44 protein-coding genes and 1 riboswitch (2 of these 45 only partly in view) are annotated in these 57671 nt (G+C 64.5%); of the genes, 20 read left to right on the top strand and 24 right to left on the bottom strand.

Annotated features, from left to right (window positions below; translation table 11 throughout):
• The 4 genes in view from dapF to GR138_RS21160 are tightly spaced (at most 15 nt apart) and all read left to right on the top strand, a layout consistent with a single transcriptional unit that may run on beyond the window.
• A protein-coding gene (dapF, locus tag GR138_RS21145) for a diaminopimelate epimerase (protein WP_160861249.1) crosses the window boundary here: on the top strand, positions 1–846 show its 3' portion. Its footprint begins 54 nt before the window's first position; 846 of the gene's 900 nt are visible here — the last part of the coding sequence; the start codon falls outside the window, past its left edge; it ends in the stop codon at positions 844–846.
• On the top strand, positions 843–2117 hold the full coding sequence (gene mtaB, locus GR138_RS21150; protein ID WP_160861250.1) for a tRNA (N(6)-L-threonylcarbamoyladenosine(37)-C(2))-methylthiotransferase MtaB: 1275 nt from the start codon (positions 843–845) through the stop codon (positions 2115–2117). Before dapF ends, mtaB begins: the two co-directional genes overlap by 4 nt.
• A 15-nt stretch (positions 2118–2132) precedes the next feature.
• On the top strand, positions 2133–3647 hold the full coding sequence (gene ftsY / locus GR138_RS21155) for a signal recognition particle-docking protein FtsY (RefSeq protein ID WP_160861251.1): 1515 nt from the start codon (positions 2133–2135) through the stop codon (positions 3645–3647).
• The gene (locus GR138_RS21160; RefSeq protein ID WP_202402756.1) at positions 3644–4294 is read left to right on the top strand and encodes a septation protein A; all 651 of its coding nucleotides are present in this window, start codon (positions 3644–3646) and stop codon (positions 4292–4294) included. Before ftsY ends, GR138_RS21160 begins: the two co-directional genes overlap by 4 nt.
• Positions 4295–4492: 198 nt before the next feature.
• Here GR138_RS21160 and GR138_RS21165 read toward each other — a convergent pair whose 3' ends face one another.
• From GR138_RS21165 to ccmA, 5 genes are all read right to left on the bottom strand, one after another.
• Positions 4493–5107 carry a DsbE family thiol:disulfide interchange protein gene (locus tag GR138_RS21165; RefSeq protein ID WP_160861252.1) on the bottom strand — a complete coding sequence of 205 codons (615 nt, stop codon included), beginning with the start codon at positions 5105–5107 and terminating at the stop codon, positions 4493–4495.
• On the bottom strand, positions 5104–5268 hold the full coding sequence (gene ccmD, locus GR138_RS21170; RefSeq protein ID WP_160861253.1) for a heme exporter protein CcmD: 165 nt from the start codon (positions 5266–5268) through the stop codon (positions 5104–5106). Before ccmD ends, GR138_RS21165 begins: the two co-directional genes overlap by 4 nt.
• Complete coding sequence (locus GR138_RS21175) at positions 5265–6026, bottom strand: heme ABC transporter permease (RefSeq protein ID WP_160861254.1); 762 nt, start codon at positions 6024–6026, stop codon at positions 5265–5267. Before GR138_RS21175 ends, ccmD begins: the two co-directional genes overlap by 4 nt.
• Positions 6027–6086: 60 nt before the next feature.
• Positions 6087–6746, bottom strand: a complete 660-nt coding sequence (gene ccmB, locus GR138_RS21180; RefSeq protein ID WP_160861255.1) for a heme exporter protein CcmB — start codon at positions 6744–6746, stop codon at positions 6087–6089.
• Positions 6747–6942: 196 nt separating this feature from the next.
• Positions 6943–7584: a heme ABC exporter ATP-binding protein CcmA gene (gene ccmA / locus GR138_RS21185; protein ID WP_160861256.1), complete on the bottom strand. Its 642-nt coding sequence runs from the start codon at positions 7582–7584 to the stop codon at positions 6943–6945.
• 268 nt (positions 7585–7852) lie between these two features.
• Between ccmA and acnA the strand changes: the two genes are divergently transcribed.
• From acnA to GR138_RS21200, 3 genes are all read left to right on the top strand, one after another.
• Positions 7853–10546, top strand: coding sequence for an aconitate hydratase AcnA (acnA, locus tag GR138_RS21190; protein WP_160861257.1), 2694 nt, complete (start codon positions 7853–7855; stop codon positions 10544–10546).
• A 167-nt stretch (positions 10547–10713) separates the two neighbouring features.
• Positions 10714–11481, top strand: a complete 768-nt coding sequence (locus tag GR138_RS21195) for a DUF1223 domain-containing protein (RefSeq protein ID WP_160861258.1) — start codon at positions 10714–10716, stop codon at positions 11479–11481.
• 338 nt (positions 11482–11819) lie between these two features.
• Positions 11820–12194, top strand: a complete 375-nt coding sequence (locus tag GR138_RS21200) for a DUF2794 domain-containing protein (protein WP_160861259.1) — start codon at positions 11820–11822, stop codon at positions 12192–12194.
• Positions 12195–12326: 132 nt separating this feature from the next.
• On the opposite strand, the gene GR138_RS21205 is transcribed toward GR138_RS21200, so the two are convergent.
• From GR138_RS21205 to GR138_RS21215, 3 genes are all read right to left on the bottom strand, one after another.
• Positions 12327–12878 carry a GNAT family N-acetyltransferase gene (locus GR138_RS21205; protein WP_160861260.1) on the bottom strand — a complete coding sequence of 184 codons (552 nt, stop codon included), beginning with the start codon at positions 12876–12878 and terminating at the stop codon, positions 12327–12329.
• Between the two features lie 130 nt (positions 12879–13008).
• Positions 13009–16467: a pyruvate carboxylase gene (gene pyc, locus GR138_RS21210; protein ID WP_160861261.1), complete on the bottom strand. Its 3459-nt coding sequence runs from the start codon at positions 16465–16467 to the stop codon at positions 13009–13011.
• A gap of 116 nt (positions 16468–16583) precedes the next feature.
• Complete coding sequence (locus GR138_RS21215; protein ID WP_160861262.1) at positions 16584–17324, bottom strand: helix-turn-helix transcriptional regulator; 741 nt, start codon at positions 17322–17324, stop codon at positions 16584–16586.
• Between the two features lie 302 nt (positions 17325–17626).
• Between GR138_RS21215 and GR138_RS21220 the strand changes: the two genes are divergently transcribed.
• Positions 17627–19384 carry a glucan ABC transporter ATP-binding protein/ permease gene (locus GR138_RS21220; protein ID WP_160861263.1) on the top strand — a complete coding sequence of 586 codons (1758 nt, stop codon included), beginning with the start codon at positions 17627–17629 and terminating at the stop codon, positions 19382–19384.
• 10 nt (positions 19385–19394) lie between these two features.
• Here GR138_RS21220 and GR138_RS21225 read toward each other — a convergent pair whose 3' ends face one another.
• Complete coding sequence (locus GR138_RS21225) at positions 19395–20567, bottom strand: OpgC family protein (protein WP_160861264.1); 1173 nt, start codon at positions 20565–20567, stop codon at positions 19395–19397.
• A gap of 24 nt (positions 20568–20591) precedes the next feature.
• Positions 20592–29081 (bottom strand): glycoside hydrolase family 94 protein, encoded by an 8490-nt coding sequence (locus GR138_RS21230; protein ID WP_160861265.1) that lies wholly within the window; start codon positions 29079–29081, stop codon positions 20592–20594.
• 407 nt (positions 29082–29488) lie between these two features.
• Positions 29489–29705, top strand: a riboswitch (cobalamin riboswitch).
• Positions 29706–29806: 101 nt separating this feature from the next.
• Here GR138_RS21230 and GR138_RS21235 point away from each other — a divergent pair.
• Positions 29807–30022, top strand: coding sequence for a hypothetical protein (locus GR138_RS21235; protein ID WP_160861266.1), 216 nt, complete (start codon positions 29807–29809; stop codon positions 30020–30022).
• Between the two features lie 87 nt (positions 30023–30109).
• A complete protein-coding gene (metH, locus tag GR138_RS21240) occupies positions 30110–33901 on the top strand; it encodes a methionine synthase (protein WP_160861267.1) in 3792 nt (1263 codons plus the stop codon).
• Positions 33902–33907: 6 nt separating this feature from the next.
• On the opposite strand, the gene GR138_RS21245 is transcribed toward metH, so the two are convergent.
• Positions 33908–34942, bottom strand: coding sequence for a YeiH family protein (locus GR138_RS21245; protein ID WP_160861268.1), 1035 nt, complete (start codon positions 34940–34942; stop codon positions 33908–33910).
• A 78-nt stretch (positions 34943–35020) separates the two neighbouring features.
• Between GR138_RS21245 and GR138_RS21250 the strand changes: the two genes are divergently transcribed.
• The gene (locus tag GR138_RS21250) at positions 35021–35896 is read left to right on the top strand and encodes a LysR substrate-binding domain-containing protein (protein ID WP_160861432.1); all 876 of its coding nucleotides are present in this window, start codon (positions 35021–35023) and stop codon (positions 35894–35896) included.
• Here GR138_RS21250 and cobM read toward each other — a convergent pair.
• Entirely contained in the window at positions 35893–36654 is a 762-nt protein-coding gene (gene cobM, locus GR138_RS21255; RefSeq protein ID WP_160861269.1) for a precorrin-4 C(11)-methyltransferase, read from the bottom strand. The two genes, GR138_RS21250 and cobM, sit on opposite strands and share 4 nt — an antisense overlap.
• 1 nt (position 36655) lies before the next feature.
• Complete coding sequence (gene cbiE, locus GR138_RS21260) at positions 36656–37912, bottom strand: precorrin-6y C5,15-methyltransferase (decarboxylating) subunit CbiE (protein ID WP_420853692.1); 1257 nt, start codon at positions 37910–37912, stop codon at positions 36656–36658.
• On the opposite strand from cbiE, the gene GR138_RS21265 reads away from it, so the two are divergent.
• The gene (locus GR138_RS21265; RefSeq protein WP_160861271.1) at positions 37905–38675 is read left to right on the top strand and encodes a cobalt-precorrin-6A reductase; all 771 of its coding nucleotides are present in this window, start codon (positions 37905–37907) and stop codon (positions 38673–38675) included. The two genes, cbiE and GR138_RS21265, sit on opposite strands and share 8 nt — an antisense overlap.
• On the opposite strand, the gene GR138_RS21270 is transcribed toward GR138_RS21265, so the two are convergent.
• The 6 genes from GR138_RS21270 to GR138_RS21295 form a co-directional block, all read right to left on the bottom strand.
• On the bottom strand, positions 38639–39403 hold the full coding sequence (locus GR138_RS21270; RefSeq protein WP_160861272.1) for a precorrin-3B C(17)-methyltransferase: 765 nt from the start codon (positions 39401–39403) through the stop codon (positions 38639–38641). The genes GR138_RS21265 and GR138_RS21270 overlap by 37 nt on opposite strands.
• Positions 39400–40137 (bottom strand): precorrin-2 C(20)-methyltransferase, encoded by a 738-nt coding sequence (locus GR138_RS21275; protein ID WP_160861273.1) that lies wholly within the window; start codon positions 40135–40137, stop codon positions 39400–39402. The genes GR138_RS21270 and GR138_RS21275 overlap by 4 nt, the downstream gene beginning before the upstream one ends.
• A gap of 2 nt (positions 40138–40139) precedes the next feature.
• Positions 40140–40772 carry a precorrin-8X methylmutase gene (locus GR138_RS21280; RefSeq protein WP_160861274.1) on the bottom strand — a complete coding sequence of 211 codons (633 nt, stop codon included), beginning with the start codon at positions 40770–40772 and terminating at the stop codon, positions 40140–40142.
• Positions 40769–42118, bottom strand: a complete 1350-nt coding sequence (cobG, locus tag GR138_RS21285; protein ID WP_160861275.1) for a precorrin-3B synthase — start codon at positions 42116–42118, stop codon at positions 40769–40771. Before cobG ends, GR138_RS21280 begins: the two co-directional genes overlap by 4 nt.
• Positions 42115–42894 (bottom strand): precorrin-6A synthase (deacetylating), encoded by a 780-nt coding sequence (gene cobF, locus GR138_RS21290; protein ID WP_160861276.1) that lies wholly within the window; start codon positions 42892–42894, stop codon positions 42115–42117. Before cobF ends, cobG begins: the two co-directional genes overlap by 4 nt.
• A gap of 129 nt (positions 42895–43023) precedes the next feature.
• Positions 43024–43845: an AraC family transcriptional regulator gene (locus GR138_RS21295; RefSeq protein ID WP_160861277.1), complete on the bottom strand. Its 822-nt coding sequence runs from the start codon at positions 43843–43845 to the stop codon at positions 43024–43026.
• A 111-nt stretch (positions 43846–43956) separates the two neighbouring features.
• Between GR138_RS21295 and GR138_RS21300 the strand changes: the two genes are divergently transcribed.
• Positions 43957–45156 carry an MFS transporter gene (locus GR138_RS21300; protein ID WP_160861278.1) on the top strand — a complete coding sequence of 400 codons (1200 nt, stop codon included), beginning with the start codon at positions 43957–43959 and terminating at the stop codon, positions 45154–45156.
• Between the two features lie 190 nt (positions 45157–45346).
• Positions 45347–45589, top strand: a complete 243-nt coding sequence (locus tag GR138_RS21305) for a hypothetical protein (RefSeq protein WP_160861279.1) — start codon at positions 45347–45349, stop codon at positions 45587–45589.
• Positions 45590–45603: 14 nt separating this feature from the next.
• On the opposite strand, the gene GR138_RS21310 is transcribed toward GR138_RS21305, so the two are convergent.
• Complete coding sequence (locus GR138_RS21310; RefSeq protein WP_160861280.1) at positions 45604–46887, bottom strand: NAD(P)/FAD-dependent oxidoreductase; 1284 nt, start codon at positions 46885–46887, stop codon at positions 45604–45606.
• 113 nt (positions 46888–47000) lie between these two features.
• Positions 47001–47903, bottom strand: coding sequence for a LysR substrate-binding domain-containing protein (locus GR138_RS21315; RefSeq protein WP_160861281.1), 903 nt, complete (start codon positions 47901–47903; stop codon positions 47001–47003).
• A gap of 117 nt (positions 47904–48020) precedes the next feature.
• On the opposite strand from GR138_RS21315, the gene hglS reads away from it, so the two are divergent.
• Genes hglS through GR138_RS21335 form a run of 4 tightly spaced genes read left to right on the top strand, consistent with a single transcriptional unit; the run spans position 48021 to position 53633 of the window.
• Positions 48021–49418 carry a 2-oxoadipate dioxygenase/decarboxylase HglS gene (gene hglS / locus GR138_RS21320; RefSeq protein ID WP_160861282.1) on the top strand — a complete coding sequence of 466 codons (1398 nt, stop codon included), beginning with the start codon at positions 48021–48023 and terminating at the stop codon, positions 49416–49418.
• Positions 49419–49429: 11 nt separating this feature from the next.
• Positions 49430–50848, top strand: a complete 1419-nt coding sequence (locus GR138_RS21325) for an FAD-binding oxidoreductase (RefSeq protein WP_160861283.1) — start codon at positions 49430–49432, stop codon at positions 50846–50848.
• Between the two features lie 22 nt (positions 50849–50870).
• Positions 50871–52394, top strand: a complete 1524-nt coding sequence (amaB, locus tag GR138_RS21330) for an L-piperidine-6-carboxylate dehydrogenase (protein ID WP_160861284.1) — start codon at positions 50871–50873, stop codon at positions 52392–52394.
• A gap of 6 nt (positions 52395–52400) precedes the next feature.
• The gene (locus GR138_RS21335) at positions 52401–53633 is read left to right on the top strand and encodes a pyridoxal phosphate-dependent aminotransferase (protein WP_160861285.1); all 1233 of its coding nucleotides are present in this window, start codon (positions 52401–52403) and stop codon (positions 53631–53633) included.
• 157 nt (positions 53634–53790) lie between these two features.
• Here the strand turns inward: GR138_RS21335 and GR138_RS21340 are convergent, their stop codons facing one another.
• Entirely contained in the window at positions 53791–54891 is a 1101-nt protein-coding gene (locus GR138_RS21340) for a saccharopine dehydrogenase family protein (RefSeq protein WP_160861286.1), read from the bottom strand.
• Positions 54892–55003: 112 nt separating this feature from the next.
• Between GR138_RS21340 and GR138_RS21345 the strand changes: the two genes are divergently transcribed.
• A complete protein-coding gene (locus GR138_RS21345) occupies positions 55004–55444 on the top strand; it encodes an Lrp/AsnC family transcriptional regulator (protein ID WP_160861287.1) in 441 nt (146 codons plus the stop codon).
• A gap of 81 nt (positions 55445–55525) precedes the next feature.
• On the opposite strand, the gene GR138_RS21350 is transcribed toward GR138_RS21345, so the two are convergent.
• On the bottom strand, positions 55526–56779 hold the full coding sequence (locus GR138_RS21350; protein WP_160861288.1) for an NAD(P)/FAD-dependent oxidoreductase: 1254 nt from the start codon (positions 56777–56779) through the stop codon (positions 55526–55528).
• 165 nt (positions 56780–56944) lie between these two features.
• On the opposite strand from GR138_RS21350, the gene GR138_RS21355 reads away from it, so the two are divergent.
• Positions 56945–57652, top strand: a complete 708-nt coding sequence (locus tag GR138_RS21355; protein WP_160861289.1) for an MOSC domain-containing protein — start codon at positions 56945–56947, stop codon at positions 57650–57652.
• A 2-nt stretch (positions 57653–57654) separates the two neighbouring features.
• Here GR138_RS21355 and GR138_RS21360 read toward each other — a convergent pair whose 3' ends face one another.
• On the bottom strand, positions 57655–57671 hold the final stretch of the coding sequence (locus GR138_RS21360; RefSeq protein ID WP_160861433.1) for a GntR family transcriptional regulator. The gene runs 637 nt beyond the window's last position; the window shows 17 of its 654 coding nt (coding positions 638–654); the start codon falls outside the window, past its right edge; its stop codon occupies positions 57655–57657.

Below are 57671 nucleotides of genomic sequence, written 5' to 3' on the forward strand. Positions count from 1 at the left end.
GTCGTGGACATGCGTGGCCGCAAGGATGTCGTCACACCGGCCGCGGCAATCGCGCTGGCGGCCGATCCCGCCACCCGCTTCGACCAGATCATGGCGGTGCATGACCCCCGGATCGACGGCACCGATGCCTTCATCGACATCCTCAATTGCGATGGCACGAAGGCGCAGGCCTGCGGCAACGGCACGCGCTGCGTCGTGCAGGCGCTCGCCGCCGAGACCGGCCGCAAGGTCTTCACCTTCCAGACCGTCGCCGGCATCCTCAATGCCGTCGAGCATGAGGACGGCACGATTTCCGTCGACATGGGCAAGCCGGTCTTCGCGTGGAATCGCATTCCTCTGGCGGAAGAATTCTACGACACCAGCCGCATCGAATTGCAGATCGGGCCGATCGACGATCCGATCCTGCATTCGCCGGCCGCCATGTCGATGGGCAACCCGCATGCCGTCTTCTGGGTCGATCGCGACCCGATGACGTTCGATCTCGACCGCTTCGGCCCACTGCTCGAAAACCACCCGATGTTCCCGGAAAAGGCCAACATCACGCTGGCGCAGGTCACCTCGCCGACCACGATGACGACCCGCACCTGGGAACGCGGCGCCGGCCTGACGCTCGCCTGCGGTTCCGCCGCCTGCGCTTCGGGCGTTTCCGGCGCGCGCACCGGCCGCACCGGCCGCAAGGTCACGATCACCGTCGCCAGCAGCCCGAACCGTGGCACACTGCAGATCGAATGGCGCGACGATGACCATGTCATCATGACCGGCCCGGCCGAATGGGAGTGGTCGGGCACGCTCGACCCTTCGACCGGCGCCTTCCGCCGCGACGATGCCGAGGCGGCGGCGCTTTGAGCGGCGTCGAGGTCATAACCTTCGGCTGTCGGCTCAACACCTACGAATCGGAAGTGATGCGCGCGGAGGCCGAGAAGGCGGGGCTCAACAATGCCGTGCTGGTGAACACCTGCGCCGTCACCGGCGAGGCCGTGCGCCAGGCCCGTCAGGCGATCCGTCGCGCCCGCCGCACCAATCCGCATGCCCGCATCATCGTCACCGGCTGCGCCGCGCAGACGGAAAGCGCCACCTTTGCCGACATGCCCGAGGTGGACGTCGTGCTCGGCAACGAGGAGAAGCTGAAGAGCGCTTCCTACCGCGCACTGCCGGATTTCGGCGTCTCGGCGGAAGAGAAGCTGCGCGTCAACGACATCATGAGCGTGCGGGAAACCGCGCCGCAGATGGTGAAGCTGATCGACGGCCATGTGCGCGCCTTCGTGCAGGTGCAGAACGGCTGCGACCACCGCTGCACCTTCTGCATCATCCCGTACGGTCGCGGCAATTCCCGCTCCGTGCCGATGGGCGCCGTCGTCGACCAGGCACGCAAGCTCGTCGAGAGCGGCTATTCGGAAATCGTGCTGACCGGCGTCGATGCCACCAGCTACGGCGCCGACCTGCCCGGCAAACCGAGCCTCGGCCAGCTCGCCAGGACGCTTTTGAAGCAGGTGCCGGAAATCCAGCGTCTCCGCCTCTCCTCGATCGACAGCATCGAGGCGGATGATCACCTCTGGGGCCTGATCGCAGACGAACCGCGCTTCATGCCGCACCTGCATCTCTCGCTCCAGCATGGCGACGACATGATCCTGAAGCGCATGAAGCGCCGCCATTCCAGCGCCGACGCCGTCGCCTTCTGCGAGCGGGTGAAAACCTTGCGTCCGGATGCGAGTTTCGGCGCCGACATGATCGCCGGCTTCCCGACGGAAACGGAAGAGATGTTTTCCAATGCCAGGCGGCATGCCGAAGACTGCGGCATTGTCCATCTGCACGTCTTCCCCTACAGCCCGCGCCCGGGCACGCCGGCCGCGCGCATGCCGCAGCTCGACCGTGCGCTGGTCAAGGAGCGCGCCGGCCGATTGCGCGAGACCGGAAACAGATTGCATGCGATGCATCTCGACCGGATGGTCGGCAGTACGCAAAAAATCCTCGTCGAGAATAACGGGCTTGCCCACACGGAAAACTTCACGCTCGTCGATGCCGCGGGCCTCGAACCTCGCGACCTTGTGCCGGTGACGATCACCGGCCACAATGGCAGACACCTGACGATGCGGCCCGAAAACCGCCCTCTCGCATAACCAGCGGATACCCTTATGGCCCTCGGCTTCATCAAGAAGATTTTTACGTTCGGCAAAGACACCGCCCCCGAGCAGAAGCCGGAGGCGGAGGCCGCCATCGTCGCGCCCGAGGTGATTGAAACGGCCCCGGAACCGGCCATCGAGCGTGAGCCGGAGACCGTTGTCGAAGAGCGTGACGCGCTGCTCGACGAGGCGGAAGCCGCCAATCCCGAAGCCGCCAGCCATGTGCCTGCCGAGGCCGAGCCGGATATCTATCCGCTGCCGCATGCCCCGGATCTGCCGGTCGCCGAGGACCCGGTCGCGCCGGCCGAGGTCGAAACCGCAGCCGGGCCGGAGAGCGACGAGGTCGCCTCCGAGGAAGAGGCCATTGAAGCGCCTATCGAAGAAGAGCCGATGGCTCCGGTAGAGGTCTTGGCTGAAGAAGCGCCGGCGGCACCGGCGGAAGAGATTGCCGAGCCGGAACCCGAAAGCCTCCCGGTCGAAGAAGCACCGCCCGCCGGGCCCGAGGATCCTGTTCTCGAAGAAGCGATGCGCACCGAGCCGACAGTGCTGCCGAAGGGCTTTGCGACGGCCGAGCGGGCAGCGGTCGTGGAGACGGTGGCGCAGCCGAAGCGCACCTGGTTTCAGCGTCTGCGCGAGGGTCTTTCGCGCACCTCCTCGCAGCTGACGGGCCAGATCACCAGCCTGTTCACCAAGCGCAAGCTCGACGACGCTACATTGCAGGATCTCGAAGACCTGCTGATCCAGGCCGATCTTGGCGTGGAAACCGCGCTGCGCATCACCGATACGCTCGCCTCCGAGCGCTACGGCAAGGATGTGACGGGCGGCGACGTCTCGCGCATCATGGCGAGCGAGATCACCAAGGTGCTGGCGCCGGTCGCCAGGCCGCTGGAACTCGACCTCAACCACAAGCCGCATGTCATCCTCGTCGTCGGCGTCAACGGCACCGGCAAGACGACGACCATCGGCAAGCTCGCCGCCAAGCTTTCCGGCGCCGGCCTGAAGGTCATGCTCGCCGCGGGCGACACATTCCGCGCCGCGGCCATCGAGCAGCTGAAAATCTGGGCGGAGCGCACCGGCTCCGACATCGTCTCCTCCAAGCTCGGCGCCGATGCGGCGGGGCTGGCCTACGAGGCCTACGAACAGGCGAAGGAAAAGAAGAGCGACGTGCTGATCGTCGATACGGCCGGCCGTCTGCAGAACAAGACGGAACTGATGGCCGAACTGGAAAAGATCGTGCGCGTGCTCGGCAAGCTCGATCCGGACGCGCCGCACACGGTTCTCCAGACGCTCGACGCCACCACCGGGCAGAACGCGATGAACCAGGTCGAGATTTTCCGCAATGTCGCGGGTGTCACGGGCCTGATCATGACAAAATTGGACGGTACGGCCCGCGGCGGCATCCTTGTGGCGATTGCCGCCAAACACAAGCTGCCGGTCTATTTCATCGGTGTCGGGGAAGGGGTCGACGATCTCGAACCCTTCGAGGCCAAGGATTTCGCGCAGGCGATCGCAGGAGTTGGAGAATGAGCAAGGTGACGCTGGAGACCCCGGCCAAGACCGAGGAGAAGGTCGGCCCCCTCCTCAAGATGGTGCTGGAGCTGGGACCACTCGTCGTGTTCTTCTTCGCCAATTCGCGCGGCGAATGGTTGGCGGCGCAATTTCCGGTGCTGGCCGAAATGGGCGGGCCAATCTTCATCGCCACCGGCCTGTTCATGGCCGCCACCGCGCTGGCGCTGATCGTTTCCTGGATCCTGACCCGCACGCTGCCGATGATGCCGTTGATCTCGGGTGTCGTGGTGTTCGTCTTCGGTGCGCTGACGCTGTGGCTGCAGAACGACACCTTCATCAAGATGAAGCCGACCATCGTCAACACGCTGTTCGGCGCCATCCTGCTCGGCGGCTTGCTGTTCGGCAAATCGCTGCTCGGCTACGTGTTCCACGCCGCCTTCAAGCTGACGGACGAGGGCTGGCGCAAGCTGACGCTGCGCTGGGGCCTGTTCTTCATCGTGCTTGCCGTGATGAACGAAGTGGTCTGGCGCAATTTCTCGACGGATTTCTGGGTCGCCTTCAAGGTCTGGGGCACCATGCCCATCACCATCCTCTTCACGCTCTCGCAGATGCCGCTGATCATGCGCCACTCAGCCGAGCCACAGGAAGACGGCAAGGCGCCGTAAGGACGGATCGCGGGTACTGTTTTTCCGTTATCGGATACTGCGTGGATCCTCGGGTCGAGCCCGAGGATAACGAAAGGAAGAGGCGACGGTAGCTCAAGCAACAGTGCCGCATGCCGCACGGTCCAAGGTCCTTGTTGGAGGTCTCTCCTCCCCGCCGTCATCCTCGGGCTCGACCCGAGGATCCACTGGCAACCGCCCTCAGCCCGTTTTAGCCGGCGCGCCCAGCGCCTTCTCGATTGCCGGGAAAAGCCCGTCCTTCAGGCTCTTCTCATCAAAAGGCCCGACCTTCTTGTAGAGGATCGTGCCGTCCGGGCCGACGAGATAGGATTCGGGGATGCCGTAGACACCCCAGTCGATCGCCATTTTCCCGACGGGATCGAGCCCGATGGCGGAGAAAGGGTTGCCGAGTTCGCCGAGGAAGCGCAGCGCGTTCTCGCTGCCGTCCTTATAGTTGACGCCGACGACGGTCAGCCGTGGGTCCTTGGACAGCGACAGGATGACCGGATGCTCCTGCCGGCACGGCACGCACCAGGACGCCCAGAAATTGACCAGCGTCAGCTTGCCCTTGACCGCCTCAGCCGTCAGCGCGGGCACGGCTGCACCATCCTTGGTGGCGCCTGCGAGCGGCTCCAGGTCGCGGAAGGGCGCCTTGGTGCCGATCAGCGCGGAGGGGATTTCGGAGATGTTGCGGCCGGAATTGAGCTGCGTCCAGAAGATCAGGGCGAGGCCGAGGAAAATCGCCAGCGGCAGGGCGGCGAGAATGAGACGCGTGCGCGTGCCCGCACCCGGTGCAGGGCTTTCCGTTTCGCTCATCGGGTTTCCTCGCGGGCGGAGCGGCGGCGCACGCCGGCCGCCTCCAGCCGCTCAAGTTCGCGATGACGGCCGCGATGATCGAGCCAGACCCACAGGACGAGGCCCATCGAGACGGAGAAGGCGGCGATGTAGGACACCGTCACGTAGAAGAGGTGGCTCATGCCGCACCTCCAGCCGACCGGGCCGCATGGCGGCGCAGCACGGCGATGCGCCGGCGCAAGATCTCGTTGCGCATGGCGAGAATGTGCAGCGTGAAGAACAGCAGCGTGAAGGCGACGGCCATCACGAGCAGCGGGCGCAGGAATTCGCCGGAAATCGTCGGCCCATCCATGCGGATGACGCTCGCCGGCTGGTGCAGCGTGTTCCACCACTCGACGGAGAACTTGATGATCGGGATATTGACGAAGCCGACGAGGATCAGCACCGCGCTGACTTTCGCCGCCCGCGTCGGCTCGTCCATCGCACGGTTGAGCGCAATCAGCCCGAGATACATCAGGAACAGCACGAAGACCGAGGTGAGCCGCGCATCCCACACCCACCAGGTGCCCCACATCGGCTTGCCCCAGAGCGAGCCAGTGATAAGGGCGACGAGCGTGAAACAGGCGCCGATGGGTGCTGCGGCCTTCGCCGAGACATCGGCGAGCGGATGGCGCCAGACGAGGGTGCCAAGTGCGGACAGCGCCATGACCGTGTAGCACATCATGGACAGCCAGGCGGCCGGCACATGCACATACATAATGCGCACCGTCTCGCCCTGCTGGTAATCGCCGACCGTCGTGAAGGACAGGTAGAGCCCGACCGCGAACAGACAGAGCGTCAGCCCGGCAAGCCAGGGCCAGACGGTCGCGACCAGCGCCAGGAACCGCGTCGGGTTGGCGAGATCGCTGAATTTACGGATGGCAAGGCTCGGTTCACTCATGATGGTTCTTTAACGCGTCAGGCCCGTCTCTTCAATTGATCTGCCGCAATCACATTCTCGTCAGTCGCTGGAGAGGCGAAGCGCCGCAGCCGCCGCGACCGGCCCGAGCACGGCGAAGAACAGGTTGATCGCGATCAGAATGAGGAAGGGCGGCAGGAAGGGCGCCGGATCCTGGATCGCCGCATAAACAGCGCTCACCCCGAAGATCAGCACGGGAATGGCAAGCGGCAAAACGAGGATCGACACGAGCAGACCGCCACGCGGCAGCGCCACGGCAATCGCGGCACCCGCAGCCCCGATGAAAGTGATCGCCGGCGTGCCCGCCAGCAGCGTCAGCGTCGTCGCCCCGATCGCCACCTCGTCCATGTTCATGAACAGGCCGAGCAAGGGCGAAGCGATGACGAGCGGCAGGCCTGTCGCGACCCAATGGGCGACGCACTTCACGAACACCGTCAGCACCAGCGGTGTTTCCTGCATCAAGAGAAGATCGAGCGAACCGTCCTCCCGCTCGGCCTGGAACAGCCGGTCGAGACCAAGAAGGGACGCGAGCAGGGCACCGATCCAGAGGATCGCCGGGCCGATTCGCGAGAGGAGATTGAGGTCGGGGCCGACACCGAAGGGGATGACGGCGACGACGGTCATGAAGAACAGCACGCCGATCAGAGCGCCACCGCCGGCGCGGACGGAGAGTTTGAGGTCGCGGGCGAGGAGGGCGATCATGTCGAGGCCTCGGGGCGTGGAGCACCCCCCTCTGCCCTGCCGGGCATCTCCCCCACAGGGGGGGAGATCCAATCGTGGAGACGTTTCGCCCATCGCGAACGTTGCAAAAGGGGAAATGCCTTTGCCGCTAGCCAATCTCCCCCTCTGTGGGGGAGATGCCCGGCAGGGCAGAGGGGGGGCGCGAAGCGCAAGACCATCACCACACCGCCTCCCCAACACCTGCAAACCCCGTCATCCGCAACTCCCTCACCCCCTCCAGCCCCAACGGCTGGTGCGTTGCGGCAATGGCGATGCCGCCGCGGGCGAGGTGGGTGGTGACGAGGCCGGCGAACATGGCTTCGGCGCTGGCATCGAGCGCCGCCGTCGGCTCGTCGAGGATCCACACCGGGCGCCAGGCGACCAGCAGTTTCGCCATGGCCATACGGCGCTGCTGGCCGGCGGAGAGATAGCCGAAGGGAAGGTGGACGATGCCGCGGAGGCCGACTGATTCGACCGCCTCATCGACGGAGATGCCGGCACCACCCGAAAAATCGCCGAAGAAGGCTTTCCAGAAGACGAGATTCTCATCGACGGTCAGCTCGCGTTTCATCGCATTGCGGTGGCCGAGATAGTGACAGGCCTCGCCGAGCCGCTCCACCGGTTGCGCCGCAGCAACGAGTTTTGCCGTGCCCGTTTCGGCCGGAAGCAGGCCAGCCAGAACGCGCAGCAAGGTCGACTTGCCGGAGCCGTTCGGTCCCTTGACGACGAGCGCCTCGCCGCGCGGAATTTCAAAGGAAATATCTTGGAAAATCAAGTCCTCGCCGCGCTTGGCGCTCAATCCCTCGGCGACGAGCCGCATAGCGTTTCACTTTCCTTTTACGACATTGGTCGCAATGCAAAAAAATTGTCCCGATTTGCCCTTCGGCGCTCTGGAACCTTGTTTAGAAATTATCTATAACGCCCGCAACACGCCAGCGGTCGGCGTGAATTTCATCCAAGCGCCGAACACGGAATGAATTCCGCGTACGGACAGCGGAAATGACCGTACCCGCATCCCATAACGCGCTTAAACAGCGCAAGGGCGTTCGTACGTCAGCTTTCTGGCGCCAGACGAGACGGGGTATAAAGTGTCCAAATCCCTAGACAGTTTCAATTGTCGTTCGACCCTTACGGTCAACGGCACCGACTATGTGTATTACAGCCTGCCGAAGGCTGAGGCGAACGGCCTCGCGGGCGTCTCGAAGCTGCCTTACTCGATGAAGGTGCTTCTGGAGAACCTGCTGCGCTTCGAGGACGGCCGCTCGGTCACCAAGGAGCAGATCCTGACCGTCGTCGACTGGCTTTCCAACAAAGGCACGGTCGAAAACGAGATCGCCTATCGCCCGGCGCGCGTGCTGATGCAGGACTTCACCGGCGTTCCCGCCGTCGTCGACCTCGCAGCCATGCGTGACGCGATGGTATCGCTCGGCGGCGACCCGGAAAAGATCAACCCGCTCGTTCCCGTCGACCTCGTCATCGACCACTCCGTCATCGTCGACGAATTCGGCACGCCGACCGCCTTTGCCCGCAACGTCGAACTGGAATACCAGCGTAACGGCGAGCGCTACCGCTTCCTCAAGTGGGGCCAGCAGGCGTTCAAGAACTTCCGCGTCGTGCCGCCCGGCACCGGCATCTGTCATCAGGTCAATCTGGAATATCTGGGCCAGACGGTCTGGACCAAGGAAGAAGACGGCGAGATCATCGCCTACCCGGATACCTGTGTCGGCACGGACAGCCACACGACCATGATCAACGGCCTCGGCGTTCTCGGCTGGGGCGTGGGCGGCATCGAAGCCGAAGCGGCCATGCTCGGCCAGCCGGTCTCCATGCTGCTGCCTGAGGTCATCGGCTTCAAGCTGACCGGCAAGCTCAAGGAAGGCGTCACCGCGACCGACCTCGTTTTGATGGTCGTGCAGATGCTGCGCAAGAAGGGCGTGGTCTCGAAGTTCGTCGAATTCTTCGGCCCCGGCCTCGACAACATGACGCTGGCCGACCGCGCGACGATCGGCAATATGGGCCCGGAATACGGCGCGACCTGCGGCTTCTTCCCGGTCGACGGCGAAACCGTCAACTACCTCACCATGTCCGGCCGCGAAGAACAGCGCATCGCGCTGGTCGAAGCCTATTCGAAGGCGCAGGGCATGTGGCGTGACGGCGACGGCTCCGACCTCGTCTTCACCGACACGCTGGAGCTCGACCTCGGCGACGTCGTACCCGCCATGGCAGGTCCCAAGCGTCCGGAAGGCCGCATCCCGCTGGAAAACATCGCATCCGGCTTCGCGACCTCGATGGACGCCGACTACAAGAAGCCCGGCCAGCTTGCCAACCGCTACCCGGTCGAAGGCACCGACTACGATCTCGGCCATGGCGACGTCGCCATTGCCGCCATCACGTCCTGCACCAACACGTCCAACCCGTCGGTGCTCATCGCCGCTGGCCTCCTCGCCCGCAACGCGGTCGCCAAGGGCCTGAAGACGAAGCCGTGGGTCAAGACGTCGCTGGCACCGGGATCGCAGGTCGTCGGCGAATACCTCGCCAAGTCCGGCCTGCAGGAAGATCTCGACAAGCTCGGCTTCAACCTCGTCGGCTTCGGCTGCACGACCTGCATCGGCAATTCCGGCCCGCTGCCGGCGCCGATCTCCAAGACGATCAACGACAAGGGACTGATTGCCGCCGGCGTCCTGTCCGGCAACCGCAACTTCGAAGGCCGCATCTCGCCGGACGTGCAGGCGAACTATCTCGCCTCGCCGCCGCTCGTCGTCGCCTATGCGCTGGCCGGCACGGTGCAGAAGGACCTGACAAAGGAGCCGATCGGCGAGGACCAGGACGGCAAGCCCGTCTACCTCAAGGACATCTGGCCGACCTCGCAGGAAATCCAGGAATTCATCCTGAAATACGTCACCCGCGCGCTCTATGCGGCAAAATATGCCGACGTGTTCAAGGGTGACGAGAACTGGCAGGCCGTGCAGGTGCCCGCCGGCCAGACCTATGCCTGGGACGACCAGTCGACCTATGTGCAGAACCCGCCCTACTTCGTCGGCATGGGCAAGACCGGTTCGGGCCTCAAGAACATCGAGGGTGCCCGCGTGCTGGGCCTGTTCGGCGACAAGATCACCACCGACCACATTTCCCCGGCCGGTTCGATCAAGGCGGCCTCGCCGGCTGGCGCCTACCTCACGGACAACGGTGTTGCCGTTGCCGACTTCAACCAGTACGGCACGCGCCGCGGCAACCATGAAGTGATGATGCGCGGCACCTTCGCCAATATCCGCATCCGCAACCACATGCTCGGCCCGAACGGCAAGGAAGGTGGCTACACGATCCACTATCCGACCAAGGAAGAGATGTCGATTTACGACGCGGCCATGAAGTACAAGGCCGAGGGCGTTCCGCTCGTCATCTTCGCCGGCGTCGAATATGGCAACGGTTCGTCGCGCGACTGGGCGGCCAAGGGCACCAACCTGCTCGGCGTAAAGGCGGTGGTGGCGCAGTCCTTCGAGCGCATCCACCGCTCCAACCTCGTCGGCATGGGCATCGTGCCCTTCGTCTTCGAGGACGGCACGACCTGGGCCTCGCTCGACCTCAAGGGCGACGAAGTCGTCACGATCGAGGGCCTGGAAGGCGACATCAAGCCGCGCGAGAAGAAGATCGCCAAGATCACCTATGCCGACGGCACGGTGAAGGAGGTGCCGCTGCTCTGCCGCATCGATACGCTCGACGAGGTCACCTACATGAACAATGGTGGCATCCTGCAGACCGTTCTGCGCGACCTCGCGGCCTGATCGAATTTGCCGTCATGGATGAGATGCCGGGGCCAAAAGCCCCGGCATTTTTCGTTTTCTGGAGCATTTTTCTCCGCTATGAAGCTCACTCCATCGTGACTTCCTGTTGAACCGGCAAGCGCGTATGACGGCTCAAACGGCTGGCCATTGCCGGCGCTCCATTGGAAATGATCATGCCGAGACCGCACATACTGGAATGTCTGGCGATCCTGCTCGCGCTGGGAGCCGGCACAGAGGCTGCGTACGCGCAGGAAATAACCAAGCCCAAAGGTGTCGTGGAACTGTTCACCAGCCAGGGCTGCTCGTCCTGCCCGCCGGCCGACAAGGCGCTGGAAACGCTCGCCCGTGAAGGCGAGGTGGTGGCGCTCTCCTACCATGTCGACTACTGGAACTATCTCGGCTGGGCGGACACGCTCGCCTCCAAGGACAATACCGACCGGCAATATGCCTATGCCCGCATGTTCGGCCGCAACGGCGTCTACACGCCGCAGGCCGTGCTGAACGGCCGCGAGCACATCAACGGCGCCGATATTTCCGGCATCCGCGCGCGCATCGGTGCCATGCCCGACGAAGGCAAGGGGCTGAACGTGCCGGTCGATGTCGAGGTGAAGAACGACGAGCTGCGCATCCGCGTCGGCCCCGGCGAGGGCAAGGCCAATATCGTCATTGCCTATTTCGAGCGCGAGCGCACGATCAACATCGACAAGGGCGAGAATCTCGGCAAGACGGTCAATTACTGGCACGCCGTGACCGACATGGAAACGATCGGCATGTGGGAAGGCAAGGAGACCAATCTGGTGCTGCCGGCCGACATGCTGAAGAAGAAAAAGAAGGCCGGCGGCTGCGCCGTGCTTATCCAGCGCATGCAGACCGCCGATACGCCGGGCGCCATTCTGGGCGCGACGGTGCTGACGGGCGACAAGGCATCTCGGTGAAGACATCCCCGCAAGGGGAGGTCCGGTCCGGCTTCTTCGAGGGGCTGGGGCTTGAGGGTTCGAAGAAACACGGACCGGACCAAGACGAAGTTACCGGCAACGGAATACAGGGCAACTTCGACAGGCGCTGACCCTACCAAACCGGCTTCCCGCACAAGGCAGCAGGCAGGCATGGGCTGCGACTGGCGAACTCTCGCTTCTAATTTGGGCGTCTGTTTGTCTGAAATGCGGCGAGAAGGATTTTTGCGAAAACGCAAGTCTTGCCCCATCCGCCTTGCATTTCGGCTCCGGTCAGGCACACTGTCACCCAGCCGTCACAGACGAGGTGCGGAGATTCGATGACTGATCAGCCGGATTCGCAGGCTTCCAATGGCGTGATCGACCTCAGGGAATACAGGAGCAGCAAGGATCCGCTGCCCGTAACGTTCCATCGACGGGAGCTCGACGCGATCCTCCGGGTCTACGGCCGCATGGTCGGCGAAGGCGAATGGCGCGACTATGCCATCGACCATATGCGCGACAAGGCGGTCTTCTCCATCTTCAAGCGGTCCGGCGAAATGCCGCTCTACCGCGTCGAGAAAAACCCCAAGCTCGCCGCCCGGCAGGGTGCCTACAGCGTCATCAACCAGCACGGCACCATCCTGAAACGCGGCCACGAGCTGAGCCAGGTTCTCAAGGTGTTCGACAAGGCGCTGCGGCTCATCGAGACGTAAACGGCGTCGCTTTCTCCAGCCATGCCCTTCGCTGTGCGTCATCCGCCGGCTCGACCCGGGGATCCATGCCGCGGATGAGACGTGGATGGTCGGGTCAGGCCCGACCATGACGATAGAGAGAGGGTGTGGCCTCTACGCCATCGTTCCCGGATAATCCGCCGCCGACGGCTCCGTGCCGGCGCCGTCACCGAGTGCGCGCTGCATGAACACCGTATCCAGCCAGCACCCGTGCTTGAAGCCCGTCGCCGTCATGCGGCCGGAATGTTCGAAGCCGGCCGCGCTGTGCACGGCGATGGAGGCGGGGTGCGCGCCGCCGATGACGGCCACCATCTGGCGAAACCCGAGCTCCGTACAGCGGCGAATCAGCTCGGCGAGCAGCGCCTTGCCGACGCCCTTGCCGCGCGCTTCCGGCGCCAGATAGACCGAATCCTCGACGAGCCAGCGATAGGCCGGCCGCGTGCGGAACGCCGAGGCATAGGCATAACCGAGGATCAGGCCGGTCTGCTCGATCGCAACGATATAGGGATACCCCTTGCCGGTGATCGCCTTGAACCGCGTCCCCATCTCGTCAAGCGACGGTGGGTCGAGCTCATAGCTCGCCACCCCGTTCAGCACGGATTCGCGGTAGATTTCGGTGAAGGCAGCGATATCGCCGAGATCGGCGGTGCGGATGACGAAGCTCATAGAAAGCCTGCATTAAAAGCAATTTCGGCGAAGTGTGCAGCGTTTTGCGTCCGAAATTGCGCAAAGACAAGAGGGGATATGGGCGCATCCGCCCCTATCCCCTCCAGGCTTTCCAGCAACGCCCGGCGTATCAGGCGCCGTAGACGATGAGCAGGTCCTTGGCGTCGATCTGGTCACCGGCTTTCACCAGCACTTCCGAGACGGTGCCGTCCTTCTCCGCATGCAGCGCCGTTTCCATCTTCATGGCCTCGATGGACAGCAGCACGTCGCCGGCCTTGACCGACTGGCCGGCCGAGACCGAGACCGTCGAGATGACGCCCGGCATCGGTGCACCGAGATGGGTGGCATTGGCAATGTCCGCCTTGCGTCGGGCCGTCGACGTTGCGGCGCGGTTGCGATCCGGCACCTTGATGAGGCGTGGCTGGCCGTTCAGCTCGAAGAACACCTTCACCATGCCCTGCGTATCCGGCTCGCTCTGCGCCTGGTGCAGGATGACGAGCGACACGCCCTTTTCCAGTTCCGGCGACAGTTCCTCGCCGGGCGAAAGGCCGTAGAAATAGGCCGGCGTCGGCAGGATGCTGACGGGACCGTAGGTATCGGCCGCAAGCGCGTAGTCGGTAAAGACCTTCGGATACATCAGGTAAGAGGCGAACTCGAAGTCATCGACCTTGCGCTCCAGCTTGTCCTCGATGGTTTTCCGCTCCGCATCGAGATCGGCCGGCGGCAACAGCGAGCCCGGCACGGCGGTATAGGCTTCTTCGCCCTTCAGCGCCTTCTTCTGAAGCTTCTCAGGCCAGCCACCCGGGGGCTGGCCAAGATCGCCCTTCAGCATGGAGACAACCGAATCCGGGAAGGAGACGTCCTTCGACGGATTTTCGACGTCGGCGACGGTCAGGTCCTGCGAAACCATCATCAGCGCCATGTCACCCACCACCTTGGAGGATGGCGTCACCTTGACGATATCGCCGAACATCTGGTTGGCGTCGGCATAGGCCTGGGCAACCTTGTGCCACTTGGTCTCAAGCCCGAGCGAGCGGGCCTGTTCCTTGAGGTTGGTGAACTGGCCGCCCGGCATTTCATGCAGGTAGACTTCGGAGGCCGGCCCCTTAAGGTCGCTTTCGAAGGCGGCGTACTGGAAGCGCACGGCCTCCCAATAGAAGGAGATGCGGCGGATCCATTCCGGATCAAGCCCCGGATCACGCTCCGTGCCCTTGAGCGCCTCGACGATCGAGCCGAGGCAGGGCTGCGAGGTGTTGCCGGAGAGCGCATCCATCGCCGCGTCCACCACGTCGACCCCGGCATCCACCGCCGCCAGCACGGTCGCGGCCGCGATGCCGGACGTGTCGTGCGTGTGGAAATGGATCGGCAGGTCGGTCGCTTCGCGCAACGCCTTGAACAGCACGCGCGCCGCGGCCGGCTTCAGGAGGCCCGCCATGTCCTTCAGCGCGATCATGTGGGCGCCGGCCTTTTCCAGGTCGGCGGCGAGTGCCGTATAGTATTTCAGGTCGTATTTCGGGCGGGCCGAATTGAGTAGATCGCCGGTGTAGCAGATCGCCGCCTCGCAGATCCTGTCCTCTTCCGCGATCGCATCCATCGACACACGCATGTTGTCGACCCAGTTCAGGCAGTCGAACACGCGGAAGACGTCGATGCCGCCCTTCGCCGCCTGACGGACGAAATATTTCACGACATTGTCGGGATAGTTCTTGTAGCCAACGCCATTGGCGCCGCGCAGCAGCATCTGCAAGAGCAGGTTCGGCGCGTCCTCGCGGATGCGGGCGAGACGATCCCACGGATCTTCCGTCAGGAAGCGCATGGAGACGTCGAAGGTCGCGCCACCCCAACATTCGAGCGAGAAGAGCTGCGGCAGCGCCCGGGCGTAGGTGCCGGCGACGCGGGCGATGTCATGTGTGCGCATGCGCGTGGCGAGCAGCGACTGGTGGCCGTCGCGCATGGTCGTGTCGGTCAGGAAGACCTGGCTTTCGCCCCGCACCCATTCGGCAAACTTCTTCGGCCCGAGTTCGTCGAGCTTCTGCTTGGTGCCGGCGACGATCTTGCCTTCGATGAAGGGGACGATCGGCTTGGCAACATCCGCCGGCGGCTTGGGGCGACCCTTCGCTTCCGGGTGGCCGTTGACGGTGACATCGGCGAGATAGGTGAGCAGCTTCGTCGCGCGGTCCTGACGCTTCACCTGCTGGAAGAGTTCCGGCGTCGTATCGATGAAGCGGGTCGTGTAGCTGTTGTCGCGGAAGGACTCGTGGCCGATGATCGCTTCGAGGAAGGTGAGGTTGGTGGCGACGCCGCGGATGCGGAATTCGCGCAACGCCCGGTCCATGCGGCTGATCGCCTCGACCGGGTTCGGTGCCCAGGCCGTGACCTTGACGAGCAGCGGATCGTAGAAGCGGGTGATCACCGCGCCGGGGTAGGCCGTGCCGCCGTCGAGACGAATGCCAAAGCCGGAGGCCGAGCGGTAGCCGGTGATGCGGCCATAGTCGGGAATGAAGTTCTGTTCCGGGTCTTCCGTGGTGATGCGGCACTGCAGCGCATGGCCGTTGAGACGGATATCCGCCTGCGCCGGCACACCCGATTCCGCCGTGCCGATCGCCTCGCCGTCGAGGATGTGGATCTGCGCCTTGACGATGTCGATGCCGGTCACGACTTCCGTGACGGTGTGCTCGACCTGGATGCGCGGATTGACCTCGATGAAGTAGAATTTGCCCGAGTCCATATCCATCAGATACTCGACCGTGCCGGCGCCGACATAGTTCGTCGCCTTGGCGATCTTGATGGAGTAGGCAGCCAGCTCCTGGCGCTGCGCCTCGCTCAGATACGGGGCCGGTGCGCGCTCGACAACCTTCTGGTTGCGGCGCTGGACCGAACAATCGCGCTCGAACAGATGCACGACATTGCCATGGGTGTCGCCAAGGATCTGGCTTTCGACGTGGCGCGCGCGCTCGACCAGCTTTTCAAGATAGACCTCGTCCTTGCCGAAGGCCGCCTTGGCCTCGCGCTTGGCTTCAGTCACCTCGCGCAGCAGGTCCTTCGGGTCGCGGATGGCGCGCATGCCGCGGCCACCGCCGCCCCAGGAAGCCTTCAGCATGACCGGATAACCGATCTCTTCCGCCAGGCGATGAATTTCCTTCTCGTCGTCCGGCAGCGGATCGGTGGCGGGCACGACGGGCACGCCGACGGAGATGGCGAGGTTGCGCGCGGCGACCTTGTTGCCGAGCTGACGCATCGTATCCGGCCGCGGGCCGATGAAGATGATGCCGGCGGCATCACATGCATCGACGAATTCCGGGCTCTCGGAGAGAAGGCCGTAGCCGGGATGGATCGCATCGGCGCCGGAGAGTTTTGCGACGCGGATGACTTCATCGATCGAAAGATAGCTCTCGATCGGCCCGAGATCGCGCGCCAGATGCGAGCCGCGGCCGATCTGGTAGCTTTCGTCCGCCTTGAAGCGGTGCAGCGCGAGCTTGTCCTCCTCCGCCCATATCGCAACCGTTTTTATGCCGAGCTCGTTGGCTGCGCGGAACACGCGAATGGCAATTTCGGAACGGTTTGCGACAAGGATCTTGGAAATGGGCAAGTCGGACTCCTCAGTGACTTGAAAACGGGAAATGCTGCACCCGCGAAGAGAATTATTAGCGGGTTATTTTCAAAGTTCAATTTTGGAGTCGCCGTTCGGCAAAAGAATTACGACAATCAGGAGACAAGGCCGAGCCGGAAAGCGATGGCGATGGCGTGGTGCCGGTTGCGCGCGCCGAGCTTTTCCTGGATGCCGTTCATGTACCAGTCGACGGTGTGGCTGGAGATGCCGAGCACGCGACCGATATCGTGCGAGGTCATGCCCTCGGCAAGCAGGCTCAGCGCCTCCATTTCGCGGCGCGTCAATTCCACGTCGACGACCGCGGAAAGGCGTTCGGCCTGCTCCGGGTCCGCCACATGGATGAGTTTCCAGTAGAGCCGGCGGGCAATGCTGTCGAAAAGGCCGATCTCGACGCTTTCCAACTCGACCGGCTTGCCGCCCAGGCTGAGGCTGCCGATGAGGCCGCGCCGGCCGTGCACGGGAAACACATAGCCGTCCTCAAGACCGTTCTGCCGCGCATCGACCATCATGCGCTCCATGCGCTTGCGATGCGGGCTGAGGCGGAAGGCGCCGAGCGTATCACGCCAGCGGAAACCGGCCTGTGCATGGCCGAGATAGCGCAATGTCGGATCAATCTGCATGTAGCGTTTGCGCAGATAGGTTTCCGGCCATCCCTTCGGCCAGCGGCCGGCAAGCAGCAGGCTCGTCGGGCTCTCCACCGGCTTCGGCGTCTGGAGAAGACCATAGTAGTCGAACCCGTAGAGCGTCAGCAGACGCTCGAACTCAGCCGTCGTCTCCTCCTGACCGCGCAACTCGTCGATCAGTGCAAGGTATTGCACCAGTAAGTTGATCTTCATATGCCTTGCGCTCGAAGCGCCCCAATCCAATTCTGAAAAACACAGCCGGTCCTGCATACGAACCAGTCATGTCCCATTCATGTTGCCCCGCATACAATTGGCAGGATCGAAGGCTGAAAATCAATTGGCTAAGGGAAATAGCCCGGCGTAAAACGGAAGATCACGCGAGATTTCATACGAGTCATGAAATTTGCACGCCGGCGAAGAACTTTTGCCCCTTCCGCTGATTAACAGCGCACTGCAAAGAGAACAGGTGCTTTCGCTGCACCGCACAACAGGTATCGCCGGAAAGGCCTTATTTCGTGTCTTTGTTTCAGGTTTATGCAAGAGCCCTCAGCTATCTTGGGGTCAACAAGATTCGCGTCGGCTCGGTGGTTGTCGCCAACATCGTGCTGGCAGTCATCACCATTGCGGAACCGATCCTGTTCGGCCGCATCATCGACGCCATTTCCTCCAAGGGCGACGTCACGCCGATGCTGGCCATGTGGGCGGGTTTCGGCCTGTTCAACACGATCGCCTATGTGCTCGTCGCCCGCGAGGCCGACCGGCTGGCGCATGGCCGCCGCGCGACCCTGCTGACGGAAGCCTTCGGCCGCATCATTTCCATGCCGCTTGCCTGGCATAGCCAGCGCGGCACCTCGAACGCGCTGCACACGCTGCTGCGGGCCTGCGAAACGCTGTTCGGCCTCTGGCTGGAATTCATGCGCACGCACCTGGCGACCGCCGTGGCCCTCGTTCTGCTGATCCCGACTGCGTTCGTCATGGATTACCGCCTGTCGATCGTGCTGGTGGTGCTCGGCGTGCTCTATGTCGTCATTGGCAAGGTCGTGATGAACCGCACCCGCGAAGGCCAGGCGTCGGTGGAAAACCACTACCACACCGTCTTCTCGCATGTGTCGGACTCGATCAGCAACGTGTCGGTCGTGCACAGCTACAATCGCATCGAATCCGAGACGCGCGAGCTGAAGCGTTTTGCCGAACGCCTGATCAACGCGCAGTTTCCGGTACTCGACTGGTGGGCGCTTGCCAGCGCGCTGAACCGTATCGCCTCGACGATCTCGATGATGACAATCCTCGTCATCGGCACGGTGCTCGTGCAGCGTGGCGAAATCCGCGTCGGTGACGTCATCGCCTTTATCGGCTTTGCCGGCCTGCTCATCGGTCGCCTCGACCAGATGAAGGCCTTCGCGACCCAGATCTTTGAAGCGCGCGCCAAGCTTGAGGACTTCTTCACCCTGGAAGATTCCGTCAAGGACCGCGAGGAGCCGGTCAATGCCGGCGATCTCGGCGAGGTCAAGGGCCGTGTCGAGTACCGCAATGTCAACTTCGACTTCGCCAACGCCACGCAGGGCGTCAGCGACGTGTCCTTTACGGTGGAAGCCGGCCAGACCGTTGCCATCGTCGGCCCGACCGGCGCCGGCAAGACGACGCTCGTCAACCTTCTGCAGCGCGTCTACGAGCCGAAGTCCGGCCAGATCCTGATCGACGGCGTCGATATCGCGACGGTGACGCGCAAGTCGCTGCGCCGCTCGATTGCCACCGTGTTCCAGGATGCGGGTCTGCTCAACCGCTCGATCTCCGACAATATCCGCTTGGGCCGCGAGGGCGCGACGGAAGAGGAAATCATGGCGGCGGCCGAAGCGGCGGCAGCGAACGACTTCATCGTCTCGCGCCAGAGCGGCTACGAGACCCATGTGGGCGAGCGCGGCAACCGTCTGTCGGGCGGCGAGCGCCAGCGCATCGCCATTGCCCGCGCCATCCTCAAGAACGCGCCGATCCTCGTGCTCGACGAGGCGACCAGTGCGCTCGACGTGGAGACGGAAGCGCGTGTGAAGGCGGCGATCGACCAGCTGCGTCGCAACCGCACGACCTTCATCATCGCTCACCGCCTGTCCACCGTGCGCGAAGCCGACCTCGTCGTCTTCATGGATCACGGCAAGGTGGCCGAGATGGGCACGTTCAACGATCTCAGCCAGAGCAACGGCCGCTTCGCCGCCCTGCTGCGGGCAAGCGGCATCCTGACGGACGACGACGTGCGCAAGAGCCACACCGCCGCCTGACGGGCATCCATCATCGCTTCGGGCCGTCGCGCCCCTTGACCGGCAGGGCCTGCAAGCCCTGCCGTTTCGCGTTCTGGCTGATGACGGCCGCCTGCCAGTCGAGATAACGGGCATAGGCGATGTGCAGCGCAATGCCGAGGACCGCATAGAGCGTGCCGAGGACCGGGTTCTTGCCGGTCACGAACATCATCACCTGCCCGGCCATCGCAAGGATCGTGCCGAAGATGAACACGGCAAGCGAATGCCGTCCCACGGCCACCAGCGGATGGGAGAGCGGCAAGGCGGCCCAGCTGGAGAGCACCGGAATGGTCGCCACCAGATAGGCGCCCGCCAGCACATGGAGGAGCCGCGGGGTCGAGAGGAATGTCTTGTCGAAGCCGGTCAGCACCGCCGGCAGGCCGTAGGAAAAGTCGATGTTCCACCAGGACAGCACGACCCACAGCATCGAGACGAAGAGATAGGCCGCCGACAGCGCCATCAGCACCGGATTGCGCGGAAAACCGCCCCTGCGCGCCCGCAACACGCCGACAAAGCCGATGACGAAGAGGAATTGCCAGGACAGCGGGTTGAGAAACCAGTAGCCGTCGTCGAGAAAATTCGACGGCGCGATCTGCCAGATGCCGGCGCAGAGCCAGAGCGTGCCGGAGACGGCGATAAGCAGCCAGGCGCTGCGCCGGTAGAGCCAGAGAAAGCCCGGCAGCATCAGGAACAGCCCGGCATACATGGAAAGAATGTTGTTGTAGCCGAACTGGTGGCCGAGCAGCACCATGCTGACCACGCCCTGCTCCGTGCGGTCGACCACGGCGCGCAGGTTGATTTCGGACAGGAGATCCGGCCGGCCGAACCACAGCGCACCGCCGGCAAAGATCGCGAAGGTGATGACGCTCGTCATGATATGCGCGACGTAGAGCGTCAGCGCCCGTCGCAGGATGCGCAACGTCACCGCCAACCGCTCGCCGACCGCAAAACGCGATCCATAGGCAAGCCCGACCGACATGCCCGAAATGAGGACGAAGGCTTCCGCCGAATCGGAAAAGCCGAAGTTCTTATGCGTCAGGTGTTCCAGATATTGACCCGGAACGTGATTGACGAAGATCGTCAGCAGGGCAAGCGCCCGGAAGACGTCGAGGCGTGTGTCGCGTTCGCGCGGCACAGCGCCCACCGGTCCAAGTCTGTCTGTCATAATGCTCTGATCCACATGCGTGGATCAGAGCAAATAACCCTCGCTTGAAGATTTGATGACAGTTCCGTTCACACTTGCTTGCCATCCACCGTCATCGCCGCGCTCGACACGGATCGCGAGTGTGCGACCGTCCAGCTTGAGCGTCGCCTCGAAGCCGTTCCACGCCGCCGGCAGCACCGGATCGACGAACAGGCGACCCGCCTCCCTGCGGATGCCGAGGATGCCCTCGACGGCCGCGCGATAGAGCAGGCCGGCCGAGCCGGTATACCAGGTCCAGCCGCCCTGCCCGGTCCGTTCGCCTTCGCCATAGACATCCGCCGCAACGACATAGGGTTCGACACGGTAAAGTGCCGCTGCCTCCCGCGTCTGCGCATGGTTGATCGGGTTCAGCAGGTTGAAGCAGGCCCAGGCATCGTCACCCCGGCCCTGCCGCGCCAGCGCCAGCACGACCCAGGTCGCGGCATGGGTATACTGGCCGCCGTTTTCGCGCACACCCGGCGGGTAGGCCTTGATGTAGCCGGGATCCTGCGGGGTCTCGACGAGCGGCGGGGTGAACAGGCGGATGATGCCGTGCTCCCGGTCGACGAGATTTTCCATCACCGCATCCATCGCCTGGCGCGACCGTTCGCCGCTGCCCATGCCGGACAGCACGCTCCAGCTCTGCGCGATCGAATCGATCCGGCATTCCGCACTCTCGGAAGATCCGAGCGGCGTGCCGTCATCGAAATAGCCGCGGCGGTAGTAGCTGCCGTCCCAGCCCGCCGTTTCCAGCGCGACCTTGAGACGGCCGAGATGCTCTTCCCAATGGAGGGCGCGGGCCTGGTCGCCCCGTTCGCGCGCAAGCGGGATGAAGCCGCCCAGCGTGCCGGCAAGGAACCAGCCGAGCCAGACGCTCGTGCCCCGGCCGGCTTCGCCGACACGGTTCATGCCGTCGTTCCAGTCACCGCCGAGGATGAGCGGCAGGCCGTTCTCCCCCGTGCGGCGCAGCGCCAGATCGAGCGCGCGAGCGCAATGCTCATAGAGCGGCGCCTCTTCGGACGACCGGTCCGGCGTGAAGAACGCGTCGTGCTGGCCCTCCGTGAGCGGCTGCCCCTCGATGAAGGTCAACGTTTCATCGAGGATCGCCCGGTCGCCGCTGGTGCGGCAATAATATTCGACCGCATGGGCGAGCCAGACGACGTCGTCGGAGATCATGGTGCGCACGCCGGCGCCGTTGTCGGGCAACCACCAATGCTGCACGTCGCCTTCGACGAACTGCCGCGAGGCGGCGTTGAGGATTTGCCCGCGGGCAAGCTCCGGCCGGTGCAGGATGAAGGCCAGCGTATCCTGCAACTGGTCGCGGAAGCCGTAGGCACCGCTTGCCTGGTAGAAGGCCGAGCGGGCCTGGATGCGGCAACCCAGTGCCTGATAGGGCAGCCAGTCGTTGACCATGCGGTCGAGCGCCGCATCGGGCGTCTTGACCTGAAGCGTGCCGGTAAAGTCGCTCCAATAGCCACGCACGGCGGTCATGACCTTGTCGAAATCCGCTGCACGGCTCTTGTCGGCCAGCGCCCGGGCGCTGTCCGCATCGGCCGTGTCGCCGAGCACGAAATGCAGCTCGCGCGTCTCGCCGGGCTTCAGCGTGATATCGACAGCAAGCGCCGCGCAGGGATCGCCGATGCCTTCGGCCGAACCGGACAGCGCTTGCCCCGTAACAACAGCCGCCGGCGACACGATATCGCCGCCGCGGCCGATGAATTCGCGACGCTTGGCGGTGAAGCCTGAAAGCGGCGCGTCGACGGCGAAGAAGCTGGTCCGGCCGGCGAAATCGAAGCTGTACGGGTTCGTGGCAAACAGCGCGCCGCTGTCCTCGTCATGGCTGGTCAGCACGAAGGGCGCGGTCCGGGCAGGGTTGTTGCCCAGCACCCATTCGACATAGCCATAGACCGTCAGGCTGCGCTCGGTTTCGCCGGTGTTCTTCACGACGAGGCGCGAATATTTGACCGGGTCCTCAGGATCGACCGTCTGCACGAGATCGAGCTCGATACCATCCTCCCAGCTGCGGAAGGCGGAGTAGCCGAGGCCGTGCCAGGTCTCGAACTTCACCGTGGGCTTGCGCGACAGCGTGGCGAAGGGCGTCATCACCGTGCCGCGCTCACGGTCTCGCACATAGAAGGCCTCGCCCGGGCGGTTGATGACCGGGTCGTTCGTCCAGTGCGTCAGCTGGAAGTCGCGCGAATTGCGGCTCCAGGTGTAGCCGGCGCCTTCCGCCGAGACGTGGAAGCCGAAATGCTGGTTGGCGATCACGTTGATCCACGGCTGCGGTGTCGCTTCGCCGCCGCGCAGCCGCACGGCATATTCCCGGCGCTCGGCATTGAAGCCTCCGAAGCCGTTCCAGAAGGACAGACCGTCACCGTTTATCTCCACCGGCTCGCCGGCGGGAACCGGCAGCTTGGGTGCCGGCGTCTCGGTCTTCGCCTCCTCCTCGCCGCGTGGCGTGGAGAACAGGGCGACCGTGCGGGCGATCTGGTCGGACAGCGTGCCGTTGCGCGCGTGGAAGACGGCGCGGGCCGTGGCGAGCAGCGCCTGCCAGGTGGTGCCGTCCATCAGGTCGCGACGCACCGTGAAGACATGCTGGCGCGCACCGTCGGACTGGCTGCGGATGCGCAGGTTCTCGCACATGTGGTCAAGCGTGTGCTGCATGTCCTGCGCATAGGAGGCGGCGCGTTCGTTGAGGATCACGAGGTCGGCCGTGACGCCACGGTGGCGCAGGTAATCCTGTGCACGCAGCGCCTGGCGGGCGACCTCGACATCGATCTCGTCGTTGATGCGCAGCACGAAGATCGGGAAGTCGCCGGAAATCGCCAGCGGCCACAGCGCCGACTGGGCGGCGAGCCCGCTCTGGATCGTGCCGGTATCGGCGCGAAGGTGCATGTCCGGATAGGTGAGGTAGCGGCCGAGCATCTGGAAGCTCGCCGCCTCCTGCGAGGTCACGCCGACATGGCGCATATGCACCTGCGAGCGTGTCCAGGCATGGATCATTTCGTGGTTGAACACGTCCGGATGGCGATAGCGGTCGATGGCCGCGTCCACTTCGGCACGGCTGGGGGCGGCAATGGTCCAGAAGATGACCTTGACCTTCTTGCCGGCCGGTACGCGCACCACGCGGCGCAGCGCGATGATCGGATCGAGCGTGAAGCCGTCCGTGCCGGAAAGCTGCGCCCCCGGATCGAAGGCGGCGGCCGTCGTCAGCGAGCGTCCGCGGCCGATGAAGCGGCGACGATCTGTCTCGATCTCGGTGCGGCGCGAGGGGCCGGCATTGTCGACGATCAGGTGGGCGATCGCCATGTCCGGCTCGTTCGGGTTGCGCTTCTGCCGCTCGGCGCGCACGACGTCGCCGCGCTTGCCGATTTCGGTACGGATGAACATCTTGGAGAACAGCGGATGGGCGCTGTCGGCATCGTCCGTCGAAATGACCGGCTCCATATAGGAGGTCACCTCGATGAAGCGGTCTTCCGGCCCGGTGTTGAGCAGCGTCAGGCGGCGGCCTTCGGCGTCATGCTCGGTGGCAACGATGACCTCCACCTCGCTCGTCAGCGTGCCGACGGTCTTGATGAACTCCGCCTTGTCGTCGCCGAACTGGGTCTTGGTCTCCTCGCCCTCGGCGCGCTTCGGCTCGGCGGTGGCGGACCACCACTCGTTCGTCGCCGTATCGCGCAGGAACAGGAAGGAGCCCCAGCGGTCCTCGGTCGGATCGGGTTTCCAGCGGGTGACCGACTGGCCGTTCCAGCGCGAATAGCCGGCACCGTTCGCCGTCAGCATGACGGAATAGTGACCGTTCGACAGGAAGACGGTCTCGCGTTCCCGCGAGAACGGATCCTTGATGATGCGGATTTCCGGGCGCAGCAGGTCGGCCTGCGTGCTGCCGACGGTTTCCGGTTCGCGCTTGGCGTTGATGACCGGAATGTCGCGCGGCGCCTTTTCCTGCAAGAGCAGTTCGGCCGCCTCGATGACCGGGTCGGAGTGGAAACGTTCGCGCAGCGCGCCGTTGAAGACGACGTTGGCGACGGCGGCGATCGACATGCCGTGATGGTGCGCCATGTAGTTGCGCACCACCGCGCAAGTCTTGCCTTCCGGCACGCGCGTCGGCGTGAAGTCGACGGCATCATGGAAGCCGTAAACGCCGAGGGCGCCGAGCTTGCGCAGCCGCTCGAGGTTTTCCAGCGAGGCCGTCGGGGCATATTGCGTGGCGAGCAGCGAGGCATAGGGCGCGATCACCGCATTCTGGCCGAGGCCGCGCTTCAGGCCGAGCGTCGGCACGCCGAAATTGGTGTACTGATAGGTCAGCTCGTGGTCGCGGGCGTTGAAGGCCGCTTCCGAAATGCCCCAGGGCGTGCCGAGACGGCGGCCGTGGTTCATCTGCTCCTTCACCACCAGATTGTTCGTCTGGTTGAGGATGCCGCCCTGGCGCTCCTGCATGACGAGCGGCGGCATGAGATATTCGAACATCGAGCCCGACCAGGAGACCAGCGCACCGCGCGAGCCGACCGGCACCACCGGACGGCCGAGCTTGTACCAGTGCTCGGTCGGAAGATCGCCCTTGGCGATGGCAAACAGGCTCGTGAGGCGCGCTTCCGACGCGAGCAGGTCGTAGCAGGCCTCGTCGAGTTCATTGGTCTCGACGCGGTAGCCGATCGACAGCAGGCGGCGCTCCTGGCGAAACAGGAAGCCGAAATCCATCGAGAAGGCGATATCGCGCGCCCGGTCGCGCAGGACGACGAGGCGCTCGCGCAGGGCTTCGATGCTGCCGAGGTCGAAGACGCTGTCGGCGATATGCGCCTCGCAGGCGGCAACCAGCGCGCCCGCCCAATGCACGACCTCGCCGCTCTGCGGCGACTTGATCTCGTTGTCCAGGTTGACGATCAGCTTGTTGACGTCGCGCGCCAGTACTGAGAGGTTGATGACACGGATCGAGGCGAATTCGTGCTCGCGCTTGACTGCGGCGAGCGCGTTGTGGAAGCCGGCAATGCGCTCCTCGATGAGGCGGCGCAGCGGCCGAACCGTCTTGCGGTCGTCGGGGAGCTCCGTCAGCGTCTCCGACAGGATCGACGCCACGTCGCCGATGCCGTCGAGGCTGCCCTGCAGGAATGCCGACGGCGCTTCGGCCCATTCACGGCACATGGAGGAGACGGCGATGAGGTGGCCGGCGAGGTTGCCGCTGTCGACCGCCGAAACGTAGCGGGGCCCGAGCGTTTCCAGCGTGTTCGTGCGGTACCAGTTGTAGAGGTGGCCGCGATATTTCGGCATGCCGTCGATGGTCGAAACCGTCTGTTCCAGGCGGCGAACCGTCTCTTCAAAGCCGATCCAGCCGAAATCGCGCGCGGAGATGACCGAGAGCAGATAGACGCCGATATTGGTGGGCGAGGTGCGCTCGGCCAGCACCGGCTGCGGCATTTCCTGGAAATTGTCCGGCGGCAGGAAGTGCTGCTCGGCCGTCACGAAGGTCTCGAAATAGCGCCAGGTGCGCCGCGCGATCTTGCGTAGCTCCGTGGCGACATAGTCGGACACGACCAGCTGGTCTTCGGTCTCCGCCGTCTGGCTGACATACCAGGCGATCATCGGCGAGAGCAGCCAGACAAGGGCGAAGGGAACGCCGATGAAGGGCAGGCCCGTATCGGAGACCATCGCGAGGGCCACGGAGACGACGGCGAGCGCCGGCGCCTGCCACATGGATTTGTAATGGGCGAGAATGCCGCCGCGCGCCGCACTGTCGGCCTGGGCGGCCGTGCGCCATTCCAGCATCAGCTTGCCGCTGACGAAGGTGCGGTAGAGCGAGCGGATGATCGCATCCGCCATCAATCCCGCCGAATGGGCGATGAAGACGATGCGCAGCGCAACCTGCGCATTGGCCGCGCGAATGTCCGAGATGACCCGATGCACATGGGCACGTGCGACGATGTCGTTGCGGCGCGGCATGAGGCCGGAGATCAGCGACAGCGTCGGGGCGACGAACAGCAGGAAGATCAGCACGAGCTGCCAGATCAGCGCCTGGCGCGGCTCCATGTAGTACCAGCCCATGACGGAGGCGACGAGCCAGCCGATCGGGATGAGGCTGCGGCGCAGGTTGTCGTACATCTTCCAGCGGCCGATCATCGAAATGCCGCTCGACGGGCTGAAGATGTAGGGCAGAAGCTGCCAGTCGCCGCGCGCCCAGCGATGCTGGCGCGAGGTCTCGACACCATAGCGCGTCGGGAAATCCTCGACAAGTTCGACATCCGTCACCAGCGCGCAGCGCGACAGCGAGCCTTCGAGAAGGTCATGGCTCAACACCGCGTTTTCGCCGATACGGCCCTTCACGGCCGCCTCAAAGGCGTCGACGTGATAGAGGCCCTTGCCGGTGAACGTGCCTTCGCCGACGAGGTCCTGGTAGATGTCGGACACGGTGAAGACGTAAGGGTCGATGCCGCGGTCGGCGGAATAGATGCGCTGGAAGGTCGAGGCTTCCTTGCCCGTCGTCAGCGAGGGCGTGACGCGCGGCTGGAGGATGCTGTAGCCGGCGGTGATCTCGCCCGTCGCCTCGTCGATGACCGGGCGGTTGATCGGGTGGTGCATCTTGCCGACGAGCTTGGTCACGGCATCGCGCATCAGGCGCGTGTCGGAATCGAGCGTCATGACATATTTGACGTCCGCCGGCACGATGTTGGCGCCCGGCAGGAAGGTCGTGTCGCCGTCACCGCGCAAAAGCAGGTTCAGCTCGTGCAGCTTGCCGCGCTTGCGCTCCCAGCCCATCCAGGCGCCTTCCGACGGATTGTAGAGGCGGCGGCGGTGCAGGAAGTAGAAGCGCGTGCGGCCATCATAGGCGTAACGGGCGGACAGCGCCGCGACCTCGCGCTTGGCATATTCGAGCACGTCGAGATCAGCCGGCGTCTCTTCCGACTGGCTGTCGGCCCAGTCGCTGATGAGCGCGAAATAGATCTCGCCGCGTGGATTGGCGAGGTAGTGCACCTCGAGATTGCGCACCAGTTCATCGACATGGTCGCGCTTGGAAATCAGACAGGGCACGGCAAGCAGCGTGCGCGCATCGTCCGGGATCCCGTCCTTGAACTCATAACCGACCAGGCGGGACGGCGTGACGAAGAAGGTGACGAGCGTGTTGAAAAGACCCGTCGCGCCCTCGGACGCCGGCAGCGCGAAAAGCACGAGCATGATGAGCCAGGCGCCGTTCGGAATGTCGAGCTGATCGAGGAAGAAATAGACCGCGATCATCGCCAGCAGCGTCAGGATGATATTGGGCGCGGCAATCGCGAACCAATCGAGCTTGCGGGTCAGGCGCACCACGCGCTGGACAATGGAGGGACGATAGCCGATGCGCTTTTCGAGCTGCTTGCGCTTCTTGCCGACGAGGAAGGCCGCCACATTGGCCTTGTAGTCCAGGTCCTCGACATGCGCCGCCGCATCTTCCTCGGTCATGGTGAGCGCGGTTTCGGTCACTTCCAGCTCGGTCTTGCCGGAGCGGCGTGCGAAACGCTCGATCGTGTTTCGGTACTTGTTGCGCGAGCCGAAATCGAGGTCGCTGTAGTCGGAACGCTGGCGCAGCGCCTCGTCGAGGCGGCTGACGCTCTCGAACCAGACGGGCCATTCCGTATCGTCGACCGAGCGCAGGCTCTTGATGAGCGAACTCATCGTCACGTTGCCGGAGGACAGCCGGTTGTTTTCCGCGACGATCAGCTCCTCGAGATCGCTGCCGCGGCTCTCGATCTTACGCTCCAGCCACTGGATCACCGCGCCGGAGGCCTGCAGGCCGTCGCGAAGCCGGTAGAGCAGCTGGATCACGAAGGTGTTGTCGTCGATGAAGGTCTCCATCGACTGGAGATGGGCAATGCATTTTTCCGGATCGTTGAGCCGGATCAGTTCGTCGGCCACCTCGTTCGCCTTGAACCGCATCTTGCGCGAGCGCTCGACGCGGCTGGAAATGCGGCGGAGGTTCTCGAGAAGCACGAAACGAATGAACGAGGGCAGCGCCCAGAGTTCGCCGATCTTCAGCGCATCGACCTTTTGGAAGCCCTGGACGAAGGCCGTCAAGCCGTCATGCGAAACACCGCTATGCGTATGGGCGACGTAGAGCCAGGCGAGCGCGAGCGTGCGCGGCATCACCTGTCCCTCGACGTCCATGGTCGGCAACTGGCGGAGGAAGCGGCGGGGGAAATCGCGGCGGACTTCCTGGATCGCCTCTTCGACGACGTAATAATTGTCGAGCAGCCATTCGGCCGCGGGGGTGATCTGCGCGCCCGCCTCGACGTCCTTCGCGGTCACCTGATAGACGCGGAAGATTTCCTTCTCGTTTTCCTTGTGCCGGGCACGGAACTCGAAGGGTTGGAAGCCGGGCAGGGCCGCGCGCTTGTCGCGCGCCAGCGCTTCACCGCAATCGGCGAGCTCCTCCAGCGTCAGATAGGTGGCGCGGATCGAATCGTTATAATCGATCTGCTTGACGTCGGCGTCGCGCGAGGAGGCTTGCGGCGTATTATGAAGGGGCATGTTTCTGATTCTGGATCCGGCCATGTGGAACCATCCGGCGGCGGCCTTTGCGCTGGACAGTTTTTTGCGGGCAGGGTTCATATGTGTGCCGCGATCAGCCATGGCACCGAACCGCACCCCGGGGGCACTTGACGGTTGGACAGGGCTCAGGCGACACGCTTGTTGGCATCCTGGCCGCGTGGTGCATGAAAACGGCATTTTTTAGCCGTAAGGACAGAGACTTGCAACATGTCAACAGGACTGGATGGCGCAGCATGGACCCTCATCTGCGGATTTGGTGAATCGCCCATCCCTCCCCAGGGGCGAACCTGCGCATGGTGCAGGCGGAAAGCCAAATGCCTGATGAGGCAAAAAGTTCCCGTCCTGTGCATGACGGTCAAAATCATTGACTTGCCGACGCGCTGACGCCAATTTGCCGGGGTCAGGGTCTTCCGAGTCGCATGCGGCTTGGAGGCTAAGAGGGAAGCCGGTGCGATGCTCCAGATGGAGCGCCAAGACCGGCGCTGCCCCCGCAACTGTGAACGGCGAGCGACTGTCGATAAAGCCACTGGTCTTTGGACCGGGAAGGCGAGACAGAAGCGGCGACCCGTGAGCCAGGAGACCTGCCCTGATAGTTGAAACGTCCATGGGCGGGGTGTCCCAGTGGTGCGCTTGCTCGCCGCCCTGTTGGCGGTTTCCAGCAATGTGCGTCCGGCCATCCCCCAATTCACCGATTGGGGATCTATATGCTTGCTACCATCAACAACGGCCTCTCCGGCACCGGAAAGCCGGAATCCGTCTTCATTTCCTGGCTGCTGTGGCAGCCACGCGGCGCCGACCTCGCGGTCGAGGCACTTAAGGAAGTGCAGAAACTCTCGCGTTATGAGGGTTCCGATCCGGATATCGCCCGCCTCCGGTCGCTGTTCGCCTCGCTTGCCGGCGCAGACGGGCGGCTGCACTGAAGCGTCGGCCTCGCATAAAGACATATTGACATAAAGATATCTTTATGTGACTTCCGATGCAGTATGATTGCATCGGAGGGCTTTGCCATGGCCAAATCGCACCTGGACACCCTGTTCGGCCCCGAACGCGCACCGCGCGACGGGCGCGAGATCCGCGCCGCCCTTGAGGCCGCCGCGCGCGAGCGCATTCTGGTGCTCGACGGCGCCATGGGCACGGAAATCCAGACGCTCAAGCTGGTGGAAGACGATTTCCGCGGCGACCGTTTTGGCGATTGCGCCTGCCACCAGCAGGGCAACAACGACCTGCTGACGCTGACCCAGCCCGGTGCGATCGAGGATATCCATTATCGTTATGCGCTGGCCGGCGCCGACATTCTCGAAACCAACACCTTCTCCTCCACCACCATTGCCCAAGCCGACTACGGCATGGAGGACATGGTCTATGAACTCAACCGCGATGGCGCGCGTCTCGCCCGCCGTGCCGGGTTGCGCGCACAGGAAAAGGACGGTCGCCGCCGCTTCGTTGCCGGCGCACTCGGCCCGACCAACCGCACCGCCTCCATCTCGCCCGACGTCAACAATCCCGGATACCGCGCCGTTTCCTTCGACGACCTGCGCCTCGCCTATGCCGACCAGTTGCGCGGCCTGATCGATGGCGGCGCCGATATCATCCTGATCGAGACGATCTTCGACACGCTGAACGCCAAGGCGGCAATCTTCGCCACCCGCGAGGTGTTCGAGGAAAAGGGCATCGTGTTGCCGGTGATGATCTCCGGCACGATCACCGACCTTTCCGGCCGCACGCTGTCCGGCCAGACGCCGGAAGCCTTCTGGAACTCGGTGCGCCACGCCGATCCCTTCTCGATCGGCCTCAACTGCGCGCTCGGCGCCAACGCCATGCGCGCCCATCTCGCGGAAATCTCTTCTGTCGCGCAAACCTTTGTCTGCGCCTATCCCAATGCCGGCCTGCCGAACGCCTTCGGCCAGTACGACGAGACGCCGGACGAGATGGCCGCGCAGATCGAAGGCTTCATGCGTGACGGGCTGGTCAACGTGGTCGGCGGCTGTTGCGGCTCGACACCCGAGCATATCCGCGCCATCGCGCAGGCCGCTGCGCGCCACAAGCCGCGCCAGATCCCCGACATCCCGCGCCATATGCGGCTGTCCGGCCTCGAACCCTTCACGCTGACCGACGCCATACCCTTCGTGAATGTCGGCGAGCGCACCAATGTCACCGGCTCGGCGAAGTTCCGCAAGCTGATCACCGCCGGCGACTATGCGGCAGCCCTCGACGTCGCGCGCGACCAGGTGGCGAACGGCGCGCAGATCATCGACATCAACATGGACGAGGGCCTGATCGATTCCGCCCGGGCGATGACGGAATATCTCAACCTCATCGCCGCCGAACCGGATATCGCCCGCGTTCCAGTGATGATCGACAGTTCGAAATGGGAGGTGATCGAGGCCGGCCTGAAATGCGTGCAGGGCAAGCCGCTGGTCAACTCGATCTCGCTGAAAGAAGGCGAAGAGGCCTTCCTGCACCATGCCAAACTCGTGCGCGCCTATGGTGCCGCCGTGGTCGTCATGGCCTTCGACGAGACAGGACAGGCCGACACCAAGGCGCGCAAGGTGGAGATCTGCACCCGCGCCTACAAGCTCCTGACCGAGGTCGCGGGCCTCGCGCCGGAAGACATCGTCTTCGATCCGAACATCTTTGCCGTCGCAACCGGCATCGAGGAGCACGACAATTACGGCGTCGATTTCATCGAAGCGACCGCCGAAATCACATCCACGCTGCCGCATGCCCATATTTCCGGCGGTGTGTCCAACCTGTCCTTCTCGTTCCGCGGCAACGAGCCGGTGCGCGAAGCGATGCACGCCGTCTTCCTCTACCACGCCATCCAGGCAGGCATGGACATGGGCATCGTCAATGCGGGCCAGCTCGCCGTCTATGATACGATCGAGGCGGACCTGCGCGAGGCCTGTGAGGACGTGGTGCTGAACCGCGCGCCGAAGGGCGGCGGCACGGCGACCGAGCGCCTGCTGGAGATCGCCGAGCGCTTCAAGGGCACGGCCGGCAAGGAAGCCAAGGAGCGCGACCTCGCCTGGCGCGACTGGGCGGTCGAAAAACGGCTGGAGCACGCGCTGGTCAACGGCATCACCGAATTCGTCGAGGCGGATACGGAAGAGGCCCGCCAGAACGCGGAACGCCCGCTGCACGTCATCGAAGGACCGTTGATGGCGGGCATGAACGTGGTTGGCGACCTGTTTGGCGCGGGCAAGATGTTTTTGCCGCAGGTGGTGAAATCCGCCCGCGTGATGAAACAGGCCGTCGCCGTGCTGCTGCCCTACATGGAAGCGGAAAAACTCGCCAATGGCGGCAGCGGCGAACGCCAGAGTGCCGGAAAAATCCTGATGGCGACCGTCAAGGGCGACGTGCACGATATCGGCAAGAACATCGTCGGCGTCGTGCTGGCCTGCAACAATTACGAGATCATCGACCTTGGCGTCATGGTGCCGGCGGCAAAAATCCTCGAGACGGCCAAGGCGGAAAAGGTCGACATCATCGGCCTGTCCGGCCTTATTACGCCCTCGCTCGACGAGATGGTGCATGTGGCCAATGAGATGGAGCGCGACGGCTTCGACATACCGCTCCTCATCGGCGGTGCTACGACGAGCCGGGTGCACACGGCCGTCAAAATCCACCCGCGATACGACCGCGGCCAGACCGTCTATGTCACCGACGCCAGCCGCGCCGTCGGCGTGGTCGGCAGCCTGCTCTCGGCCGAGATGAAGCCCGGTTATGTCGAGACGCTAAAGGCGGAATACCGAAAGGTCGCCGACGCCCATGCCCGCAGCGAAGCGGAAAAGCAGCGTCTGCCACTGGCAAAAGCCCGCGAAAACGCCTTCAAGGCCGACTGGTCCGCCTACCAGCCGAAGACGCCGTCCTTCCTCGGCACGCGCGTCTGGCAGGACTGGGACCTTGCCGATCTCGCCCGTTACATTGACTGGACCCCCTTCTTCCAGACCTGGGAACTGAAGGGCGTCTATCCAAAAATCCTCGACGACGAGAAGCAGGGCGCCGCCGCGCGCCAGCTCTTTGCCGATGCGCAGGCGATGCTGGAAAAGATCATTTCGGAAAAATGGTTCACGCCGAAGGCCGTCGTCGGCTTCTGGCCGGCCGGCACCGTCGGCGACGACATCCGTCTCTTCACCGACGAGGCGCGCAACACGGAGCTCGCCACCTTCTTCACGCTGCGCCAGCAGTTGTCCAAGCGCGACGGGCGGCCGAACGTGGCGCTCTCCGACTTCGTCGCACCGGTAGAGAGCGGCAAGCAGGACTATCTCGGCGGCTTCGTCGTGACGGCCGGCATCGGCGAGATCGCCATTGCCGAGCGCTTCGAGCGGGCGAACGACGACTACAACTCGATCCTCGTGAAAGCGCTGGCCGACCGCTTTGCCGAAGCCTTCGCCGAGCGCATGCATGAAGTCGTTCGCAAGGAACTCTGGGGCTACGTGCCGGACGAGACCTTTGCGCCGGACGACCTGATCGGCGAGCCCTATGCCGGTATCCGCCCCGCACCGGGTTATCCCGCCCAGCCGGACCACACGGAGAAGACAGCGCTCTTCCGCCTGCTCGATGCGGAGAAGGAAATCGGCGTGACCCTGACCGAGAGCTTCGCCATGTGGCCCGGCTCCTCCGTCTCCGGCCTCTACATCGCGTCACCCGAAAGCTACTATTTCGGCGTCGCCAAGGTGGAGCGTGATCAGGTCGAGGACTATGCCCGGCGCAAGGACATGAGCGTGCCCGAAGTCGAGCGCTGGCTCGGGCCTGTGCTCAACTACGTGCCGGCAGCCGCGCGGGAAAACGCGGCCTGAGGTCACTCAGGCCGTTGCAAGGTTGAGGACAAGCACCATGGCGTAGCTGGCGACGACCAGCACGCCGAGCGAGAGCACGACGGCGGCTGTCACCCGCGGCCCGGCGCGCATCACCCGCTTCAGGTCGATGCCGAGGCCGAGTGCGGCCATGGAGAGAATGGTCAGCACCGTCGCGGCCTCGCCCATCCCCTCCGCCGTCGTGGCATCGATCAGGCCGAAACTGCGCGCGGCCAGCATGGCGAGAAAACCGAGGATGAACCACGGCACCAGGCGGTGCAGCGCGGGCCGGCGCCCCGTCCTGCCCGCCGAGGCGAAGGATAACAGGAAGATCACCGGTCCCAGCATCAGCACGCGCACGAGCTTGACGAAGGTGCCGATCTGGATGCTGAGCACGGAGACGGGCGCGGTGGCGGCCAGCACCTGCGGCACGGCATAGACCGTCATGCCCGCCATCACGCCATATCCCGTCGCGGAAAGGCCGAGCAACGGCACCAGAACGGGCAGGAGCAGCACCGTGATCATGCCGAGCACGGCGGTGAAGGCGATGGACGAGGCGACATCCTCGGCATCGGCGCGGATGACCGGCGCCGTCGCGGCGATCGCCGAGTTGCCGCAGATCGAATTGCCGCAAGCCACCAGCAGCGCGACGGAATGGGACAGGCCAAGCCCGCGCCCTATCCCGTAACTCGCCATGAGAACCGCCCCCACCACCACCGCAATGGCGCCGATGAGCGAGATGCCCATGCCCCCGATCGCCACGGCGCTGACGCTTGCACCGAGCAGCACGATGGCCACTTCGAGAAAATACTTTGCCGAGAAGGCGATGCCGGGATCGAACCGCACGGGTCGGCGCAAAAACAGCCGACACACGGCACCGATCAGGATGGCCAGCACCAGGGCCTCGATCCAGGCCCCGCCCGTCAGGCGCAGTTCCAGATACTCGGCAAGCACCGCGAGACCGGAGACCAGGCCAGCAAGCACGACGCCCGGCAACAATGCGCGAGTTCCAAGAAAGGCCCTGTTGTTAGATAAATTTTCCATGCGCCAACGATGCGCTTGAAAGTTCATTCAATCCATCAGTAAATATCATACATTTCATTCGATTGGATCGAACACATGATGACGCTCGACCAGCTCCGTATCTTCGTCGCCGTGGCAGAGCGCGAGCATCTCACGCAGGCGGCGGATGCGCTGAACCTCACGCCCTCCGCCGTCAGTTCGGCGATCCGCGTTCTCGAGGAGCGTTACGGTATCGCGCTTTTTCACCGCACCGGCCGGCGGATCGAACTGACGGAGACGGGCCACGCCTTCCTGCCGGAAGCCAAAGCGACGCTGGCACGGGCCGAGAGCACGGATCTCTTCCTCACCGAAATCGGCGGCCTCAAACGCGGCACGCTGTCGCTTGCCGCCAGCCAGACGGTCGGTGCCTACTGGCTGCCCCCGCTGCTCATACGCTTCCACGCGGCCTATCCGGCCATCGACATGCGCGTGGCCAGCGGCAACACCGAGCAGGTTGCCGAGGCCGTGCTTGAAGGACAGGTGGAACTCGGATTCGTCGAAGGCGCAGTCGACCACCCTGCCCTTTCGCAACGGATCGTCGCACGCGACCGCGTCGTCGTGGTTGCCCCGGCCGGCCATCCGCTGCTGGGCAGACCGGTCGAAGCGGAAGACCTTCTGGTGGCACGCTGGGTGCTGCGCGAGGCAGGCTCCGGGACGCGCAGTGCGCTGACCACCGCTCTTGCGACACACGGCGTGGAGGAGGCGGCGCTCGACATCGCGCTTTCCCTTCCATCGAACGAAGCCGTGCGCAGCGCTGTCCTTGCCGGCGGCGCACTAACCGCGATTTCCGAGCTGGCCGTCGCGGATGATCTCGCGTCAGGCCGGTTGGCCCGCATCGCCTTCGACCTGCCGGAGCGTGCCTTTTGCCTGCTCAGGCACAAGGAGCGCTATCGCTCCAAGGCATCCCTTGCCCTGGAGGCGCTGGTGCGGATTTAATCGCCGCGGCCGCGGAACCGCCGCTGGTAGGCGGGGTCGTAGAGCGAGCTTTCGCGAAAATCCTCCGCCGCCAGCGTGTGGCCAACGAAGATCAGCGCCGTGCGCTCGATCGGCTCTTCGGCAACCTTCGCCACGATATCGGAGAGCCTGCCGCGCACCACCCGCTCATCGGGCCAGGAGGCCTTCACGACGATTGCGACCGGGCAATCGGCGCCATAGAGCGGGGTGAGGTCCTCGACCACCTTGTCCAGCGCATGGATGGCCAGATGGATGGCCAGCGTCGCGCCCGTCGCGCCAAAATTTTCCAGCGTCTCGCGGTTCGGCATGGGCGATGCACGACCGGAAACGCGGGTGAGCACGAGGCTCTGCGCGACGGCCGGGATGGTGAGCTCGCGGCCAAGGGCTGCGGCGGCCGCGGCGAAGGACGGCACACCCGGGGTCATCGAATAGGTGAGCCCATGGTTTTCGAGCCGGCGGATCTGCTCGGCAACGGCGCTCCAGACGGAAAGATCGCCCGAATGCAGCCGCGCCACGTCCTCGCCCGCCTGCGCCGCGCGCAGGAATTCTGCCTCGATCTCGTCGAGCGACAGTGGCGCCGTGTCGACGATGCGGGCACCCGGCGGGCAATATTGCAGAAGCTCCGGCGATACGATGGAACCGGCATAGAGGCAGACCGGGCATTTTCCGATGAGATCACGCCCGCGAACGGTGATGAGATCGGCTGCACCGGGACCGGCGCCGATGAAATGAACGGTCATATTATCCCTCGATTTGTTTAGCCGGCTTCACCCAGCTCCATTGTGTCACCGGCATGGCGGGCCGCCAGCCTGTCATCCGCCCAACCGGCGATGCCCGCGCGATGTCGATGCGGATCAACGCGCCGCCAAGCCGGGCGTGATGGGCCAGAAGCACGGCTTCCATTTCCGTCGTCACGCCGTTGGCGACAAGGCGGCCGCCGGATTTCAGGCCGGCGATCGCCGCCTCCATCACCCCCGCCTCGCTGCCACCGCCACCGATGAAGATGGCATCCGGCGCGGAAAGCCCGGCAAGCGCATCCGGCGCCGTCCCTTCGACCACGGAAAGTCCGGGCACACCAAAGTTTGCAGCATTGCGGCGGATACGGGCGGCGCGTCCAAGGTTGCCCTCGATCGCAATCGCTCTCAGGGAGGGATCGGCCAGCATCCATTCGATGCCGATCGAGCCCGAACCGGCGCCGATGTCCCACAACAGTTGCCCGCGCTTCGGCGCGAGTGCCGACAGCGTCAGGGCACGCACCTCGCGTTTGGTGATCTGGCCGTCATGCTCGAAAAGACCGTCATCGAGACCGGGCGTATAGGCCAGCAGCCGTGCATCCTCGGCAGCCAAAACCTCAATGGCGCAGACATTCAGCATGTCCGCCTCCGCGAGTGCAAAATGCTCCGCCCGATGGCTGCTCACCCGTTCGCGCGGGCCGCCAAGCGCTTCCAGGACGGTGAGCGTCGACGCGCCGAATCCACTGTCGGCCAGGAGAGCGGCGAGCGCCGCCGGCCCGTCGCTGTCGGAGGTGAGCGCCAGGATGCGGCAGCCGGAATGCAGATGCGGGCGGATGAGATCGATCGGCCGGCCATGCAATGACAGTGAGACCGTGTCCTGCAGCGCCCAGCCCAGACGCGACGCCGCGAGGCTGAAGGCAGATGGTGCCGGAAAGACCCGCATCTCCGCCCGCGCGATGCGGCGCGACAGCGTGACGCCGACGCCATAGAAGAAGGGGTCGCCTGAGGCGAGCACGACGACCGGCCGGCCGCGGGCGGCAAGCACCGCCTCGACGGAACGCTCGAAGGGGCTCAACCAGCCATGCCGCTCGCCGCGGATCGCGCCGTCTGCAAGCTCAAGATGCCGCGCGCCGCCGAACACAAGCTCGGCCGCGCCGATCGCCGTCTTGGCCTCGTCACCGAGACCGGCTAGACCATCCTCGCCGATCCCGACGATGGAAAGCCATGGGGCGGCGGCCGAAAGGGACAGATCAGGCGTGGACAAACAACGCATCCTCATTCTGGGCGGAACGGCTGAGGCCCGCGATCTCGCGGGCAGGCTTGCCGATCGATCCGACCTTGCCGTGACGCTCTCGCTTGCCGGGCGCACGCTCGACCCTGCGCCCCAGCCCGTGCCGGTGCGCGCAGGCGGGTTCGGCGGCGTCGAGGGGCTTGCGGCCTATCTTGGCGAGCACACGATCGATCTCCTGATCGACGCCACGCACCCTTTCGCCAGGCAGATTTCCGCCAACGCCCGCGCGGCGAGCGAAGCGACCGGCACGGCGCTGCTGCGGCTGGAACGGCTCGGCTGGGACGAGGCGGACGGCGACCGCTGGACGCGCGTCGACAGCGTCGCCGAGGCGGTTGCCACACTTGGCGACGACCCGCGCCGCGTCTTCCTCGCCATCGGCCGGCAGGAGGCAAAGGCCTTCGACGCCGCGCCGCAGCACCACTATCTCGTGCGCAGCGTCGATCCGGTCGATCCGCCGCTTGCCGCACCCGATGTCGACTATCTGCTCGCCCGCGGTCCCTTTTCGGTCGAGGCGGAGGTCGAGCTTCTGCGTGCGCATCGCATCGACGTCATCGTCAGCAAGAATTCCGGTGGGGAGGCGACGGAAGGCAAGATCGTTGCCGCGCGCATTCTCGGCCTGCCCATCGTGCTCATCGAACGCGCCGCCACGGTGGACGGCCATCGCACGGATACCGTCGAGGATGCGGTGCGGCTTGCCGATCATCTGCTCGCGTCCTTCAGGAAACGCGGCGTATAGACCAGCTCCGGCAGGCCGGGACGTTCGATGATGCGCGTTTCCGGCGAGCCGATGACGACGCAGGTCGCCATGTCGGCGCGCTCCGCCGCGGCCTCTCCGAGCGCCATGACCAGCATGCGCTCGTCCGGCCGGCCCGCGGCACGGCCGAAGATCACCGGCGTGGTGGCCGGTAGCGTCTCGCGAAGAATCTCAAACGCCTTGCCGAGCTGCCACGGCCGCGCCTTGCTGATCGGATTGTAGAGCGCGATGACAAGGCCGGCTTCGGACACCAACCGCAGCCGCTTCTCGATGATCTCCCAGGGTTTCAGATTGTCGGACAGCGAAATCGCACAGAAGTCGTGGCCGAGCGGCGCGCCGATACGGGCGGCGACCGCCAGCATGGCGGTGACCCCCGGCACGATGACGAGGTCCACGGACTTCCAGTCGTCCGGCCCCGCATCGATCGCCTCGCAGACCGCCGCCGCCATGGCGAAGACGCCGGGATCGCCGCCGGAGACGACACAGACATTGACGCCGGCCGCGGCACGGATCAGCGCCGTCTGCGCGCGGTTCAGTTCCTCGCGGTTGTCCGAGGCGACCTTGATCTGGTCCGGCCGGAGATTGAGCCGGTCGATATAGGGAAAGTAGCCGAAAAATTCGGTCGAGGCCGCAACAGCGCCGAGCGCTTCCGGCGTCATCTGGTCCGGATTGCCCGGCCCGGTGCCGATCACGAAGAGCTTGCCTGTCATCCGCGGGTGCTCCAGCCCGGCACGAGAACGAGCGAGAAGTAGGGCGCGGTATCGTCGAGCTTTTCGGAAAGCCGTATGGACTTGCTCGTCGGCATGGTGCCGCGCTCAACATAGATCGCCTCGCCCAGTCGGCCGGCATTCGACAGCGCCCTGCGGATCTTCGGCAGGTTGCGGCCGACCTTCATGATGACGGCAGCCTGCGTGTCGACGAGGCGACGCGACAGCTCGTCCTCGCCCATCGTACCCGGCAAGACCGAAAGCACGTCGTCGCCCTGCACGATCGGCAGGCCGGAGAGCGACCAGCAGCCGGACATGGCGGTGATGCCGGGAATGACCTCCGTCGGAAACCGGTCGGCGAGCCGCACATGCAGGTGCATGTAGGAGCCGTAGAACATCGGATCGCCTTCCGAGAGGATGGCGACCGTGCGGCCGGCGGCGAGATGCTCGGCCACGGCGGCGGCGGAGGCATCGTAGAAGGCCGTGATCTGGCTCTTGTAGTCGTCGTGGTCCTTGTCGATTTCCGTGGTCACCGGATAGTAGAGCGGCAGCTCCACCATATCCGGCTTCAGCAAACCTTCGACGATTGCCCGGCCATTACCGGAGCGCCCGGCCTTGGCGAAATAGGCGAGCACATCGGCTTCGCCGATCGTCCGCACCGCCTTCAATGTCAGGAGTTCGGGATCGCCCGGCCCCGTGCCCACGCCAAAAAGTCGTCCTGTCACCGTCGCCACCATGTTCATAGTCCCGGCCTCGCCAGCGAATTGAGCGCCGCCGCCGTCATGGCGCTGCCGCCGAGACGGCCGCGCACGATGGCATAGGGCACGCCATAGGAGTTTTCCGCCAGCGCATCCTTGGATTCCGCCGCCCCGACGAAACCGACCGGCATGCCGAGGATCGCCGCCGGTTTCGGCGCACCGTCACGCAAAAGTTCGAGCAGGTAGAAAAGCGCCGTCGGCGCGTTGCCGATGGCGACGACCGAACCGGCCAGGCGATCAAGCCAGAGCCGGATGGCGGCCGCCGAGCGGGTGTTGCCGCTTTCTGCCGCAAGGGCCGGCGTGCGCGGATCGCGCAAGGTGCAGAGCACCTCGTTATCGGCCGGCAGGCGGGCGGCGGTAACACCGCGGGCGACCATCTCGGCATCGCAGAAAATCGGCGCACCGCTTTGAAGGGCCGCGCGGGCAGACGTCACGAAATCCGGCGAAAAGACGAAATGCGGCGCGGCCTCCACCAGGCCGGCAGCGTGGATCATCCGCACGGCAACATCGGCCTCCGCCTCGGAAAAGCGTGAAAGATCGGCCTCGCTGCGGATGATCGCAAAGGATTTTTCATAGATGGCGGTGCCATCCTTGATGTAGTCGTACTGGGTCATGATTGGCCTTGATATGCGGAAAGAAGAGCCGCTGGCGGAGTGCGGTCGAGGAGGTTTCTCGCGGTCTCGCCCTCCGCGCGGCGCGCGCGTAAAATACTGCCGAGGCGATGGATAGCCGGCTTCAGATCATCAGCCGCGATAATAGCCGAGGGTGCGTCACTTGCCCGCCCGTCCAGGATGAGGCCGACACCTGCCGCCGTGCCGCACAGCGTGACGGCGGCAGGTATCGGATGGGCACAGCCTTTCGGGCAGCCGGAAACGTGCATGTCTATGGAGCCATCCAGCAAGACGCCGGCTTCGGCGACCAGCGCATCGGCGGCGATGCGCGTGTCGAAGCTGGCCGAGGCGCAGCCGGCGGCGCCGGCGCAGATGGAGATGGTGCGGCCCGGCGCGTTTTCCGTGTTCCAGAAACCGTTGCGATCGGCGCAGGCCCGGGCGGCGGCGAGCGTTTCGTCGGAAAGGCCGCGCACCAGGAGGGTGCGATGCGGTGCAAGGCGAAATTCCGCGGCGCCGCAGGCGGAAAGGCCCGCGACAAGCGCCGCAAGCCGGTCGGCCTGCATCTGGCCATAGGCCGGCGCAAGGCCAAGCACGGTTTCACTGCCGATGCGGTGTACACCAAGCGGATGGGTGGACGGGTGCGACGACGCAACCTGCATCGGCGCCGCACCCAGCACCTTCGCCAGCAGGGCAACATCCAGATCACGGCCACGGGCGGCAGGACCGATGGCGGCAAGCGCGGCGATGACGGTCATTGCACCATCCAACACGCCGTCCTTCGGCAGCAGGGCGACAGGCCTTGCGCTTTGGCGATCGCCACCGACCGACAGACGCCATGCCACGCCTCTCTCGGCGGGAACGGCATCAAGCCGGAGATCCGCAATCATGTCGGCAAGGCAAAACATGCCGCCGCCGTCGACGACGACGGCGAGTTTCGGCGCCAGGGTGAACGCTGTTTTGGAAATCGCCTGGCGCAGGGCCTTGGCAAGCGGCGCGGCATCGGTGATTTCGGACGGATCGACACCGGCAAACGGCGGGACCTCGATGGCGACGCCCGTCTGCAGGACGATCCCTGCGGCCGCAAGACCGGCCGCCAGATGCGGCACCGAAGCCTCCGTCAGGCCGCGAAGCTGGAGATTGCCGCGCGCGGTGATTTCGATCAGACCGTTGCCATGGGTGCGGGCGAGACCGGCAAGGGCAAGCAGGTCATCCGCCGTCAGCGCGGGCGCGGCGGGGCGCAGGCGCACCAGCAGGCCGTCGCCCGTCTGCATCGGCGTGGCGATCGAGGGGCAGGCGCCACGGCGCAGCCCGCCGGTATCACGCTGGTCGAGGGCGAGCGTCACGGTCATGCCGGCCCCTCCTCCGCCTCGGTGGCGGGACGACGGATCAGGTAGGTATCCATGATCCAGCCATGTTTTTCGCGCGCGGTGCGGCGGGTCTCGCTGATGGTCTCGGCCATCTCGGCCAGCCGGCCGGAAAGCAGGATTTCGTGCGGCGTGCCGAGATAGGCGCCCCACCAGATCTCGGCCTCCGGATCCGTCACCGTTCGAAACGCCTGCACGCCATCCAGCATGACCAGCGCGTCACGCGAGGAGTCCGGCCAGCCCTCGGCAAGCCGGCGGCCGGTGGTGATCTCGACCGGCAGGCCGATGCGGTTCAGCGCAATGCCATGGCTGGCGCAAAGCGCCTGGACACTGGTGATGCCGGGAATGACCTCCATGTCGAAAGCGACGCGGCCGGCGGTGCGGACATGGTCGATGATGCGCAGGGTGCTGTCGTAGAGCATCGGATCGCCCCAGACGAGCAGGCCGAGCGTCTCGTCCTCGCCGACCGCGTTCAGCAGCGTGCGCTCGTAGATGGCAGCGATGGCGCGGTGCCAGTCGTTGACGCCGTCCTCGTAGGACCCGTCGGCGCGGCGCACCGGCACGGCATAATCGAGGATGCGGCAGGCGGGGTTGGTGAGGAACCGGTCGCAGATGTCACGGCGCGCGTCGGCGAGAAAGGCCTTTTCATCGCCCTTCGTCGGTATAAGCAGCACATCCGATCGGTTCAGCGCATTGATCGCCTGAACGGTCATGTGCTCGGGATTGCCCGCGCCGATCCCGATGACCCGTATCGTTCTCAAACTTCTGTCTCCCGTGCGGCTCGCGCTCCCGGTCTGCGGCCCGATTTGGGTCCCGCACCCCTTCCTAATCCCAAAAGCCGGCGGAAAACAGTCCCCGGATCGCGTCCTTTGCCGGTCTTTTTGAGACCTTTACGCCGCCTCGCGATTGCTGAGATAGGCGCGCGGGGAGGAGCCGAGCATGCGTTTGAACATGGTGGTGAAGGCAGGCACGCTTTCATAGCCGGCTTCGAGCGCCACGCGCGTCACCGGCTCGCCGGCGGCAAGCCGTGGCAGGCAGGCGAAAAGGCACGCCTGCTGGCGCCAGGTCACGAAACTGACCCCCATCTCCTCGCGAAAGAACCGCGTGAAGGTGCGTCGGCTCATGTTGAGACGCCGCGCCCAATCGTCGATCTTCGCCGCCGGCGACGGCTGCTCGACGAAATCGCGGCAGAGGCCGGCAAGCCGGCCGCTCGCCGGAAAGGGCAGGCCGAGGCGGCGTTCGGGCAGCCGGCCGATCTCGTCGAGCAGCAGCGCCATCACCAGTTCCGCCCGGTTGCGCTCCTCGGAAAGCACGCCCTTGCGCACGGCTTCCGTGATGAGTTGCCGGGCAAGGTCCGTCACCTCCAGCACGGTCGGCTCCTGCGAGGCGGCGCGGCCTTCGGGCGAATAGATATAGACCGAACGCATGCTGACATCGCTGTACATCTCGACGGAATGTTCCAGCCCGCGCGGGATGAGCAACGTATGGCCGGGCGGGATCATCCAACGGCCGCGATCCGTCGAAACCAGCACGACGCCGGCAAAGACGCAGAGGAATTGCGTGCGGCGATGCCGGTGCGGCGGCACGGTATAGCCGCCCGGAATGTCCGAACTGTGGACCAGAACGTCCTCGTTCGACTGTTCCATGCGGGAAAGATTGCGAATGTGATCGTCATCGAGCGCCTTGAGGCGCGCTGCCGTCAATTTTTCCATCTTTGGCCCACTCGCGTAAGAAATGGACCTCACCACAAAAGCAGGCCGTTGGCAATCCTTGTATGGGAGCGGCTAAGACGCCAACCCCGGGCGGATCATTCGAGGCTACCCATGTCGACTGTCGTTCCCGCAGCACCCCGCAGCGCTGCCACCACCACCTATTCCATCATCGTCGCCGTCAGCGCCTGCCATATGCTGAACGACATCATGCAGTCGCTGCTAACGTCGCTCTATCCGCTGCTGAAGGAAAACTACGCGCTCGACTTCGTGCAGATCGGCCTGCTCACCATGGCCTTCCAGGTCACCGCCTCGCTGCTGCAGCCGGCCGTGGGCATCGTGACGGATCGCTGGCCGATGCCCTTCTCGCTGCCGGTCGGCATGGGCAGCACCTTTGTCGGGCTCATCATGCTCGCCTATGCGCACTCGTTCCCCGTGCTGATCTTCGGCGCCTGCCTGATCGGCCTCGGCTCGGCGATCTTCCATCCGGAATCCTCGCGCGTCGCGCGTCTTGCCTCCGGCGGACGCCACGGCCTTGCCCAGTCGATGTTCCAGGTCGGCGGCAATGCCGGCACGGCCATCGGTCCGCTGCTCGCCGCCTTCATCGTACTGCCCTTGGGCCAGACCAGCGTCGCCTGGTTCTCAGCGATCGCGCTTCTCGGCATGGTCATCCTGACCTGGGTCGGCAACTGGTATGCCGGCGAACGCCGCTTGTCCGCTGGCCGCCCCGCCGTCAGTCGCCAATTGCCGTTGCCGCGCGGGCGCGTCGCGTGGGCGCTCGCCGTGCTCGTTCTGCTGACGACAACGAAGAATGCCTATCTCGCGAGCATTTCCAGCTACTTCACCTTCTACACGATCGAGCGCTTCGGCCTCGACGTGCAGCAGGCGCAGCTCATGCTGTTCCTGTTCCTCGGTGCGTCTGCCGTCGGCGTGTTCCTGGGCGGCCCGATCGGCGACCGGTTCGGCACGCGCTTCGTGATCTGGTTCTCGATCCTCGGCGTCATCCCCTTCGCGTTGATGCTGCCCTATGCCAACCTGTTCTGGACGGGTGCCTTGACGGTGCTGATCGGCTTGATCTTCTCGTCAGCCTTCTCCGCCATCGTCGTCTTCGCACAGGAGCTGATCCCGGGCCGCGTCGGCATGATCGCCGGCATCTTCTTCGGCTTCGCGTTCGGCGCGGGCGGCCTGGGTGCCGCCCTGCTCGGCGGCGTCGCCGACAGCCGTGGTATCGAATACGTCTTCCAGATTTGCTCGTATATGCCGCTGCTCGGCATCCTCACGATCTTCCTGCCGCGCCTGCCCGGCAAACACTGAGGCCATCAAGAACGAACGCCCGGCTTCCGCCGGGCGTCAGGTTTCTTGTTGGGCAGAAGCGGTTCTACTACTCGCCATCCGAAGTCGATCAGATAGTATTGCCTCATTCCGTCGCCGAATTCCAAATTGGAACGCCACCAAACCCATTTTGTGTTATCTCCAATGTGAGCAAGCCAAAGGTAGTGTTGAAATGAACGAGTGGCGGGAAGTTCACGTCGGTTTTGAAGGTGATGACTTGAGAATCGGCAAAATTGAAGTTTGGCGGCAAGACTGGCGCCGTACAGCAGAAGACGCGGTCCAGTTGCCTCATCCAAGCTATCAGAATCAGCGCCATCGGTTCGACATCTACGAAGCTGGCCCGGACCTTAGCCCGGTTCGCTTCGCAGCCGGTGAACTCTCGAACGGCGTATGGGGCTTCTACATCCCAGCCTAGGCAGCCTTTATCTCTTAAAACCGCGCGCCCGCGAAATGGGCGATCTGGGCGCCGAGTTCGTAATAGCCTTCGCGTGCGGCGCGGAAGGACTGCGCCTGGGGATCGCTGACCGGCAGCGGCAGGTCCATCTCGGCGATTTCGCCGGAGATCAACTGCGCCAGCGTGCGGCCGAACACCGTGCCCGGCGCGATGCCGCGGCCGTTGTAGCCGGAGAAGCCGATGACGTTTTCGGCCAACCGATGAAAGCGCGGCAGGTTGTCGGCGGTCATGCCGATCTTGCCGTACCACTCCGCTTCGAAGGCGACGTCACCGATGTCCGGAAACAGCTTCTTCAAGGCGCGGCGGGCCCAGGACTTGTGGATGCCGGTTCCCGTGCCGCGCAGCGCGCCGACGCTGCCGAACACCAGTCGGCCGCGTTTGTCGAAGCGGAAGGAGGAAAGCACCTCCTTCGTGTCCCACGCGCCCTGCTTTTCCGGCAGGATTTTTGCCTGCATCTCGGCGGAGAGCGGCACCGTGGCAAAATTGAAATAGGGCAGGTGGAGAAGCTCGGCACGCACCTCGTTCCAGGGCGCGACGGTATAGGCATTGGTCGCGACCACCACCCAGTCCGCCGTCACGGATCCGCGCGGCGTGTTGACCGTCCAGCGTTTGTCGATCCGCTCCGCACCCGTCACCGGGCTTCCCGTAAAGACCTGTGCGCCCGCGGCAATTGCCGCGCGGGACAGACCGCGCGCATAGGCGAGCGGCTGGATCGTGCCGGCGCGCATGTCGAGCAACGCGCCCGCATAGGCATCGGTCCCCACCTTCACCGCCGTCTCGGCCGCATCGAGCAGGCGCACCGGCGCACCGCGCCGCGACCATTGTTCCGCGCGTTGCTTCAATTCATCGAGGCCGGACTGGCCGACGGCACAGTGCAGCGTGCCGGCCGGGTTGATTTCACAGTCGATCGCGTGCTTCTCGACAAGGTCGAAAACAAGTCGCGGCGCATTGCCGAGCAGATCGAGCAACCGGCTGCCATAGAGATCGCCCAGCACACCCGGCAGCTCATCGGGCATGACCCACATGCCGGCATTGACGAGGCCGACATTGCGACCCGAACCGCCATAGCCGATTTCAGCCCCTTCCAGCAGGATCACCCGCACACCGCGCTCGGCAAGGTGCAGCGCCGTCGAAAACCCGGTGTACCCGCCGCCGACGATGACGACATCCGCATCCGCCTTGCCGGAAAAGGCGACCGTTTCGGGCGCGGGTGGGGCGGTCATCTCCCAAAGGCCATGGGAGCGCGGGTCGTTGAGCATGGTGGTCTGCTTTTCGGAAGGAGAAGGATCGATCTCCGCACAATCGACGATGCGGCACCATGACTAAAGCAAAAAATCAGAACGGGGTCATGCCCCGTCCGCATGACAGGCGGTCAATGCCGGTCGGGAACCTGATTGGCGATCCAGGCACGGAACGCTTGGCTCAGCGGATTTTCGAGCTTCCCCTCGGGCACGACGAGATAATAGCTGTTTTCCGTCTCCATCGGCCGGTCGAAGACGACGGCGAGCCGACCGCTCGCCAGCTCCTGCTCGATCAGGTAATGCGGCAGCAGCGCAAAGCCGAGACCGGCGACGGCCGATTCGATGACCATGGCGAACTGGTCGAAGCGGTGGCCGCGATAGGCGGTATCCGCCGAACCGCCGTTCAGCTCGAACCATTGCGCCCAGAGTTTTGGGCGCGTCGCGAGATGCAGAAGCGGTGCGGTCTCCAGGTCCTTCGGCTCGGAAAAATTCCAGCTTTTCAGAAGCTCCGGGCTCGCCGCCGGCAGGATGACCTCGCTGCACAGATAGGAGCAGGCGGCACGCGCCCACACCGGCTGGCCATAGTGGATGGCAAGGTCAAAATTCTCTTCGTCGAAATCGAACGGTTTCGAGCGCGAGGCGATGTTGACGATCGTGCCCGGATGCTCCGCCAGGAAGGCCGGAATGCGCGGCGTCAGCCAGCGGCTGCCGAAGGTCGGCAGCGTGGCGATGGAGAGGCTGTGTTCGGAGGAGGCGGACGCCATGGCGCGCAGCATAGTCTCTTCCGTCTGGTGCAGCAGTTTTCGAACTTCCGGCAGGAAGCGGCGGCCGTCGTCGGACAGCACCACGCGCTGGCGCACGCGCTCGAACAACAGCACGCCGAGCTGTTCCTCGAGGTCCTTGATCTGGCGGCTGACGGCGCTCTGCGTGAGGTTTAGCTCGTGCGCGGCCTGCGTGAAGGAGCCGTGGCGCGCGGCGCATTCGAACGCTTGCAGCGTGGTGACGTCAGGGATCAGCCTTCGACTGAGCTTCATTCTTTCCTCGCATCAACATAGTCAGAACGGTCGCAATCGCTTGGGGAAACGATCCAGTATGATCCGTTTTGAGAATGAACAGGGCCCTCCCACCCTTGTAAGATGAGACCGCTTCCCATGAAAGCAAATTCGTACGTTTGCGCCGACAAGATCCGCTCGGATTTCTCCGCCGCCATGTCCGCCATGTACCGCGACGAGGTTCCGGCCTATGGCACGCTGATGGCGCTGGTGGCCAAGGTCAACGGCGCGACGCTCGCCGCCGACCCGCATCTCAAGACCCGCCTCGAAGCGACCGATTCGCTCGACCGCATCTCCGAAGAGCGCCACGGCGCCATCCGCCTGGGCACCCCGGAAGAGCTGTCCCTGATGCGCCGCGTCTTCGCCGTCATGGGCATGCTCCCGGTCGGCTACTATGACCTTTCCACCGCGGGCGTTCCGGTGCATTCCACCGCCTTCCGCCCGGTCGGGGCGACAAGCCTCAGCCGCAATCCCTTCCGCGTCTTCACCTCGCTGCTTCGCCTCGATCTGATCGCCGACGAGAAGCTGCGGGAGGAGGCTGCCGCCGTTCTCGCCGCGCGCAAGATTTTCACCGACGAGGCCGTGAAACTCGTCGAAAAGGCCGAGCGTGACGGTGGCCTCGATGCCGCCGACGCCGCCCGTTTCGTCACGGAAGTGCTCGAAACCTTCCGCTGGCACGACCACGCCATCGTCAGCACCGACATGTACAAGCGCCTGCACGATGCGCACCGGCTGATCGCCGACGTCGTCTCCTTCAAGGGCCCGCACATCAACCACCTGACGCCGCGCACGCTGGACATCGACAAGGTACAGGCCCGCATGCCGGACGAAGGCATCGCCCCCAAGGCGATCGTCGAAGGCCCGCCGACGCGCAATTGCCCGATCCTGTTGCGCCAGACCTCGTTCAAGGCGCTGGAAGAGGCCGTCGCGTTCATCGGCAGCGATGGCAGCTGGCAGAAAGGCTCGCACACCGCCCGCTTCGGCGAGATCGAGCAGCGCGGCGTGGCGCTGACGCCGAAGGGCCGCGCGCTCTACGACCAACTGCTCAACGACACCCGCGCCCGCGTGCGCCCGGCCGCCGATGGCTCCAATGCCGCGGAATACGAAGCGGCGCTTGCCGACGTCTTCACGGCGTTTCCGGACGATTGGGACGGCATCCGCAAGGCGGGCCTCGGCTATTTCCGCTATTCGCTGACCGAAAAGGGCATGTCGGTCTCCGGCCGCAAGGCCGATCTCGAAACCGCCATCGAAGCCGGTCTCATCCAGTTCGACCCGATCGTCTACGAAGATTTTCTGCCCGTCAGCGCCGCCGGCATCTTCCAGTCGAATCTCGGCGACGACGCGGCCCAGGATTTCGTCGCAAGCCCCAACCAGGTGATGTTCGAGCGCGATCTCGGCGCGACGGTACTGGACGAATTCGCCCATTATGCCGGTATCCAGCGTGCATCGCTTGAAATGTGCCTTTCCATCGTCAACATGTCCGCCGCTGCAGAGTGACGGAGGACAGGATGACAGAGGCAAGCCATATCGAGGCCCTTAAGGGCCTGCTCGGCGAGAAGGGCCTTCTCACCGGAGCCTCGGACATGGCCGCCTACGAGACCGGCGCGCGCTACGACAAGGGCCGCGCCGCCTTCGTTGCCCGCCCGGCAACGACGGAAGAGACCTCGGCCACCGTCTCCTACTGCGTCAGGAACGGCATTGCCCTCGTCCCGCAATCCGGCAATACCGGCCTCGTCTCCGGCTCGACGCCGGATAGCAGCGGCCGCCAGGGCATTGTGAGCCTCGATCGCCTCACGGCGCCGTTCGACCTCGACCGCGTCAACCGCACGATCAAGGCGGGTGCCGGTGTTCGCCTTTCCGACCTGAATAGCAAGCTGGAGGACACCGGCCTGTTCTTCCCGATCGACCTCGGCGCCGACCCGCGCCTCGGCGGCATGATCGCGACGAACACCGGCGGTTCGCGCTTCCTCCGCTACGGCGACGTGCGCCGCAACACGCTGGGCCTCACCGTCGTTCTCGCCGACGAGGCCGGCACCGTGCTCGACCTCTCTTCGGATCTGCGCAAGAACAACACCGGGGTCGATTGGAAACAGCTCTTCATCGGCACGTCCGGCGCCTTCGGCATCATCACCGAATGTGTGCTGAACCTCGAGCCCGCGCCGAAACAGTCGGCAACCGCACTCCTCGTTCCGTCTTCGAACGAACAGGTTTCCGCCCTGCTCGTCGCCATGGAAGATGCGCTCGGCAGCTACTTGTCCGCCTTCGAAGGCATGTCCGGCAATGCGGTGCGTGCCGCGCTCGACCATGTGCCGTCGCTGCGCAATCCCTTCCAGGGCGGCATCGTGCCGGATTTCGTCATCCTCGCCGAAATCTCCCGCTCCACGCCGCCGCGCGAGGGCGAACAGCCGCTCGATGCGGTGCTGGAAGAGGTGCTCGCCGCGATTTGGGAGCGTGAGGATGCGCCGCTCGCCGATGCCTTCGTCGGCCCGCCGCACGAAATCTGGGCGCTGCGCCATGCCTTGTCGGAAGGCGTGAAACATAGCGGGCGATTGATCGCCTTCGATCTGTCGTTCCGCCGGGGTGACATCATGCCGTTCCTTGCCCATATGAAGGCGGACATGCCGGATCACTTCGAAGACGTGACGATCTGCGATTTCGGCCATATCGGCGATGGCGGCGTGCACTTCAATCTCGTCGTCGCCAAGGACGATCCGCGGCTTGCCGATCCCGATTTCGAGGCCGATCTGCGCGACTGGGTTTTCACTGTGGCGGTCGAGCAGTTCGACGGCAGTTTCAGCGCGGAACACGCCATCGGCCGCAAGAACCAGGCCTTCTACGACAGATACACCCCGGAAAAGATCCGCGAACTGGCGGCCGGGCTGAAAATCATCACATCGCCGGGTCCGCTCGGCGCCATGACCTTTTAACAAGACATCAGGGAGAATACCCATGACGAAAGTCGACGTGAAAGCCGAAACCGCCGCCCTTCTCGACAAGCTCGGCGTTGCCGCTGACACCTGGCAGGGGGGCGACATGGCCTCCTTCAGCCCGGTCAGCGGCGAGGAGATCGCCAGGCTGAAGACCGTTTCGGGCGCAGACACCGACAAGGCCATCGACGCCGCCCATGAAGCCTTCAAGGCCTGGCGCCTCGTGCCGGCGCCGAAGCGCGGCGAACTGGTCCGCCTGCTCGGCGAGGAACTGCGCGCATCCAAGGCCGATCTCGGCCGCCTCGTTTCCATCGAAGCCGGCAAGATCACCTCCGAAGGCCTCGGCGAAGTGCAGGAAATGATCGACATCTGCGATTTCGCAGTCGGCCTCTCCCGCCAGCTCTACGGCTTGACGATCGCCACCGAGCGCCCCGGCCACCGCATGATGGAAACCTGGCACCCGCTCGGCGTCGTCGGCATCATCTCGGCCTTCAACTTCCCGGTCGCCGTCTGGTCGTGGAACGCGGCACTCGCACTCGTCGCCGGCAATTCCATCGTCTGGAAGCCCTCTGAAAAGACCCCGCTGACGGCGCTCGCCTGCCAGGCGATCTTCGAGCGCGCGCTCGCCCGCTTCGGCGATGCCCCGGCGAACCTGTCGCAGGTTCTCATCGGCGACCGCGCCATCGGCGAAGCCCTCGTCGACAACCACAAGGTCGCGCTCGTCTCGGCCACCGGCTCCACCCGCATGGGCAAGGAAGTCGGCCCGCGTCTCGCCAAGCGTTTCGCCCGCTCGATCCTCGAGCTCGGCGGCAACAATGCCGGCATCGTCTGCCCGTCGGCCGATCTCGACATGGCGCTGCGCGCCATCGCCTTCGGCGCCATGGGCACCGCCGGCCAGCGCTGCACCACGCTGCGCCGCCTCTTCGTGCATGACAGCGTCTACGACCAGCTCGTGCCGCGCCTGAAGAAGGCCTATACCAGCGTTTCCGTCGGCAACCCGCTGGAAACCTCGGCCCTCGTCGGCCCGCTCGTCGACAAGCAGGCCTTCGACGGCATGCAGAAGGCGATTGCAGCGGCCAAGGCCGAAGGCGGTTCCGTCACCGGCGGCGAGCGCGTTGCCGATGCCGGCAAGGACACGGCCTACTATGTGAAGCCGGCGATCGTCGAAATGCCGAAGCAGGCCGGCCCGGTTCTCGAAGAGACGTTCGCGCCGATCCTCTACGTCATGAAGTATTCCGACTTCGACGCCGTGCTGGACGACCACAACGCCGTCTCGGCCGGTCTCTCCTCGTCGATCTTCACGCTGAACGTCCAGGAAGCCGAGCGTTTCCTTTCGGTCGACGGCTCGGATTGCGGCATCGCCAATGTCAACATCGGCACCTCGGGCGCTGAAATCGGCGGCGCGTTCGGCGGCGAAAAGGAAACCGGCGGCGGTCGCGAATCCGGCTCCGACGCCTGGAAGGCCTACATGCGCCGCGCCACCAACACGGTGAACTATTCGAAGGCCCTGCCGCTCGCCCAGGGCGTCTCCTTCGACATCGAGTAAGCCGATATGAACAGCCAGACCAAGATCGAGGAGGCGGGCTTTACGCCCGCCTCGCGTATCGCCGCCATCGGCGTCTCGAAAATCCTGCAGATCGGCGCCCGCGCCGCTGCCATGAAGAAGGACGGCCTGCCGGTCATCATCCTCGGCGCCGGCGAGCCTGATTTCGATACGCCTGATACCATCAAGGCCGCCGCCAAGGCCGCCATCGACCGCGGCGACACGAAATACACCGCGCTTGACGGAACGCCGGAGCTGAAGAAGGCGATTGCGGAGAAGTTTCGCCGCGAAAACAACGTCGACTATGCACTCGACGAGATCACCGTCGCGACGGGCGCCAAGCAGATCCTGTTCAACGCCTTCATGGCAACGGTCAACCCGGGCGACGAGGTCATCATCCCGACGCCCTACTGGACCTCCTATTCCGACATCGTGGAAATCTGCGGCGGCGTTCCGGTGCTGATCCCCTGCGACGCCGAAGCCGGCTTCCGCCTGAAGGCCGAACAGCTGGAAAAGGCGATCACGCCGAAGACGCGCTGGGTGCTGCTCAACTCACCCTCGAACCCCTCGGGTGCCGCCTACAGCGAGACCGACTACCGCCCGCTGCTCGACGTGCTGCTGAACCATCCGCATGTCTGGCTGATGGTCGACGACATGTACGAACACATCGTCTACGATGGATTCAGGTTCGTCACCCCCGTCGCCATCGAACCCCGCCTGAAGAGCCGCACGCTGACGATCAACGGCGTCTCCAAGGCCTATGCCATGACCGGCTGGCGCATCGGCTATGCCGGCGGCCCGAAGGCGCTGATCAAGGCCATGGCGGTGATCCAGAGCCAGGCGACCTCCTGCCCCTCCTCCGTCAGCCAGGCCGCTTCGGTCGAGGCCCTGAACGGCCCGCAGGACTTCCTGAAGGAGCGCCAGGCAAGCTTCAAGCACCGTCGCGACCTCGTTGTCTCGGCCTTGAACGCCATTCCCGGCCTCGCCTGCCGCACGCCGGAAGGCGCGTTCTACACCTTTTCCGGCTGCGCCGGCGTCATCGGCAAGGTGACACCCAAGGGCAAGCGCATCGAAGCCGACAGCGACTTCACGGATTATCTCCTCGAAGACGCGCATGTCGCCGTCGTGCCCGGCTCCGCCTTCGGCCTTTCGCCCTATTTCCGCATCTCCTACGCCACGTCGGAAGCGGAATTGACGGAAGCGCTGAAGCGCATCGCGGACGCCTGCGCCAAGCTCGTTTGAGGCAAGCCAAACCATCCGGCAAAAAAAAGGGGCCTCGTTAGAGGCCCCATTTTTATGTGTCCGCGCCTTCTGGCGTTCTCTGCTTCCCCGCAGCCTTGGCCACAGATGCGAAAACACCCCGGTTTCTTAGCCGGGGCGTTAAAGGGTTTGGAAAAGATCAGGCAGCGCGGGCGCCGTGGTTTTCCTGGGCGTAATAGTGGCCGAAACGGTTGGCGAGGAAGGCGTCGAGCGCGATTTCTTCCTGGCGGACAAAACCTTCGGCACGCAGCGAGCCATCGGCCAGCATGTCGAGCACGGCGCAGATCGAGCCGGCCGTCGTGATCTGGATGGCCGAATGCAGGACGCCGGCGATCGGCGCGCTGTAGACCTTGTTGGCGTAGGTTTCCTGGATCAGGCGGCCGCCCTTGCGACCGGAAACGGTCACGAAGATGATGACGACGTCCTGCGTGGTGGTCGGCAGGGCATTTTCAAAGATGTCCTTGAGGACTTCGCGGCGATGACGCAGGCCGAGATCGTTCAGCAGCGCCTTCATGATCGCGGCGTGGCCGGGATAACGGATCGTCTTGTAGTTCAGTGTGCGGACCTTGCCCTTCAGCGTCTCGCAGAGCGTGCCGAGGCCGCCCGACGTGTTGAAGGCTTCATAGGTCACGCCGTCGAGCGAGAATTCTTCGCGCTCTTCCAGAGCCGGAACCTCGATCAGCGCGCTTTCGACGATCGCTTCGCAGGGCTCGATGTATTCGTTGATGACGCCGTCGGTGCTCCAGGTGAGGTTGTAGTTCAGCGCATTGGAGGGGTACTGCGGCAGGGCGCCGACGCGCATGCGCACGCTTTCGAGCGAATCGAAGCGGCTCGCGAGGTCATTGGCGACAATCGAGATGAAGCCAGGTGCGAGGCCGCACTGCGGAATGAAGGCGGTCTTGGCCGTTTCGGCGATGCGCTTGACGTGGCGGGTGGATTCGACGTCTTCCGTGAGATCGAGATAGTGCACGCCGGCAGCCGCAGCGGCTTCGGCAATCGCGACCGTCAGATGGTAGGGGGCGGCCGAAAGAACGGCGAACTTGCCGGTCAGCAGGGCCTTCATGGCGGCTGCGTCCGCGATGTCGACGGCAACCGTCGAAACGGCAGCGTGGCTTTCGATCGCAGCAAGCTGCTCGTCCGAACGGTCCGCGACGGTGACGCGGTAATCCCCGCTGTGAGCCAGCATGCGGGCGATGGTCGAGCCGATCTTGCCTGCGCCGATGACGACGATGTCCTTCATGTGATTTCCCTCCGGCATGAATTGATGCGCTTATTTTGGAGGCAGGGACTGTCGATTTAAAGCGCCACATCTGGCATAATACATTATCGGTATCGGCAGAATGACGGTAAAAATGAGCATTTCGACGCTAGGGCCCAAGGATCGCGAGCTTCTCGCCATCCTTAGCGAGAACGCCCGCGAACAGACCGCGACCATCGCCCGCAAGCTCGGGCTGTCGCGCACGACCGTGCAGGCGAAGATCGACCGGCTGGAGCGCGACGGTGTGATCGCCGGCTACGGCGTCAAGCTGTCCGACGCCTATGAGAGCGGCATGGTGAAGGCGCATGTGCTGATCACCATCGCGCCGAAGACGCTTTCGCGCATCACGACCGAACTGCACGCCATTTCCGCCGTGCGCACGCTGCATTCGGTAAGTGGCAGTTTCGACCTGATCGCCGTGGTCGAGGCGGCATCCATTGCCGAACTCGACCACCTCATCGACCGCATCGGCGCCATCGACGGCGTGGAACGCACTCTGTCGTCGATCATCCTGTCGACGCGAATCCGGCGTTAGGCGATGCCTGCGGCCCAAACGACCTCCAATAGCAGTCAACCACCTCGCCTTCGCGGCCCCTTCACCTTCACACCACCACTGTCAGGCGATGAACCGCTCCGGTCGGTATGGACCGATATTGATCACCGTGCGCTCGCCCAGCATCTTTTCCGCCAGAACGCGCCCGGTGATCGGGCCGAGCGTCATGCCGTGGTGGGCGTGGCCGAAGGCGAACCAGAGGCCGGCATGGCGCGGGGCCTTGCCGATGATCGGCATCATGTCCGGCGTGCAGGGACGGCAGCCCATCCAGGGTTCCTCGTCGCGCCGTTCGGCGAGCGGGAAGAATTCGCGGGCAACCTTTTCGGCGCGGCGGAGCTGCACCGGGGTCTTGCGCGTGTCGCGCCGCGCGAATTCGGCACCGGTGGTGAGACGGATGCCGCGCTGCATGGGTGCCAGGAAATAACCGCGCTCGGCATCCAGCACCCAGTTGTTAAGATGGGCGCCCTCTTCAGCACCATAGTGCATGTGGTAGCCGCGCTTGACGGCGAGCGGGAAGCGATAGCCGAGCTTGCGCGTCACTGTATCGGCCCAGGGGCCGAGCGCCACGACGACCTCCTTGCCTTCGAGCGGCCCTTCCGGCGTCGCAATGCGCCAGCCCTCGCCCTCCAGCACATGCTCGATGGTTGCCGCGTCACCGGACTGAAGCGTGCCGCCAAGCGACTGGAAATAGGCGAGGTAGCGCTTCATCAGGCTTTGCGGGTCGAGGATCGACCAGGGATCGGTCCAGCGCAGGCCGCCGGTCAGTTCGGCACGGATGGACGGCTCGGCCGCCGCCACTTCGGCCGTCGTCAGCTTCTGGTGGTTCACGCCAAAATTCGCCGAGAGTTTTTCGGCATCCGCATAGGCCTTGTCGCGTTCCTTTTCCGAACGGAATACCTTCATCCAGCCGTCCTTGCGTATGAGATCCTCGGCGCCGGAGGCGGCGATCAGGTCGGCGTGCTCGGTGATCGAATTCTCGATCAGCGGCGCATAGAGATGCGCAATGCTCTGGTGCTGACGGAAACCGGAATGCCACCAGTAGCGCGCCAGGAACGGAATGATGCTGGGGATGGCCGACGGATGATAATGCGCGTCGATCGTGTTGTTCAGCGCATAACGGAACAGCGCGCCGAAATCGTGCGGGAAGCCATAGGGGAAGACGCCCTCGCGCTGGATGAGGCCGGCATTGCCATAAGAGGTCTCTTCCGCGGCACCACGACGATCGACGAGCACCACCGACTTGCCGCGCCGTGCAAGATGGATCGCGGTCGAAATGCCGATCACGCCCGCGCCGAGAACAATGACGTCCGTCTTCATGTGCCTGCCCCATAGTCCCATTCAGGTTTTTTGATCCATTGCATGGGCCGAACGGGGGATGCAAGCCGCTTGCTTGCGGCAAAGCGCCTTCAGGCGCCAGAGATGGACACCGGCCGGATGCGGCGATAGCGTCACGGCACGACGGGACCTTCGAAAGGAAGCGGCATGCAGTTTGGTACCACGCGCGAACTCTGGCGTTATCCCGTCAGCTCGCTGACCGGCGAACAGCTCGAAACCGTCGAACTCGATGACGCTGGTGTAGCGGGTGACCGCAAATGGGGCCTGTTCGACGCAGAGAGCAACGTCGTCGCAGCGCCGGAAACCGAACGACGCTGGCGCCCCGTTCCGGGGTTGCGGGCGCGGGCGGCTGCCGATGGGCCGGAAATCAGTGGCGATGGCGACACCTGGCATTCTCTCCCGTCGCCAACGGCCGACACGATCGCTTCGGGCCACCTTGAATTCCCCGTCCGGTTTCAGCCCTTTGGCGAAACAGGCGCCAGCCCGCGCTATGTCCGAGACCCCCTTCACATCCTGACCACGTCTTCGCTTGCGCGCCTGCGGGCCCTGTTGCCGGCAGCGCTGATCGACGTCAGGCGCTTTCGCCCGAACATTCTCGTCGACACGGACACGGATGACGTCGATTTCGTCGAGCAGCGCCTGATCGGGCGCAGGCTCCGGATCGGCGAAACGCTGGTCGAAATCACGGAACCCTGCTCACGCTGCGCCTTCACCGCCCTCCAGCAGCCGGGCATCCCCTTCGACAAGGATGTGCTGCACACGATCGCCAGACACGGCGGAGGCGGGTTCGGTGTGTTGGCAAAGGTCGTCACCCCCGGCAGGATAACCTGCGGCGATACGGTGATAGTGGATTAGGCCTATTGCCCGGCAAGCC

It is taken from the genome of Shinella kummerowiae (genome assembly GCF_009827055.1).
GTDB lineage: Bacteria > Pseudomonadota > Alphaproteobacteria > Rhizobiales > Rhizobiaceae > Shinella > Shinella kummerowiae.

Bases quoted from the DNA above. Each gene is read 5' to 3' on its own strand.
- GR138_RS21165 (WP_160861252.1), bottom strand. From the start codon at position 5,107: ATGAGCGAAACGGAAAGCCCTGCACCGGGTGCGGGCACGCGCACGCGT.
- GR138_RS21355 (WP_160861289.1), top strand. From the start codon at position 56,945: ATGCAGTTTGGTACCACGCGCGAACTCTGGCGTTATCCCGTCAGCTCG.
- GR138_RS21270 (WP_160861272.1), bottom strand. From the start codon at position 39,403: ATGACAGGCAAGCTCTTCGTGATCGGCACCGGGCCGGGCAATCCGGAC.
- GR138_RS21315 (WP_160861281.1), bottom strand. From the start codon at position 47,903: ATGAAGCTCAGTCGAAGGCTGATCCCTGACGTCACCACGCTGCAAGCG.
- GR138_RS21350 (WP_160861288.1), bottom strand. From the start codon at position 56,779: ATGAAGACGGACGTCATTGTTCTCGGCGCGGGCGTGATCGGCATTTCG.
- GR138_RS21235 (WP_160861266.1), top strand. From the start codon at position 29,807: ATGCTTGCTACCATCAACAACGGCCTCTCCGGCACCGGAAAGCCGGAA.
- cobM (WP_160861269.1), bottom strand. From the start codon at position 36,654: ATGACCGTTCATTTCATCGGCGCCGGTCCCGGTGCAGCCGATCTCATC.
- GR138_RS21295 (WP_160861277.1), bottom strand. From the start codon at position 43,845: ATGGAAAAATTGACGGCAGCGCGCCTCAAGGCGCTCGATGACGATCAC.
- GR138_RS21175 (WP_160861254.1), bottom strand. From the start codon at position 6,026: ATGAGTGAACCGAGCCTTGCCATCCGTAAATTCAGCGATCTCGCCAAC.
- GR138_RS21300 (WP_160861278.1), top strand. From the start codon at position 43,957: ATGTCGACTGTCGTTCCCGCAGCACCCCGCAGCGCTGCCACCACCACC.
- ftsY (WP_160861251.1), top strand. From the start codon at position 2,133: ATGGCCCTCGGCTTCATCAAGAAGATTTTTACGTTCGGCAAAGACACC.
- metH (WP_160861267.1), top strand. From the start codon at position 30,110: ATGGCCAAATCGCACCTGGACACCCTGTTCGGCCCCGAACGCGCACCG.
- GR138_RS21310 (WP_160861280.1), bottom strand. From the start codon at position 46,887: ATGCTCAACGACCCGCGCTCCCATGGCCTTTGGGAGATGACCGCCCCA.
- amaB (WP_160861284.1), top strand. From the start codon at position 50,871: ATGACGAAAGTCGACGTGAAAGCCGAAACCGCCGCCCTTCTCGACAAG.
- ccmB (WP_160861255.1), bottom strand. From the start codon at position 6,746: ATGATCGCCCTCCTCGCCCGCGACCTCAAACTCTCCGTCCGCGCCGGC.
- GR138_RS21345 (WP_160861287.1), top strand. From the start codon at position 55,004: ATGAGCATTTCGACGCTAGGGCCCAAGGATCGCGAGCTTCTCGCCATC.
- GR138_RS21250 (WP_160861432.1), top strand. From the start codon at position 35,021: ATGACGCTCGACCAGCTCCGTATCTTCGTCGCCGTGGCAGAGCGCGAG.
- GR138_RS21305 (WP_160861279.1), top strand. From the start codon at position 45,347: ATGAACGAGTGGCGGGAAGTTCACGTCGGTTTTGAAGGTGATGACTTG.
- cobG (WP_160861275.1), bottom strand. From the start codon at position 42,118: ATGACCGTGACGCTCGCCCTCGACCAGCGTGATACCGGCGGGCTGCGC.
- ccmA (WP_160861256.1), bottom strand. From the start codon at position 7,584: ATGCGGCTCGTCGCCGAGGGATTGAGCGCCAAGCGCGGCGAGGACTTG.
- GR138_RS21195 (WP_160861258.1), top strand. From the start codon at position 10,714: ATGATCATGCCGAGACCGCACATACTGGAATGTCTGGCGATCCTGCTC.
- GR138_RS21325 (WP_160861283.1), top strand. From the start codon at position 49,430: ATGACAGAGGCAAGCCATATCGAGGCCCTTAAGGGCCTGCTCGGCGAG.
- ccmD (WP_160861253.1), bottom strand. From the start codon at position 5,268: ATGAGCCACCTCTTCTACGTGACGGTGTCCTACATCGCCGCCTTCTCC.
- GR138_RS21245 (WP_160861268.1), bottom strand. From the start codon at position 34,942: ATGGAAAATTTATCTAACAACAGGGCCTTTCTTGGAACTCGCGCATTG.
- GR138_RS21205 (WP_160861260.1), bottom strand. From the start codon at position 12,878: ATGAGCTTCGTCATCCGCACCGCCGATCTCGGCGATATCGCTGCCTTC.
- GR138_RS21200 (WP_160861259.1), top strand. From the start codon at position 11,820: ATGACTGATCAGCCGGATTCGCAGGCTTCCAATGGCGTGATCGACCTC.
- GR138_RS21340 (WP_160861286.1), bottom strand. From the start codon at position 54,891: ATGAAGGACATCGTCGTCATCGGCGCAGGCAAGATCGGCTCGACCATC.
- GR138_RS21225 (WP_160861264.1), bottom strand. From the start codon at position 20,567: ATGACAGACAGACTTGGACCGGTGGGCGCTGTGCCGCGCGAACGCGAC.
- GR138_RS21230 (WP_160861265.1), bottom strand. From the start codon at position 29,081: ATGCCCCTTCATAATACGCCGCAAGCCTCCTCGCGCGACGCCGACGTC.
- GR138_RS21160 (WP_202402756.1), top strand. From the start codon at position 3,644: ATGAGCAAGGTGACGCTGGAGACCCCGGCCAAGACCGAGGAGAAGGTC.
- GR138_RS21275 (WP_160861273.1), bottom strand. From the start codon at position 40,137: ATGGTGGCGACGGTGACAGGACGACTTTTTGGCGTGGGCACGGGGCCG.
- GR138_RS21280 (WP_160861274.1), bottom strand. From the start codon at position 40,772: ATGACCCAGTACGACTACATCAAGGATGGCACCGCCATCTATGAAAAA.
- GR138_RS21335 (WP_160861285.1), top strand. From the start codon at position 52,401: ATGAACAGCCAGACCAAGATCGAGGAGGCGGGCTTTACGCCCGCCTCG.
- hglS (WP_160861282.1), top strand. From the start codon at position 48,021: ATGAAAGCAAATTCGTACGTTTGCGCCGACAAGATCCGCTCGGATTTC.
- GR138_RS21215 (WP_160861262.1), bottom strand. From the start codon at position 17,324: ATGAAGATCAACTTACTGGTGCAATACCTTGCACTGATCGACGAGTTG.